Origin of the sequence: Rugamonas violacea, assembly GCF_016461825.1 — a bacterium.
Taxonomy (GTDB): Bacteria; Pseudomonadota; Gammaproteobacteria; order Burkholderiales; family Burkholderiaceae_D; genus Rugamonas.
The window spans coordinates 66,705-115,859 of record NZ_JAEMNU010000055.1 but is presented as its reverse complement, the minus strand read 5'-3'; the positions used below and the strand labels follow the sequence as shown (position 1 = coordinate 115,859).

Genomic DNA, 49,155 nt, shown 5'->3' with positions numbered 1-49,155 from the left:
CTGCTGAATAGTGTTTCACTGCCCGTCTTTGCTCCGCCCCCTGTACGATTACGAGAAATCAGATGACGCGACAACTATCCTGACACAGGGGGGTGTTTTGTGACTACCATGCGATTCTCATAGAGACATGAAACAACTACGATAGTTCAACACGATGCTGCTATCTGGCACCTTCGGCCATCTTTCGTGACTGAAGATGACACTTTGGGCAGCTTGCTGTGGTCTAATTTGCCTGGACACCTCAATAGGTGGAAAATCCACCATCTGAGGAGTGATACATGGCAACAAGAAAGCGAAAGACATTCGAGCCCAGCCTGAAGCTGGAAGTGGTTCGGATGATCAAAGAGCAGGGGCAGAGCATCCTGAACGTGAGCGAAAGCATGGGTATTGGGCAGACCGCGATCCGCCGTTGGCTGGCGCAGTACGGTGCCGAGCAGAGCGGACAGTCGGGGATCCCCCCTGTGTCAGGATAGTTGTCGCGTCATCTGATTTCTCGTAATCGTACAGGGGGCGGAGCAAAGACGGGCAGTGAAACACTATTCAGCAGAACGCAAGGAAGCCATTTTGCGGCAGATGACTTTATTGTTCGTCCATAGGCGGGGATTCATGCGCCGTATGGATTCCCGCCTGCGCGGGAATGACGGCTTGTCCGACGTGCCCCTAAGCCAGTTGTGGTCAAGGCCTTGAACCGGGCGGCGGCATGCTCACTTGCCGGCGACCCTACTCGCATCCTCCTCCAGCAGCAGCGTGCGGATGTCGTTGTAGATCATGTCCGGCTGGAGGAAGGCCGAGCTGTAGATTTCCCGCACCCGGCCCTGGCGGTCGAACAGGAAGAGTTTCAGCATGTGGTAGTACAGCCGGGCCGGCTTGCCCTCGGCGTCCAGTTGGATGGCAACGGGCTGGCCCAGGTCGGCCAAAATAGGTTGCAACTCGGCCACCGAGCGGCCGGTGAGGAAATCCCAACGCACGGGCTTGTCGGTGCGCGCCAAGGAGCCGCCGTAGCGCGCCATGGTCTCCGGCGTGTCGTTGACGGGGTCGAAGGACAGGCTGACCAGGCGCACCCGGCGCGCCAGATCCGGCGTCGCCTGCAGCCGCTCGTGCAAGCCGTACATGGTGGAGAACAGCAGCGGGCAACCGGTCGGGTCGACGCAGTAGGTGTACATGAAGCTGAGCAAGGTGACGCGGCCGCGGGTGTGCTCTTGCAGCGGCACGGCGCGGCCGGCCGTGTCGAGCACGGTGCCGGCCGGACCCAGCTGGATCACCGGCAGCACGTAACTGCCCGGCGCCGGCGCCACCAGGCGCGGCGGCCGCGCAACCCTGCCGGCCGGCGCGATGTCGCTGGCCGGCGCCGGCGCCGGCCGTTGGCTTTGCGCGGCGCTGGCGATCATCAACACCACCGTCAGGCCGGCCAGCGGCACGGCGGGCAGGCGCGCCAGCCTCCGTCCCAGGCGCCGGCTGCCGAGCATCCGGCCGCAGCGCAGGGCCAGCTTAACGCAGCGACGCCACATTCGTTGCCGCTTTGGCGCTGAATTTCATGTGGTGCGGACGGCCCAGCTTTTCCTTGTAGAAATCGACCTTCCACTGTTGTTGCAGCTCGCGGCCGTCCCAGTGGTAGAGCTTGAGGAAGTGGTCGTCGTTGTCCAGGTCCCAGTGTTCGAGCAGGCTGGTGGTGATGTAGATGCGCTTGCCGTCCCAGCTCTGGCTGACCATGTTGACGTGCTTGCCGGTGACTTTTTCGTAGACCTGGCGCGGCGCCTCCGGATTGCTCAGGTCGAACAGGCGGGTCTTGCCGTCCATGAAGGTATTGACCCACAGGCCCTTGCCGTCGGCGGTGATGGACATGTCGACCGGCAGCGGCGTTTGCGCCGGGTCGCCGATCGGGCCGACGTCGCGCGCCTGCCAACGGCCGGCGGCGTCCGGCTTGATCAGCCACAGCTTGGAACCGAGCGCGGTGGCGGTGATGGCCCAGTTGTCGCCCTCGGCCTGCGACCAGCGGATCTCCAGCGGCGCGCCCGGCGTGTTGAAGATCTGCTGCGGCTTCATCGCCTTGAAGTCCCACAGCACCATGGTGTTGCCGAATTTTTGCATCGCCGCCGGGTCCTTGATCAGCTTGGGCAGCTCGGTGCGGTAGTTGGTGTAGCCGGTGAAGCTGGAGGTCAGCATGGCGTTGCGGCCGGGGTTGATGGCCAGGTCGTAGCCGTAGCCGTCGCCCTGGACATCGCCGATCTTGCCGGTCGGATTGTCGTAGGTGGAAATCAGGTCGCCCTTGTTGTTGTAGACCGCCATGCCGGTGGCGCCGCCCATGTCGCGCTTGTTCGACAGGAAGCCGACCAGCATGCGGCCGGGCAGGGCGTAGAAGGTGTGCGGGCCGACGAAGCCGCTCTTTTGCACCACGTCGTGCATGGTCTTGACCAGGCGCGGCTTGGCCGGATCGGTGCCGACGTCGAAGACGAAGATCTTGCTGTCCTGCAGGCGGCCGGCCCACAGGTATTTGCGGTCGTCGGTGAAGCCGACGTGGTGGGCGTCGCCACGGCCGCCGACGGAGAGCGAGGCGATCACCTTGCCGAAGCGGGGCGAGCCGGGATTGACGTCGAGGGTGACCAGCTTGTCGCTGCCGTCGCCGATGCCTTTGATGCCCAACGTCCAGACATGCAGGTAGTCTTCCTGGCCCTTGATCAGGTTGGCCATATACGGCGAGTTGCACGTTTCGTCGGCCTGGCTGGCGCCGGCGATGAGCGAGAGGGCAAGACAGGCGGCGGACAATATTTTCATATTTGAAACTCCGAAGGGGCGGTAAGCGGATGAGCTTATCCCCGGCGACGGCAGTCAGTTTGATTTATATCAACTACGGGCGATCTTTGTGCGCGCGGTCAAGGCGGGCCGACAGGACAAGAGTACGGCGCCTCACGGGAAGGTCACCACCTTGCGTTCGACGAAGCCGACTTGGCCGTCGGCGCCGCGCACCGCCTCGAGGAACAGATAGGTGCCGGCGGTCGGGTCGCCGGCCGCGTCGAAGTCGATGCGGCCGCCGGCGCCCTGGTAGTCGATGTCCGCGCCCTGTTTGATCGCCGCCAGCGCCTTGGCGAACTCGCCGGGATGGATCTCGACCGCCTGCGCACCGTCCGGCCGCGATACCTGGCGCAGCGAGCGCATCACGGCGGCGCGGCTGTTGCTGCCGGACTGGGCCAACGCCAGCGCGATCAGGTACACCGAGTCGTAGCCGGTGAACGAGGTGCCCTCCGGTTCCAGGCCCGCCTCGCGCAGGAAGCTGGCGCGGTAGGCGGCGTAATCGACGGCATTGCGCGGCGCCGTGGGCGAGACGACCTGCATGCCGACGCCGGCGTCGCCGGCGTTGCTGAGGAAGGCGGCGCCGAAGTTGCCGGCGCCGAAAAGTTTGGGCATCCGGCCGGCCAGCCGTTCCTGGAGGGCGCGCGCGATGCTGGCGCCGTCGAGCGCAAAGCCGACGATCAGCACCGCCTGCGGCGTGCCATTGGCCAGCAGGGCGGTCAGCTCGGTCTCGAAGCCGACCGTTTTGCTGGTCGGATAGCTCACCCTGACCAGCGGCGTGACGCCGCGCGTCGCCAGGCGGGCCCACACGGCCTCGCTGGCGCCTTGGCCGAAGGCGTCGTCGACGTGGATGATGGCGATGTTGCGCAGGCCCTGTTCAAGCATGAAGTCGGCCAGCGCGGCGCCCTGCAGCGTGTCGGAGGCGACCGTGCGCCACACCGTGTTGTTGTCGTCCAGCGCGGTGAGCAGCGGCGAGGAGCCGCTCACCACGAAGGGCATGCCGGCGGCGATGGTCACCTGCTGCGCCACCGGTAGCGCCACCCGGCTTGAGAAGGGGCCGATGATGGCCACCGGGTCGAGCGCCAGCAGCTCGCGCGCGCCGGCCACCCCGGCCAGCGGGTCGAGCTTGTCGTCGCGCAGCAGCAGTTCGAGCTGTTGGCCGTTGACGCCGCCGGCCGCGTTGATCTCGCGTACCGCCAGGCGCGCCGCGTACTCGACGAACAGGCCCTGGTTGGCGGCGGCGCCGGTCTTGGTGGTGAGCAGGCCGATTTTCAGCGTGTCCGGTGCCGGCCGCACCGGATCGCAGTCGACTTTGGTGCCGCCGCAGCCGCCCAGCAGCAGGCTCAGGGACAGGGACAGGGAGAGGCTCAGGGACAAGGCGAACGCCCGCGGCGGCAGCGGCGTGCGGGTCGGCGTGAAGCGGCTAGGCATGGCGCGAGCTCCGGGCTAGAAATGGTAGGTGTAGCTGAGCACGACGCTGCGCGCGGCGCCGGGCAGGTCGACGCCGCCGTAACCCGGCTCGGCGTAACGGCGGTCGGTGAGGTTGGCGACACGCAAGGCCAGTCCGTGCGGGCCGAAGTCGCGCCGCCAGTTCAGGTCGAGCAACTGGTAGGCGTCCAGCTGATAGGGCTTGAGCAGGTTTTCCTGGCTGTTGATCTTGCTGGCCCGGCGCGGCGAAACGTGGCGGGCCGACACGGCCAGCGCGCCCCAGCGTGGATGCAGATACTGCCAGCTCAAACGCAAGGTCAGGCGCGGATAGCTGGCGGTCGGCGCCACCAGCAGCTCTTGCAGGCGCGGCTGGTCCTCGTTGTTGGTGTCGGCCCAGGCGAACTGGGCGCGCACGCGCTGGGCGCCGGCCTGCCACAACAGCTCGCTCTCCAGCCCGTGGCCCTTTTGTTGACCGCTGTTCTGCGGCTGCAGGTTGATGCCGGCCGGCAGCAGCTCGGTCTTGTCCTTGACCGTCAACAGGTAGGCGTTGGCCGACCAGGCCAGCGAGGGCGCCAACTGCCAGTGCAGACCGAGCTCGCTGCTGCGCGAGGTCTCCGGCCGCAGCCGGGGATTGCCCAACACCTCGCCCGGATACAGCGGCTGGGCGTACAACTGCAGCGCCGACGGCGCCTTGTAGGAGGTGCCGTACAGCAGCTTGTACGACAGGTCGGCGCTCAGCTCGCCGACCAGCGCCAGGCGGTAGTTGCTGTTGTCGCCGAAGACGGAATGGTGGTCGCGGCGGGCGTTGGCGGTCAGCCCCAGGTAGGACCAGGGCCGCACGCTGTATTGCAGATAGACGCCGCGCTGGCGCGTGTTGCGGACGCTGCCGTCGCCGGCCAGCAGGACGCGCTGGCCGCTGGCGAGGTCGACGTTGTAGATGCGCAACTGGCGCTCGCGGTCGTTGCTGGCGTCCAGCCCGACGGCGATGCTCTGGTTGGCGTCCAGGCGGCGCTCGACGTCGACGCTGGCGCTGCGCTCGACAAAGCCGAAGTCGCGCTGCGGATAGTTGCCGGCGGCGCCCAGGCTGAGCCGTTCGCGGCCGTCCGGCCCGCCGCTGGTGCTGGCCAGGCTGGCGCGCAAGGTCCAGTCGGCCAGGCCGCGGTACTCGTGCGTCAGGCGGGCGGTTTTCTGCAGCACGGCCAGGCGGTTGTTGTGGCTGAGCGTGCCGAAGTCGAGGAACTCGGCGTCGCTGTCGACGCGGTAGGCGTGCAGCAGCAGCTCGCTGTCGCTGTGGCGGCCTTGGTGGCTCAGCTTGGCCAGCAGGTTGCGTGGCCGGCTCAGGTCGTCCTGCGAGGCGGCGCCGCCGGCCGCCGCGCGGGCGTACAGGGGCGAGGAGCGCGGCAGTTCCAAACCGCTGCGGTCGGCCGTGGCGCCGCTGGCCGACAGCAGCCATTGCAATTCCGGCAGCCGTGCGCTGCGGCCGGCGCTGAACAAGGCCAGGCCGTTGCCGGCATCCTGGCCGGCGCCGCGCCGCAGCGTCACGCTGTGTTCGGTTTGCTCGGCGCTGCGGGTGATGATGTTGACCACGCCGAGGAAGGCGTCGGCGCCGTACAGGGCCGAGGCCGGGCCGCGCACCACCTCGATGCGTTCGATCGCCTCCATCGCCAGCAGGGCCGGGCCGAGGAAGTTGCCGGCGTCGGCGCGGAAGGCCATGGCTTGGCCGTCGATCATCACCTTCAGGATGCGCGAATAGGCGCGCAGGCCGGCGTTGACGCCGCGCACGCCGACGTTCGGGCTGACCTGGTCGTCGATGGCGTACATGCCGGGCACCTGCGCCAGCGCCTCGGCCACCGAGCGGTAGCCGAACTGGCGGATGTCGTCGGCGGTGACCACCGAGATGATGGCCGGCGCCTCGCGGCTGCCCTGCAGATGGCGGCTGGCGGTTTCGATCGGCAGGTTGAGCAGCTCTTGCACGCTGATGTTGAACAGGTCGTCGGCGGCGCCCGCCGCGCGGGCCGGCACGGCGGCCGGCAGGGCGGCCAGCAGGCCGGCGGCGATGGGCCAGGCGGCATGGCGGCGTAGTCTGGGCATCAACACCTCCTGACGGGTGGAAATGGGTCGGCGCGGCGCGAAAAAACCGCCGTCCGGGCGCGTGGCGGCGGGCGCCGCCGCCGCGCCATCTGGCCGATGGTAGACCAGTTTCGGCCGGCCGTGTCGGGTTTTGCATTTTGTTCACACCCGCTTGCATGAAGCCACTTTCCCGGCGGAACTGGTCTATACTTTGTCCGATTCCAGCACGCAAGTCTTGCCGACACCGCCATGCAGAACACCGACCGCCCGCTGCGTTTTGGCCAGTGCCGCCAACGGCGCTGCGGGGCTTTGTTGCTGCTGGCGGCCTGGGCGCCGACGCTGACGCTGACGGCGCAGGGCGTGGCCGCCACCGCCGAGGTGAAGGCGGCGCTGGTCTACAACTTCCTCAAGTTCACCGAATGGCCGGGCGAGGCCGCCAGCGACCCGCTGGTGCTGTGCGTGGTCAATCCCGACCGCCGCACCGAGGCCGCCTTCGCCGCCGTGCACGGGCGCGCCATCGCACAGCGCCCGATCCAGGTGCGCACCCTGGCGGCGGCCGACAGCACGACGCGCTGCCACCTGTTGTATCTCCACGACGGCAACGCCCGCGAGCTGCAACAGCTCAGCGCCGGCCAGCCCGCGTTGCTGACGGTGGGCGACCGCGAAAATTTCGTCGACGCCGGCGGCGCCATCGGCCTGGTCGAGCTCGACGGCCGCATGCAGTTCAAGGTCAACCTCGACGTGATGCGGCGCGGCAGCTACAAGGTCAGCGCCCAATTGCTCAAGCTGGCGATCAACAACCGATAGGAGGGGACGGCACGATGCGGATCTGGCGACAACTGCTGCTGCGACACAAGATCACCGCGATGGTGGTGGCGGTCTGCGCGCTGGCCCTGGTGCTGTTCGAACTGGTGTTTCTGAGCATACAGTTCGCCACCCTGCGCAGCCAGGCCCAGCACGGACTCAGCAGCCTGGCCGAGACGCTGGCCATCAACAGCGCCGCCGCGCTGACCTTCGACGACCGCCAGTCCGCCCTGCAGACGCTGGAATCGCTGCAGGCCGTGCCGGAGGTGGCGCGCGCCAGCATCGTCGCGGCCGACGGCCGCGAGTTCGCCGCCTACCACGGCGCCGCCCTGGCCGACACCGGCGCCGGCGCCGGCAGGGACACCCTGGCGGCGCGCGCGCCCATCGTCAACCGGGGCGCGACGATAGGCGCGGTGGAGCTGCTGGCCTCGCTCGACCAGTTGCGCCAGGCGCAGTACCGCGCCATGCTGCTGGCCGGCGGCCTGGGCCTGGGCGCCCTGGCGCTGGTGTCGGCGCTGGCCTGGCTGGCCGCCACCCGGCTCAGCGCGCCGCTGCTGCGCCTGGCCGAGCTGGCCAACCAGGTCGGCCGCCAAGCCGACTACGCGCTGCGCGCCGCGCCGGGCGAGGGGGCCGACGAGGCGGCGCAACTGGCGCGGCGCTTCAACGACATGCTGGCCCAGATCGAGACGCGCGAGGCCGAGCTGGTCGGCCACCGCGACCATCTGGAAGAGCAGGTGGCGCGCCGCACCGCCGACCTGGTGCGCGCGCGCGACGCGGCCGAGGCCGCCAACCGCGCCAAGAGCGAGTTCCTGGCCATGATGAGCCACGAGATCCGCACCCCGCTGAACGGCGTGATCGGCATGACCGACCTGCTCGGCAACACCGGTCTCGACGACGGCCAACGCCGCTACGTGCGCATCGTCCGCCGCTCCGGCGAGGACCTGCTGGCGATCCTCAACGACATCCTCGACTTCTCCAAGATCGAGGCCGGCAAGCTGGAGCTGGACGCCGCCGTGTTCAGCCTGACCCTGCTGCTGGAAAACATCGCCGAGCGCTTCGCCCCGCTGGCCCACGGCAAGGGCCTGGCGCTGCACCTGAAACCGCCGACGCGCCCGCTGATGCTGCGCGGCGACAGCAAGCGCCTGGGCCAGGTGTTGACCAATCTGGTGGCCAACGCCATCAAGTTCACCGAGCGCGGCCAGGTGATGCTGCGCGCCGAGCTGCAAGCCGAATCGCCCGAGCGGTACCGGCTGCGCTTCGCCGTCAGCGACAGCGGCATCGGCATCGCGCCGGCCCAGCTGGCCGCACTGTTCCAGGCCTTCACCCAAGCCGACAGCTCGACCACCCGGCGCTACGGCGGCACCGGGCTGGGGCTGGCCATCTCGCAGCGCCTGGTCGGCCTGATGGGCGGCCGCATCGAAGTCGCCAGCACGCCCGGCGGCGGCAGCGACTTCCACTTCGTGCTGGAGCTGGCCGGCGCGCCGGCGGCCGAGGCGCGGCCCGACGCGATGTTCGAGGCGATGGGCATCCTGGTGGTCGACGACAACCAGATCAACCTGGAGATCCTCAGCGAGCAGCTGCGCTCCTGGCATTGCCGGGTGGTGACGGCGGGCGACGTGGCCACCGCGATGGCGCTGCTGGGCCGGCCGGACCACGGCTTCGAGCTGGTGCTGACCGACATGATGATGCCCGACGAGGACGGCCACGGCCTGCTGGCCCGGCTGCGCGCCGAACCGATGCTGGCCGGCCTGCCGGTGATTATGCTCAGCTCGGCGGGCGACGCCGGCGCGGCCGATCCGGATGGTCCGCTGCGCCTGGTGCTGAGCAAGCCGGTGCGCCAGTCCGAGTTGTACAACGCGCTGTGCGCCGCGCTGCGCAAGAGCGCGCCGGCCGGCGCCCAGCCGGCGCCAAGGGCGGCGCGCCGGCTGGGCGGGCGGGTGCTGCTGGCCGAGGACAACCTGACCAACCAGGAGGTGGCACTGGCCATGCTGAAGAACCTGGGCGTGGCCAGCGAGGTGGCCGCCAACGGGCTCGACGTGATCGCCCTGCTTGAGCGCGAGCGTTTCGACCTGATCCTGATGGACTGCCAGATGCCGCAGATGGACGGCTACCAGGCCACGGCGGCGATCCGCGCCGGCGAACCCTGCGGCCACCTACCGATCATCGCGCTGACCGCCAACGCCATCGCCGGCGACCGCCAGCGCTGCTTCGACGCCGGCATGGACGACTACCTGGCCAAGCCCTTCACCCAGGACCAGCTGGGCGACCTGTTGGCGCGCTGGTTGCCGCTGCGGCCGGCGCCGCCGGCGCCGGCCGNNCCCCCCCCCCGCCGCCGCCGCCGCCGCCGTTACTGCTGCCTCTGCTGCGGCCGGGACCAAGGCCAAGGCAGGGACGGCGACGGCGACGGACGGCGCGGCCAGCATCGACGCCGGCGCCATCGACACCATCCGCAAGCTGCGCCCGGGCCTGTTGCTGCGCGTGCTAGACGCCTGGCTGCTGGAGTCGCCCGGCCTGCTGCGCGACATGCAGGCCGCCGTCGACGGCGCCGACTACGCCGCCCTGGTGCGCGGCGCCCACTCGCTGAAAAACGGTTCGGCCAACGTCGGCGCGCGCCAACTGGCGCAGCTGTGCATCGAGCTGGAGCAGCGCGGCCGCAACGGCCAGACCGAGCAGATCGGCGAGGCCATGGCCCAGGCCAGCCTGGCCTTTGCTCGGGCGCAGGACGAGTTGCGGCTGCTGCGCGAAGAGGAACCGGCATGAGGCGGGCGGCGCCGGCGGCCCGCGCCCGGCCCTTGATCCTGATCGTCGAGGACGAGCTGGCGGCGCGCCTGCTGATGCGCGCCACGCTGGAGGAGGGCGGCTTCGACGTCGTCGAGGCGGGCAGCGTGGCGCAGGCGCTGTTGCAGTTCCAGCAGGCCCAGCCGGACCTGCTGCTGCTCGATGTGATGCTGCCCGACGGCGACGGCGTGGCGCTGTGCGCCCACCTGCGCACGCTGCCCGGCGGCGACGTGCCGATCGCCATGGTCACCGGCCTCAACGACGCCGAGTCGATCCTGCTGGCCTACCAGTCCGGCGCCACCGACTTCATCGCCAAGCCGATCAGCTGGGACACCATGGCCTACCGCATCCGCTACATGCTGCGGGCGCGCAAGGCCCTGCTCGACCTGTCGCTCAGCGAGCGCGAGATGCGCCTGTCGGCCAAGGTCTTCGACGCCTGCAACGAAGCGATCATGATTACCGACCAAGCCAACCGCATCATCTCGGTCAACCCGGTGTTCGCCAGCATCACCGGCTTCAGCGCCGCCCAGATGCTGGGGCGCGATCCGCGCATCCTCGCCGACGGCGCCGCGCAACGGCGCCATTTCGGCGCCATGTGCGCCACGCTGCGCCAGTCCGGCTCCTGGCAGGGCGAGCTGGCCTGCCGGCGGCGCGACGGCGGCGGCTATCCGGCCTGGTTCTCGCTGAGCCTGGTGCGCGACGCCGACGGCCGGCAGGAGCACCTCATCGCGATCTTCTCCGACATCAGCGCGCGCAAGGCACAGGAGCGGCGCATCGCCCACCTGGCCTACCACGACGAGCTGACCGGCCTGGCCAACCGCACCCTGCTGGCCGACCACGCCGGCCTGGAGATCGCCAAGGCCAGACGCGAGCAGGGCATGCTGTCGCTGCTGTTCGTCGACATCGACCGCTTCAAGAACATCAACGACTCGCTCGGCCACAACGCCGGCGACGAGCTGCTCCGCCAGGTGGCCGGCCGCCTGTCCACCGTGGTGCGGGCCGGCGACACGGTCAGCCGCATGGGCGGCGACGAGTTCGTCATGCTCTGCCCCGGCACGGCCGACGGCGCCCAACTGGCGGCCCGCGCCGACGCCATCCTGCGCGAGTTGGCGCGCCCCTTCGAGATCTTCGGCATGGCGCTGCACGTCAGCGCCAGCATGGGCATCGCCTGCTTCCCGGCCGACGGCGAGACCTTCGAGCTGTTGATACGCAACGCCGATGCCGCCATGTACCTGGCCAAGGACTGCGGCCGCAACACCTTCCAGTTCTACACCCCCGAGCTCAGCGTCAACGTGCTGGAGCGCCTGCAACTGGAGATGGACCTGCGCCGCGCCCTGGCGCAGCAGGAGTTCGTGCTGTACTTCCAACCCAAGCTGGACGCCGTCAGCGGCGCGCTGAACGGCGCCGAGGCGCTGATCCGCTGGCGCGACCCGAAGCACGGCCTGATCCCGCCCAACCGCTTCATCCCGGTGGCCGAGGAGGCCGGCCTGATCGAACCGATCGGCCAATGGGTGCTCGGCGAGGCCTGTCGCCAGTTGCTGCGCTGGCAGGCGCTGGGCATCGCCGGGCTGACGCTGGCGGTCAACGTCTCGGCGCGCCAGTTCAAGCAGGCCGACTTCGTCGCCTCGACCGAGGCCCTGGTGCGCGCCGGCGGCGTGGCGCCGGCGCTGATCGAGCTGGAGCTGACCGAGAGCATGCTGATGAGCGACGCCGGCCAGACCGCCGAAAAACTGCGCGAACTCAAGGGCCTGGGCTTCTCGCTGGCCATCGACGACTTCGGCACCGGCTTCTCCAGCCTGCACTATCTGCGCCACTTCCCGGTCGACGTGTTGAAGATCGACCAGTCCTTCGTGCGCGAGATGTTCGACGACGCGGCGGCGCTGGCCATCATCGACGCCGTCATCGCCCTGGCCAACGCGCTGGGCATGGCCTCGGTGGCCGAGGGCGTCGAAACCGAGGCGCAGCGCACCACCCTGCGCGAGCACGGCTGCCGCACGGTGCAGGGTTATCTGATCGCGCGGCCGATGCCGGCCGACGAGTTCGTCGACTGGGTGCGCGCCTACCGCGCCGGACGGGCCTAGTCTGGCTGCGGGACGGCATTTGAACGTGATAAGCTAGCGCCCCCCTGTTTTGGAAGGCATCATGAGCGAGAAGTTGAATCAAGACGGCGGCATGCACAAGGGCGTGTTCTACGGGCTTCTGGCCGCCGCGCTATTTGGTGCGAGCACACCGTTCGCCAAACTGTTGCTGGGCCATGTGGCGCCGGTGCTGCTCGCCGGTATCCTCTATATGGGCAGTGGACTGGGCCTGCTGACGTTTTATCTGCTGCGCGCGCTGGCGCGGCGCGGCGGCAACACAGCGACGGCCGGGCTGACAGGCAAGGATTTGCCTTGGCTGGCCGGAGCGATCGCCGCTGGCGGTATCGCCGGTCCGGTAATGCTGATGTTCGGACTGATGCTCACACCGGCATCTTCAGCGTCGTTACTGCTCAACATGGAAGGCGTGCTGACCTCGATTCTGGCCTGGTTCGTGTTCAAGGAAAATTTCGACCGTCGCATCTTTGTCGGCATGTTGTTGATTGTCGCGGCCGGCCTGTTGCTGTCGTGGGAGCAAATCCCGGCGTTTGGCGTGCCGTGGGGCGCCATTTCGATTGTCGGCGCCTGCCTGTGCTGGGGTATCGACAATAATTTGACGCGCAAGGTGTCGGCCAGCGACGCGGTGCAGATCGCCGGGGTAAAGGGACTGGTGGCCGGCTCCGTCAACTTGATCATCGCGCTCGCCTTGGGTGCGCAACTGCCACAGATGAGCACCATCCTTGCCTCGGGTCTGGTTGGCCTGGGCGGCTACGGTCTGAGCCTGGTGATGTTTGTGCTGGCCTTGCGGCATCTGGGCACCGCGCGTACCGGCGCATATTTTTCCGTCGCGCCTTTCGTGGGTGCCGTCATTTCGCTGGCGATGCTTGGCGAACAGCCGGGTTGGCTGTTCTGGACGGCCGCCGTATTGATGGGCGGCGGGATCTGGCTACACTTGACCGAGTCACATGAGCACGAACACCTGCACGAGCCGATGGAGCATGCGCATGTCCATACTCATGATCTTCATCACCAACACGGCCACGATTTTCTCTGGGACGGCATGGAACCGCACGTACATCCGCATCAACACCGAACGATGCGGCATGCCCACAAACACTACCCAGATATCCACCACCGCCACGTTCATCCTTGATCGTGTTCGGCCTCGACTGCCTAGTCGTTCTTCTCGACGAAACTCTTGATGCGTGCCAGCGCCTGCTCCCACTTGCGGGCTATCGATTCCAGGCTGCGCTTGGCCTCGTCGATGCGCGCCGGTTCCAACTGCCACAGGCGTTCGCGGCCGATTTTGACGTCGCGCACGATGCCGGCCTCGGCCAGCACGCCGAGGTGTTTGGTGACACCCTGGCGGCTGATCGCGGTGTTCTGGGTCAGATGGGCGATCGAGTAGGCGCCGCCGGCGCACAATTCGCGCACCAGCTTCAGCCGGACCGGATCGCCGAGGGCGGCGAACACCGGGGCCAGCGATGGCGCCGGCGCGGGCAAGTCCGCCGCCGGGTCGCCGGCGCCGCCGCGCGGTGCCGCGCTAGTTGCTGCCGGCATAGCGCGCCACGTTCTGCAACTGGGCCACCCAACCCCGGCCGTGCATCTCGAAGGCCAGGGCGCGGCGGTGTGCCGGCACTTGGTCGAAACCGGATTCGACCACCGTCAGCAGGACCGCGCTGCCGGGCGCGTCCTTGAGCGTGAAGGTCACCAGCGTCGGCGTCTCGGTCGAGTAGTCGATGGCCTTGTCGAAGGGCAACCATTCGGATGCTTATTTTTTGCTCAGGCTGGTAGCGCACAGATCTCCAGCAGCAAGCCGCGCAACCAGCGATGCGCCGGGTCGGCATCCATTCTCGGGTGCCAGAGCATGGAGACGGTGAATTCCGGCACGGCCAGGGGCAGGGCGAAGCTGTACAGGCCGGCGCGCAGATTGCCGCTGTGGCGTTCCGGCACCGTGGCGATCAGGTCGGAGCTCCGCGCCAGCGCCAGCGCGCTGGAGAAGCCGGCGACGATGCAGGCGATCTGCCGCTCCAGGCCAAGCGGCTGGAGCGCCGCGTCGATCGGGCCGCCGGCCAAACCCTGGCGCGAGACGTTGATGTGGCGGCCGGCCGCGTACAGGGCCGGCGTGATCTCGCCCCGGCTCAGCGGGTGCCCCGCGCGCACGACGCCGATGAAACGGTCGCGGAACAGGGCGCGGCTGCGCACCTCCGGCCCGGTGGCCTTGCCGACCACGCCGGTTTCCAGGTCGACGCTGCCGTCGCGCAGGGCGGCGCTCTCCTTGTTGTCCTTTTGCAGGAAACACAGGCGCACGCCGGGCGCCTCGGCGCCGACGCGGGCGATCAGCTCGGCGCCGAAGTTCTCCACCAAGCCTTCGCGGGTGCGCAGCGTGAAGGTGCGCACCAGATGTTTGAGCTGGAGCACGTCGGCAGGGCGCAGCACCGCCTCGGCCTCCTGCACCAGTTGACTGACCCGGCCGCGCAGCTCCAGCGCGCGGGGCGTGGGCACCAGGCCCCGTCCGGCCCGCACCAGCAGCGGATCGCCGGTGGTTTCGCGCAAACGCGCCAAGGCGCGGCTCATCGCCGACGGGCTCAGTCGTAGACGCCGGGCGGCGCGGGCGACGCTGCCCTCGGCGAGGACGGCGTCGAGGGCGATCAATAAGTTGAGGTCGGGAATGGCCATGCGCCGAACTCTAAGACCCTTCGCGGCAACTGTCAATCTATTGGAGAGCGCCAGCGGGCACGCCTTTGATGTGGCGTCAGACGCATGAACACAGTGCAAATGCTGCGTCTTCCGCCATGTATGGCCAGCGGGTAAGGTGTGAATAGCTCCATGTGGCGAGCGATTCAACCAGGAGTTCATTTTGAAAACACTCGATGCAAAACCGGCCGACGCGAGCGCAGGGCCGGCGCCGCTCAGTCCCTCGGTGCGCTGGGCGCTGGCCGGCTTGGCGCTGTCGATGTTGCTGTCGGCGCTGGGCACCAGCATCGCCAATGTCGCCTTGCCGACGCTGGCGCAAGCCTTCCACGCCACCTTTCAGCAAGTCCAATGGGTGGTGCTGGCGTACTTGCTCGCCATCACCAGTTTGATCGTCAGCGTCGGTCGGCTGGGCGACCTGGTCGGCCGCCGCCGCCTGCTGCTGGGCGGTATCGCGCTGTTTACGCTGGCCTCGGTGCTTTGCGGCGTGGCCCCCACGCTTGGTCTGCTGATCGGCGCCCGCGCGGTGCAAGGCTTGGGCGCCGCCGTCATGATGGCGCTGACCATGGCGTTTGTCGCCGAAACGGTGCCGAAAGCGCAGACCGGCAGCGCGATGGGCTTGCTCGGCACCATGTCCGCCGTCGGCACGGCGCTTGGCCCGACGCTGGGCGGGGTGCTGATTGCCGCGCTGGGTTGGCCGGCGGTGTTCTTCGTCAACGTCCCGCTCGGCGTGTTGGCGCTGCTGCTGGCCTACCGCTTCCTGCCGGCCGACCGCCGCGTGGCGGGGGCGGCGCGGCCCCGCTTCGACCATCTGGGCACCCTGTTGCTGGCCCTGACCCTGGCCGCCTACGCCCTGGCCGTGACGACCGGGCACGGCAGTTTCGGCCGGGTCAACCTGGCGCTGTTGTTGATGGCCTTGGTCGGCGTCGGCATGTTCGTGTTGGCCGAAAGCAAGACCGCCTCGCCGCTGATCCGCCTGTCGATGTTGCGCAATCCGCTGCTCAGCGCCGGGTTTGCCATGAGCGCGCTGGTCACCACGGTGGTGATGGCGACGCTGGTGGTCGGTCCTTTCTACTTGTCCGGCGCGCTGGCGCTCGACGCCGCCCGGGTCGGCCTGGTGATGTCGTCCGGCCCGATCGTCGCCGCGCTGAGCGGCGTGCCGGCCGGCCGCCTGGTCGACCGCTTCGGCGCGCAGCGCATGAGCATGGGCGGCTTGTTCGGCATGCTGGCCGGCTGTGCCGCGCTGCCACTGGTGCCGACCGGCGTCGGCGTGGCCGGTTATGTCATTCCGCTGGTGGTGGTCACCGCCGGCTATGCCTTGTTCCAAGCGGCCAACAACACCGCCGTCATGACGGATGTGGCGGCGGAACAGCGCGGCGTCATCGCCGGCCTGCTGAACCTGTCGCGCAATCTCGGCCTGGTCACCGGCGCCTCGGTGATGGGCGCCGTGTTCGCCTTCGGCGCCGCGACCGGCGATATGACGATGGCCGGTCCGACGGCCGTGGTGGCCGGCATGCGGCTCACCTTCGCCGTCGCCGCCGCGCTGATCGGCGGCGCGCTCGCCATCGCGGCCCTCAGCCAGGCGCTGGCGCGCCGTGCCGCCGCTGCAAAGGGTGTGAAGGAGGGCGGTTGTGGTCGTGAATAAATTCTGCGCCGGGGGCGCCACTGCGATGGTTCTGTTAGCCTGGACGGCCGCTGCGTTGGCGCAAACCGCGCCGCAGGGCGGCGCGGCGCCGAACAAATGCGAAGGTAGCGAGCTGGCCGGCGCGCATGCGGCGACGCCGGTCGATCCCTATCCCCTCAACGCGGCCGGCTGGGGGCCGGAAATCGGCCAGGGCTTGATGGCCAGCCGTTGGGCCGAGGATTGGAGCGGCATGCGCGCGGCCGGCCTCGCGCCGTGGTGGAAGGCGCTGCCGCTCGCCGGCGCGGCCTCGCTGACGCTGAGTGCCGAGGCCCGCCTGCGCTACGACAACTATGGCAATGGCCAACTGACACCTGGCAACGACTATCGACAGGGCCTGTTGCGCGCCGTGCTGGGCGCGGATTTGCGGCTGCATCCCCAGTTGCGCGTGTATGCCGAGCTGGGCAGCGGCCAGGTGGCCGGCCGCCGCGCCAGCGCCAGCGCCAACTTCCAGAACGACGCTTCCTTGCAACAGTTGTTCGTCGACGTCAGGCGCTCTGCCGGCGGTACGCTGGTCGGCGCCATGCTGGGGCGGCAGGAGTTCGCCGACGGGCCGCGGCAACTGCTCAGCCTGAGCGACGGGCCGAACATGCATCGCAGCTGGAACGGCGTGCGCCTGTATGCCCACGGCGAGGGAATGCGCGTCGGCGCCTTCGAGCTGCGCGCCACCCGTCTGGCCGCAGGCTTCTTCGACGAGGAGATCAATCATGCCGAGCGCCTGAGGGGGCTGAATGCCAGCCTGATCGTGGACTCCGGCAACGGACCCAACACCTACCTGGACCCGTTCTGGATACACAGCGACAATCCGGCCTACCGCGCCGCCGGCAAGCTCGGCCGCGATGCGCGCGACACCGTCGGTGCCCGCCTGTGGGGCCGGCGCGGCGACCTGCGCTTCGACTGGACGCTAGCCCACCAAAGCGGTAGGTCCGTCGAGCGCGACGTCGACGCCTGGGGCTTGTTCGCCGTGCACAGCCTGGCGCTGTCCGGCGGCGCCTGGAAGCCGAGCCTGACGGCGCACGTCGACATCGCCTCCGGCGGCGCCAGTGCCGGCGGCGGCAGCCGGGGCTTCAACCAGTTGTACGCCAGCTCCAACTATCTGGGCGAGGGACAGTTCCTCAGCCTTGCCAACTTGTTGATGATCGCGCCGGGCATTTCCTTTACGCCGACGCCGGCGAGCAAGCTGGCGGTGGAATACGGTTTTGCGCGACGGCTCAGCGAGAGCGACGCGGCGTATGCCGGCGGTATGCGCGCCTATGCGGGCACGCAGAAGGTGAGCGGGCGGCGGATCGGCGGCCTGTTACGCATCGTCGGCAACTGGTCGGTCAGCGAGCGGCTGAGCCTGGTCGTCAACTACGAGCGTCTGGTCGCCGGCGACGTGCTCACACGGGCTGGCCTGCCGTCCGGCCGCTACGCCTATATCGGCGCCACCTTCCGCTATTGAGCGGAAAGCGGCCTGGGGCGGGGGGCGGGGGCGTCGGCGGCGAGGCCGGTCGGCGGCTGCGGCCGGCGGCATCTAGCCGTCCGAGGCGCGGCGCTGGTCCACCCGGCGGTCCGTCATCGGCACCACGTTGCTGGTTTTTTGCGCCGGCGGCGGCGGTGCCGGCTGGCTGAGCAGACGGCAGATGTAGCTGATGCGCCACTTCCGCTGCGCGCCTTGCCAACGCGGATGGGCCGACCTGGCGGCGACCTGGCGCAGCGCGGCAAACGCGATCTGGTAGCCCAAGGAACGGTAGCTCTCGAACTGGTCCTCGTCGAACCACTGGTCGGCCGTGCTCTGGTGCGGGAACTCGGGGTGCATCTTGCTGTAGTTGAAGATGTCGGCGTTTTCGTCGCCGACGATGGTCGGCTTGATGTACAACAGCACGCCGTCGCGCGCCTTGCCGTCGGCCTGCTTGTAGTGGATGCGGCCGCTGACGCAGCTGGCGCCGAAGGTGTCGCCGTCGCCGACCTTGCGGATCTTGCGCGCGTCGAGCGTGATGGCGACGTTCAGGTCGGTGGCGCACTTGCGTATCGCGTTGCCCAGGTCTTCGAAATTCTGCTTGTCGTCGCAGCCGGCATCGACCACCACAATGAGTTTGCAACGCCGCCGCACCAGCTCGTACAGGGCCAGGTTTTCGAAGTGGCCGCCGTCGGACAGGTAGAGGAAGTCGGCCTCGGCGTCGGTCAGGCCGAACAATTCGGACAGGATGCTGAACAGGCCGATGCCCGGCGACGACTTCATCCAGCTCTTTTCCTTCATTGGATTGGGCGACCAGCGGCCCAGCCGCAGGTTGAACAGCGTCATCAGGAAAGTCAGCTGCGGCGAGGAGTGGTAGCCCATGTTGGGGCTGGCCGCCGCGCCCGACACGGCGACCGCCGTGCCCAGTTTGACGACCGAGTCGTCGTCCTTGAACAGCGTCGAGGTCGAGGTCGAGGCATAGCTGGCGGTGGGGCGGAAGGCGCCGCGCTGCGGACACACCGCCAGGCGGTCGGCGCCGCGCATGGCCGGCATTTCGAAGCCGCAAAACGCCGGCGTGAAGCAGAAGTTGGCCGCCTTGCGGGTCTGCCAGGCCAACTCCTTGCCGTTGACCAGGTTGATGGCGGCGCTGATCAGGTGGTAGGGTCGCTGCAGCTTGGGCCGGGCCGGCGCCAGCTCGGCTGCGGCGCCAGCCGCAGCTGCCGCTGCTACCGAAGCTGCCGTTGGTGCCGCTGCTGCCGCCGTCGGCCCCGAGGTGGGGGCGGCGCCGGCTTGGCGCAGCAGGGACTCCAGCGGCGGATCGTCGTTGGGGTCGAAACCGGTGAAGGGATGCGGGCTACGGCTGGGGCTGCTGGCGCCGAAGTAGGCGCGCACCAGGCGCATCCGGTACATCATGTACAGCGAGAACTTGTTGATATCGACCCGCCAGCCGAGTATCAGCGCGACCGCCAGAAGCTTGAGGAAGAGGGTGCCGATGTCGCCGATCTTGACTTCGCTACTGGCGGCCAGATAGCTGTCGAAGTAGACCACCACGCCCGACTCGGCATGCTGCACCAGCGGCAGAGTGGCCACCACATATTGCAGACCCGTGGTCAGCGCGGCGATCGCCAGCAGGCTGAAGGCGTAGGGCGCGACCTGCGCCGCCAGATCGAGCTTGCTGCTCGCGCCGGGCTTGCCGGTGGCCTTGTCGCTGCCCGATTTCAGGCCGAAGAAGGTCACCGCCGAGGTGATGGCGGCGCCCAGCGTGGTGGTCGCGGTGTAGTGTTGATAAGCCCAGTCCAGCAGCGGCGGCAGATAGAAGGTGCAGGCGAACAGCGCCAGCCAGCCGATGGCGAAGATGAAGGTCCAGGCGCCTTGGCGCGCCCACCATTCGCGGCTCTGGTCGAGGTACATGCGGCCGATCAAGCCTATCATCAGCGTGATGGTGAGGCCGAACAGCGCCAGCATCAGCGGCATGCCCATGCAGGCCAGTTGCACCGCGTCGAAGGTGGCGAAGGACGAACGACTGGCCAGCGACAGCCCCTTCAGCAGCAGCACGGTGCCGACCGCCAGCGCACCCAAGGCGCAGAGCAAATGGCCCAGGCCCTCCATCAGCACTTTTTGACGCGACTCGCGGCGCGGCAAGGGTAGTGCGGTCTCGGCCGCCGCGGCCTTGGCGTCGCGACGGTTGAGCAACTGCGCCGCGCCCCAACCGAGCGACCATGCCAGGAAATACAGGAGGCCCGGCAGCAGCAGCCAGCGGTAGGGATAGTCGCTCAGCGTGGCGGGAATGGCGTCCCAGAACGCCACCAGCTCCTCGCTCTTCTCCCACACGGCCAGGCTGCCGAGGAAGCCGGACAGCATCAAGGGCAGGCAGATGTACAACAGGATCTTGCCCTGGGTCTGGCCGAGCAAGCCGGCGCCGACCTTCGGCCCCTTGCGCGAGATGCTCAGCGCGATGAAGGCGACCGTGGTGAGGAACAGTGCGGCGGCGTAGGGCCAGGCGTCCGCCGTCGGCGTGCGCATTTCGCTGTGCACGGCCGACACCACCATGCGCGGCAACAGGAACAGCGCCGACAGCCAGGCCACCAGCATGGTCAGGTTGAGCAAGGTGTTGCGGCTGTAGGTGCAGATCAGGGTCCAGGTGTCGGCGCTGAACAGGCCGGTCTTCGGCGTCAGATAGTTGCTGTACTGGCGCAGGAACTGCACCGGCGCCGGCTCGCTGCGCGGCCGCCGGACGTCGTTGGCGGCGATCAGCTCCTCCTCGACCGCCTCGACGCTGCCGCCCTTTTCCTTGATCCACTTGGACAGCCAGCCGCCGATGTAGCCGCCGCCGGAGACGGTCGACAGGTAGTCGAAGTCGCGCAGCAGGCGCATTTCCGCCAGCGCCTGCAGCACGCCGAGGTTGAAGGTCGCGCTGCGGATGCCGCCGCCGGAGAACGCCAGCCCGGACAGTTTCTGTCGGTGGGCGCGTTGGTTGACCTCGGCCAGGCTGACCGGCCGGGTGCCGTCGGGCACGCCGTCGGCCAGCGCGTCGAGCTCGAACTGGAAGACTTCGCTGAACACGCTGCCGGCCTTGACGTTGAGCACCTGCCACAGTTCCTCGTCGGACAGTTTCCGGCCCGGGCTGAAGGCCAGTCGCGCCTTGTCGAAGTCCTTGCTGGCGTCGAAGCCCAGGCTGTCGAGCTTGCGGGTCAGGTTGCCGCGCAACTCCTCGGCGTGGCTGGGTACGTTCGCATCGGCATCGGCTGGCATGGTTCCTCCGGCAGTGGCGTTCGGTGGCAGGGGTGGCAACTCACCAATATAGACAGTTTTATGCGGCGAAAGATCACACATTGTTGCGCCCAAGAGGTCCGCAAAGAATATTTCCAACATTCATTTTTTATCTGGCACGGGATTAAGATTGATGTTAAAAATACACCGGTCGCCGCTCTGCCCTTGACCGTGCGCGGCCTTCTCCTCATGCCGATAAGGTGCTTACTCAATGATGAACATGAACGACAAGATCGATTACGTGGTCATGGTGATGCTCGAAAACCGCTCGCTCGACAACGTGCTGGGCTGGCTCTACCAGAAGGACCGGCCGGCCCGCTTCGTCGGCGCCGACACCAGGCCGCGGTATGACGGACTGCAGACCGGCAAGTACAGCAACACCTACGGCGGGAAGACCATTCCGGCCAGCATGGGAACGGCGGGCAAGACCGGCCACGACATCGCGCCGCAACCGATGCGGGTGCCCGGTTTCGATCCCGGCGAAGCCTACGCGCACGTCAACCAGCAATTGTTCGGTTCGCCGAGCCAGCCGACGAACAGCAATCAACCGGCGGGCACGCCGGCCGGCATGGCCGGTTTCGCCTACGACTACGACGCCAGCTACGAGAACTGGTCCCAGCTCGACCAGATCATGGAGGCCTACTCCCCGGCGCAGTTGCCGATCCTGAACGGCCTGGCCAAGGCCTACGGCGTCAGCGACGCCTGGTATGCGTCGGTGCCAACGCAAACCAACCCCAATCGCGCCTTCTCGTTGTGCGGCACCTCGCTCGGCCGGGTCGACAACTCGTGGGACGCGGTGGAGCAGTACCACACCCGGACGATCTGGAACGCGCTGCCGCCCGGCACCTCCTGGGGCATCTACTACCACGACATCTGGAACGCCGGGCAGTGCTACACGCAGTACACTTTCCCCCGTTGCAGTGAGGCGCTGGCCGACGGCGAAATCGAAGCGATCGACACCTTCTACGCCAAGGCCAAGGCCGGAAAATTGCCGCGCTTCAGCTACCTGGAGCCGAAATGGGGCTACGGCCTCGGCTACGAAGACGGCGGCGGCTTCTACTGCGGCAAGGTGTTCGGCAAGACGCTGGGCGCGCAAGGCAACGACTACCATCCGCCCACCTGGGTCGGTCCGGGCGAGGCCTTCGTCCAGCGGATCTACGCCGCGCTGACCGACAACCCGGCGGCGTGGCGGCGCACCTTGTTGATCATCACCTTCGACGAGCACGGCGGCACCTACGACCACGTCGACCCCGGCTGGGGAGCGATTCCGCCGGACCAGCACCTCGGCCCCGACGGCTTCGCCTTCAACCGCTACGGCGTGCGCGTGCCGACCCTGCTGGTGTCGCCGTGGATTCCGGCCGGCACGGTGTTCCGCTCGCCCAGCCCCGATGTGAAATTCGACCACACGTCGACGCTGGCCAGCGTGTTGCAGTGGTGCGGGGTGGCGCCGGACCAGGCGGGGCTGGGGGCGCGCGTTGCCGCCGCGCCGAACTTCGAGGCCGCCCTGGCCGACACCTGCCGCAGCGACATACCGGAGTTCCAGCTGCCGGCCGGCTATGCCGAGCAGGGCAAGAGCTGCTGGAACGCCGGCGACGCGGAGCCGCTGCCGGCCGGCGTCGCCCGCCTGCTGGTCGCGCAGAGCAAGACCGTCGGCGAGCTGGAGGCGCGGGTCAAGGCCTGGCTGGATCAGCAGGCGCCGCCGGCGGGCCTGCGAGACTGAGCAGGTTTTTGGTCGCACGAAACTAGACAGTTAGGGACCTGGCTGAACATGCCCAATGATTTAACCGGAGGAAGCAAATGTCGAAACGTTTTCTATTGACACTGCTGTTGTGCTGGTGCCGGCTTGCTACCGCATTCGACTCTTGGGAACACAAACGAATGGGTGACCTTGCGTAACTGCGATGGTGAGCGACCAGCGGGCGTCACCATGGCGCTAATTTTTCTCTATTGAGTGTCTGTCGCGCGCACCTCGTCACATACACTATGTCTTGAAAAATGTCCGCGGCATGGCGTACCATGCACAAGTCGATACCAATGCGCGACTTTGTCAACAATGCCGTCTGTTTGTTCGATGTATTCATTTGCTGCGGGATTGTTGGGGTTTAAAGAAATCGCAAGCTCACCGTCCTGCATCGTTGCTTGTTTTGCAAGGTCACCGAACGACAGCGACGTCGCGGCTGTACATCTCCAATTGTCGTTGTCGATATAAGTCAAATGGTGGCCCGGAATAAATATGGATTCGGATGAGTCGACCTTTTTATACAGCATGGCGCAAGTGTTGCTCGCCTTTGATAAAGTCACCTTATAACTTCCATTCACTTCTGACGACAAACACTTACTTTTTGAAAACTCACTGCATCGCATAACGTCAGCATTGACGGATGCAACTGGATCGTCGCATCCACTCATGCAGAGTACCAAGGCCAAGGAAAAACACGCTCGCAGCAACTTCATTCAGTCCCTCCGTGGTCATTCATCATCATTGATTCGCGCCAGTTCCGTACGCCCAGCCTCGGTTATGGTCAGGACGCCAGCGTGGTCGGTCGCAAGTCCAGTACTGGTCAACTCGGCGGCAATCGTCATGTCCGTTTGCGCTGAACCATGCGCGATGCTCGCAAGCACGGATTTTGCCGCAGGTGTCAGGTTGTAGCTCATGCGAATTTTCCTATCTACGTAAATTTCTTTTTATGATCCATCTGTGTTGGCTCTGACACTGATTCGACCCAGGCCGCTGGAAATCATTGACCCATCCAAAATCCGCGTAAACGCTGGCCCGGTGCGGGTTTGAGAATGCATAGCCTTGGGCAGTAAAAATCAGCATCCGGGGTCAATTCGGCGTCAGCATCAACATACTACACCTGCAAGAGCTTCGAGGCTTGGCTGGAAGGGCCGCACGAAGCGGTGCTGAACCATCTCATGCAGAACCGTGAGCGGCTCCTCAAGTCCTCCGACAAGCGAATCGCCTCCATCAATGACAGAACCATCTTCGCCGTCGCGGCGGTCATCCAACGGTGCGCGGAGTTACGGCCGGAGCAATCCGCTTCCTGGAATCGGACACCGCCGTCGAGCGATAACCAACCCTGCATGTTTTTCAGCGTATCGTAAGTGTTCATCAGCCCCCAGAGCGCATCCACGGCGGCGGTCTGGCCATTGGGGCCTTTGGTGTTGCCACCGCTGTAGGGTAGGCCGTCGCCCCAGACGTTGGTGGCGTTGGTGTTAATAGTACGGGCATTGGGGGAGCTGAGCGGGCTGTGTGCGGCGTCGCTGACGGCCATGCCGCCGAAGTAGCCACCCGTGCTGCGGCCTGGGTCGAGCATCTTGTACAGGCCGCCGGCGAGGGTGGTCTGGATCGGAACGTCACCCGAATACAGGCCGTGGCCGACGCCGACCTCGGCGGTCTGAAGCGCATTCTATAGGGCCAGCGTGCGGCCATCCTTGACACTGACGATGGCGTCGCGAAACACCAGCTTGCTGCCATCGACCATGCGGGTTTTGATCAGCCAGGCCAGCTCGTAGCCGGTGATCCGGTCTTCCCGGTCGAGCGCGTTCAGCCGCGCCTCCGGTTTGGTTTCCGCACCAGCCGCGCGCACGCGCGTGACGATGGGGGGGATCACCGGCTCGGAACGTGGCGCGTTGCGATGTAATCCGCGCGGCGCGGTGGCACGGACCACCGCGTCAATCGCCGCCTGCGCGGCGATGGCCGGCTCCACGTCGAAGCCGCGGGTGTTGGCCAGTTCGTTGGCCGGGCCTTGGCTCAGGCCGGCGCGGCGCTCGGATGCCGAGGTGCTGAGCAGATTGCCATGCGTATCGGTCACCACCTCCGAGAATGAGACATGGGTGGTCGAATTGTCTAATTTAATATTTTTTCAACATGATTGAAATTTCCCCCGCCGCACTTGCCATATCTGGCGGCATCTTTAAAACCCGGCCGCTCCCCCTGCGCCGCAGTTCGCCGATGCGCAACGAGCGGGCTGAGCGGGGCTGTTGCATATCGCGGGAAAAGATGCGAAAAGGTAACAAACCGGGGCGCCGATTTGCTACACTTATTTTCACCTCAGCCGGCGGCCCAGCCATCGGCGCAGGTCCCCCAACCGCCGACCGCAGGGTGCCAAGATGATGGAATTCACGCCGCAGCAGGAGGGCCGGGTGCTGGTGTTGAGTCCATTGGGCCGCATCGACCAGGCCCACGCCGACGATTTCCAGCGCGCCCTCGGCGCCTTTCTGCCCGGCTGCACCGGCGCCGGCGATGCGCTGCTGCTCGATTTGTCCGGGGTCGACTTCATCAGCAGCATCGGCCTGCGCGCGCTGATGATCGCCATCAAGCAGGTCAAGGCGCAAGGCGGCCGCATGGCGCTGGCGGCGTTGTCGCCGCTGGTGGGCGAGGTGTTCAGCATCAGCCGCTTCGACATGCTGTTCGAGATCCATCCCGACCGGGCCGGCGCGCTGGCCGCGCTGAATATGCCGAACGGGCAGGGCGGGGCGGCATGAAGGCGCGGATCTGGGGCGCGCGCGGCTCGCTGCCGGTGGCGCTGAACCACAGGCAGATCCGCGCCAAGCTGGAGGCGGCGCTGCGCGGCGCCATCGGCCGCGATCTGGACAGCGAGGTCAAGATCGCCGCCTACATCGACGACGAGCTGGGCTTCGAGATCAGCGGCACCTACGGCGGCAATTCCAGCTGCGTCGAGGTGGAGGTGTGGGACCCGGCCAGCACGCGCGAGCACGTCATCCTCGACATGGGCTCGGGCGTGCGTCAACTGGGCGGCGCCAAGCTGGCCCGCTACGGCGCCGGCGCGCCGCAGACCTACCACGTGTTCATGTCCCACCTGCACTGGGACCACATCATGGGCTTCCCCTTCTTCACGCCGGCCTATATTCCGGGCAACCGCATCATTTTCTACGGCTGCCACGGGCAGTTGGAGGCGGCCATGCGCCGCCAACAGGAGGCGATCAGCTTCCCGGTCGACTTCGACCAGTTGGGCGCGACCATCGAGTTTCGCAGCATGCTGCCCGGCGTGCCGCTGGAGATCAACGGCCTGCGCGTAACGGCCAAGCTGCAGCTGCATGCCGGCGACTCCTATGGCTACCGGCTCGAACACGGCGGCTGCGCGATGGTCTACAGCACCGACTCCGAGCACAAGCTGGGCGACCTCGCCGCCGGCGCCGCCTTCGTCGACTTCTTCCGCGACGCCGACCTGGTGATCTTCGACGCCATGTATTCGCTGGCCGATTCGATCTCGGTAAAGGCCGACTGGGGCCATTCCAGCAACGTGATCGGCGTTGAACTGTGCCAGCTGGCCGGCGTGCGCCAGCTCTGCCTGTTCCACCACGAGCCGATTTACGACGACGCGCAGATCGGCCGCGTGCTGGCCGAGACGCGGCGCTACGCCCAGATCACCGGCGAGGCGCCGTTGAAGATCGTGTCGGCCTATGACGGCATGGAAATCGACCTGTAGGCGCGCATGCCGCGGCGCCTGATCCGCTGGACCACGCGCGCCTTGGACGCGCTGCGCGCCGGCCGGGGCCGGCCGCTGGCCGCCGCCTTGGCGCTGCCGCTGGCGGCGGCGCTGGCCATGCCGGACGACGGCGCGCTGCCGGCCGCGCGCCTGGCCCTGTTCGACAGTTACCAGTTGCTGCTGCCGCGCCAGCGCCTGTCCGGCCCGGTGCAGATTATCGCCGTCGACGAGGCGGCGCTCAAGCGCTACGGCCAGTGGCCGTGGCCGCGCACGCGGCTGGCCGAGTTGATCGACCGCGCGGCGGCGCAGCGGCCGCTGGTCATCGGCCTCGACCTGCTGATGCCGGAACCGGACGGCGCCTCGCCCGAGGCGCTGGCGGCGCAGTTGGCGCCAGGCCCGCTGCGCGACGGCCTGGCGGCGCTGCCATCGAACGACCAGGCGCTGGCCGCAGCCATGCGCCGCGTGCCGGTGGTGCTGGCGGCGGCCGGCTTCGACGACGCCGCCACCAGCAGCCGGGACGTGTTGCGCGCCTGGCCGGTCAGGCTGGCGATGGCGGGCGCCGGCGGCGCGCCGGCCGGCATCCCTGGCGCAGCTTCCGCCGGCCGGCCGGCGCCGCTCAGGTCACCCGCCGGCGCGCTGCCGCCTCAGGTGCCGCCTCAGGTGCCGCGTTATCGGCGTGCGTTGGGCAGCCTGCCGTTGCTGCAGGCGGCAGCCAGCGGCCAGGGCATGGTGTCGGCCGAGTTGGAGAAGGGCGTGGTGCGGCGCGTGCCGTTGCTTGGCGCGGTCGGCGGCACGCTGCTGCCGGGCCTGTCGCTGGAGCTGCTGCGGGTGGCCACCGGCGCCGAGGCGATCGAGGTCGACGCCGGCGCGGGCGGCGTGCGCGCCATCGCGGTGGGCGACCTGCGCGTGGCGACCCGGCCGGACGGCGCGGTATGGGTCAACTACTCGGCGCCGGCGCCGGCGCGCTACGCCTCGGCGCTGGACCTGATGCAGGGCCGCCTGGCGCCGGACGCGCTGCGCGACAAAATCGTCATCGTCGCGTTGACGGGGCTTGGGCTGGCCGACTACAAGACCAACGCGCGCGGCGACCTGCTGCCGGGCGTCGACGTGCACGCCCAGTTGATCGAAGGTTTTTTCGACGGCGCCCAGCTGCGCCGGCCGGCCGGCATGCGCTGGGCCGAGGCGTTGTGCTTCGCGGTTTTGGCGGGCGGTGTGATCTGCTTGCTGCCGCGCCTGCGTCTGCTGCGCGCGCTGCCGCTCAGCGCCACGCTGGCCGCCGCCCTGTTCGCCGCCGGCCTGGCGCTGTTTCGCGCCGGCTTGCTGTTCGACGCCGCCGGCGTGGCCGCCGCGCTGGGGCTGGTCTGCCTGAGTCTGTGGGCCAGCCTGTTCGGCGCCGCCGTGCGCGCGCGGCATCGCAGCGAGCGTTCCCTGCGCGTCGCGCGCGAGGCGGAGGCCACGCTGGCCGGCGAGTTGAACGCGGCGCGGCGCATCCAGATGGCCAGCCTGCCGCAAGCGGCGAGCGCCTTTCCCGGCGAGCTCCGCTTCACGCTGGACGCGCTGTTGGAGCCGGCGCGCCAGGTGGGCGGCGACTTGTACGACTTCTTCATGCTGGACCGGCGCCGCCTGTTTTTCCTACTCGGCGACGTCTCCGGCAAGGGACTGCCGGCGAGCCTGTTCATGGTGGTGGCCAAGGCGTTGTCAAAGAGCGTGGCGCTGCGCGACGAGGCGGGCATGGCGGCCATCATGTGCCAGGCCAACCGCGAGCTGCTGCGCGAGAATCCGGAGAACTTGTTCGTCACCTGCGTGGCCGGCATCCTCGACGCCGACAGCGGTGAAGTCATGTTGTGCAACGCCGGCCACGATGCGCCCCGGCTGCTGTCCGGCGGTGGCGTTGAGCGGCTGCGCGGCGCCGACGGGCCGCCGCTGTGCGTGATCGAGGAGTTCGACTATCCGGTGCAGCGCTACCAGCTGCGGCCCGGCGACTGCCTGTGCCTGAATACCGATGGTGTCACCGAGGCGATGGATGCGGCCGGCCAGGTGTACGGCAACGCGCGCCTGGACAGCTTGTTGGCGGTGCATAGTGGCCAAGGCGGCACGGCGCCAGGCGCGGGCGCGGGCGTGGGTGAGGCGGCGCTCACGGCAGGCCACGTCGTGCCGCCGGGCGGCGGCGTTACGCCGGCGGACGTGGTGCGCGCCGTGCGCGAGGACGTGCGCGCGCATGTGGGCGCGGCCGAGCCCTCGGACGACCTGGCGCTGCTGGTTCTGCGCTGGAACGGGCCGGCAGCTTAGCGCGGCGCGGCAGGCCGGATAATTAGCCCGGCGTGGCACCGAGGTTGCGATGGCTCCGCTTGACTGAGGAGCGGTGAAATAAAGGCTGAACCAAGGAGCGAACCAAGTGCACCGCTAAACCCCGTCGTTCCCGCGTAGGCGGGAACCTATACGCCGCATCCTGTTTAGCGCAGCATGGGTTCCCGCCTACGCGGCGGTCCGCCGATGCGGAACGACGAATTGAGGGTAATTCGATGCGCCGTTAAAGGGCCGAGCCCTCGCCGGCGCGGCTCAGCGCACGCGGATCTCGACGCGACGGTTGCGCGGCTCGTCGACGCGGTCGCGGGTCGGCACCAGCGGCTCGCGCTCGCCGCGCCCGCTGGCGCTGATGCTGTCGGCGGCTATGCCCACTTCCACCAGCATCTGCTTGACCGCCAAAGCCCGCCTGAGCGACAGCTCGTCGTTGTAGGCGCTGGTGTCGACGGTGTCGGTGTGGCCGATGACGATGATCTCCGGCGCCGGCCGTTTGGCCAGCTCCAGCTTGATCTGCTCCAGCCGCGCGGCCGACTCAGGCACCAGCGCCTCGGTGGCGGTGTCGAAGTACAGCAGGAACACGGCGGCGCGCTGCGGCAGCGCTGCCAGCGTCGCGGCGTAGCGCAGCTGGACCGTGTCGGCCGTCTCGCTGGCGGTGGTGACGGCGCCGTCGCGGGCGATGGCGGCGCTCAGGTAGGGTTGCTCCAGCACGGTTTGGCCGGCGGCCGAGACGATGATGACGGCACTGGCGCGGCCGTCCTGGCTGGGCAGCAGCACCACCCGTTCGGGCGGCGCGCGCTGCGACTGCGCCACGGCGGCCAGTGCGCAGATGATCCAGATCAGCGCCGCGCCCATGCTAGGGTTGGCCCGCGCCGACGTCGATCAGGAACTCGGTGCCGCGCACGCCCAGCACCGAGCTGGGGGTGCGGAACTGCACCGCGCCGGGCGACTGCTTGGACAGCTTGCCCGAGATGACGCCCATGGTGCCGCGCTTGACGGTGGCGTCCAGCGCGCCCTCGTGGGTGGTCGGGTTGAAGGCGAACTTCTCCAGCCAGACATGGCTGTTCGGTCCCACCGACAGCAGCGTCTCGTCGCGCAGCGTGACGCCGACGCTGCCGTCGGCGCCGGTGACGATGCGGTCGCTGCTCATCAACGCGGCGCCGGGCAGGGCCGGCGACGGCTTGCCTTCGTGCTCGATGACGGCTTGGCCCTTGCTGGTCTTGACCATGCCGGCCGGGAGTTCGGCGGCCAGTGTCGGTGCCGACAGCGCCAGCAGCGTGGCTGCCGTGATGCAGATTTGCCGCAATCGGATCATCGTTGTTCTCCTCGGGTGAGCATTCCGATAATATGCTTCTATGAGCGGAATGGGAACCGAATTGGACTCCGATAGTGGCGCAAACGGCACGCCGGGACGGCGCTTTGCCGCCCGCCTGGAGCTGCTGCCGCAGGTGCAGGCCTATGTGGCCGAGGCCTTGCGCGCCGGCGGGCTGGCGGCGCAGCGGGTGGCCTGCGCCGAATTGATACTGGAGGAGCTGTTCCGCAACAGCGTTTTGCACGGCTACGCCGGCGTGGCCGATGGCGCGGTGTGGCTGGTCGCGGATGCCACCGGCTTCTCTTTCGAGGACGCCGCCGCGCCCTTCAATCCTTTGCGCGACACGCCGCCGCCGGCTGCGCCCGTGGCCGGGCTAGCCATCGAGGCGCAACCGGTCGGCGGTGTCGGCTTGCTGTTGATACGCGGCCTGGGCCGCGCCGTCTCTTATGCCCGTGTCGCCGGCCGCAACCGGATCGTGGTCGATCTGGGACTGTGAGCCAACGGTCGAAGCGCCCGGCGTCAGACGTTCGGGCGCTTCGGCTGCGGCGCCGGCTTAGGCGGTGCGGGCCGCCAATGCAGGCTGTTTGACCCGGGCATCCAGGCTCAGCGCGCCGGCGCCGAAGGCGGCGAACTGCAGCAGGCCGCCGGCCATCGCCAGGTTTTTCAGCAGGTGGATCAGCTGGTTCTGGTCGCCGATGGCGTGGTGGAAGATCAGCCCTGTGACCACCGAGAAGGCCGCCAGCGCCAGCGCCACGGCGCGGGTTTGCAGGCCGAAGGCGAGCAGTAGGCCGCCGCCGATTTCGATGCCGATGGCGCCGATCAGACCGAGGGTGGGGAAGGGCAGGCCCATGGCGGCGATGTAGCCGACGGTGGCGGCCGGCGCGGCCAGTTTGCCGACGCCGCTGAAGACGAAGATGGTGGCCATCAGCAAGCGGCCGATCAGTGGCAGGGTGGACGGGGTGTGGTTTGCGTGGTTCATGACAGCTCCTTGCTAGATTAATAAGTTAAAGGCACCTCTAAAACTCTGTCGTTCCCGCGCAGGCGGGAACCTATACGTCGCATCTTATCTAGCGCAGCATGGGTTCCCGCCTGCGCGGCGGTCCGCCGATGCGGAATGACGGTTATTCGATGTGCCCTTAAGTGTGGTTGGCTGGCGTTGTCGCGTCATCCATGTGAAGCATCTTAGCGATTGGAGATGTATCGGTGAAGCCTATATAATTAGATGTTATATATCTATAGGAGCGATACATGCTTGACGCAATGTCGATGGACCAGCTGCGCACCTTCATCGCGGCGGCCGACGAGGGCAGTTTTTCCGCCGCCGGGCGCAAGTTGCGGCGGGCGCAGTCGGTGGTCAGCCAGACGCTGGCGAACCTGGAGCAGCAGATCGGCCTGTCGCTGTTCGACCGCAGCGGACGCTATCCCCAATTGACCGACGCCGGCCGCGCGCTGCTGGCCGACGCCCGCCTCGCCGCCGCCAGCATGGACGGCTTCAAGGCCAAGGCGCGCACGCTGGCCGAGGGGCTGGAGGCGGAACTGGCGGTGGCGGTCGACGTGATGTATCCGATCGCCGCGTTGACCGAGGCGGTGCGCTCCTTCCACCAGCAGTTCCCGCGCACGCCGCTGCGGCTCTACGTCGAGGCGCTGGGCGCGGTGGTCGAGCCGGTGCTGGACGGCCGTTGCCGCATCGGTGTGATCGGCTCGTTCCCGGACCTGCCGGCGGAATGTGGCGTCGAGTATCTGCTGACGGTGCCCGCCGTGGTGGTGGTGGCGCCGACGCATGCGTTGGCGGCGCTGCCGCAGCCGATCTCGCGCGTCACGGCGGCCGAGTACGTGCAACTGGTGCTGACCGACCGCTCGCAGTTGACGGCGGGACGCGACTTCGGCGTGATGTCGCCGCAGGTGTGGCGGCTGGCCGACCTGGGCGCCAAGCACGCCTTCCTGCGCGCCGGCCTGGGCTGGGGCAGCATGCCTTGCCACATGGTGGCCGACGATCTGGCACGCGGCGCGCTGGTGGCCATTGAGCTGGAGGCCAGTCCGGTTCGCGGCGCCGCCTTCTCGATGCATGCGATCTACCGCAAGGACGCGCCGCCCGGTCCGGCCGGCCGCTGGTTCGTCGCGCAGCTAAAGGGCAAAGACCAAGGCTAGGGTCGGGGCCAAGGCCGCAGCCAGGCCGGATGGGGGCTTTCACTGGCGCGCGCCCATCGCATACAATGCTTGCAACCGAAGATCAACACCGACAGAGGCAAGCCATGAGTGAATTTTCCGAAGACGTCTACACCGAGCCGTCCAATATCGACACCAACACCCTGAACAATCTCGGTCCGCTGCGGCCGATGGCCGGTGTGTGGGAGGGCTCGCGCGGCCTGGACATCAAGCCGAAGGCCGACGGCCCGCGCAAGCAGGCGTATGTCGAGCGCATCGAGCTGCAACCGATCGACCCGGTCACCAATGGCCCGCAGTTGTTCTACGGCCTGCGCTATCTGATCCTGATCACCAAGCCGGACCAGGTCAAGACCTACCACGAGCAGGTTGGCTACTGGCTGTGGGAGCCGGCCACCAACACGGTGATCCAGACGCTGGCGATCCCGCGCGGGCAGATCGCCATGGCCTCGGGCGTGGTTGCGCCGGATGCGAAAAACTTCGAGTTGGTGGCGTTGCGCGAGTCGGAGACCTACGGCATCCGCTCCAATCCCTTCCTGGAGTTCGGCTTCAAGACCGTCGAGTACCGCATCAAGGTCAGCATCAACGACGACGGCACCTGGGGCTATGAGGAGGACACCGTGATGCTGATTCGCGGCAAGGAGGACGAACCCTTCCACCACATCGACCGCAATTTGCTGAGCAAGGTCGAGGAGCCGACGCCGAATCCGATGGTGCGCTGAGATATCGGTTTAGTGCCGGCTTAGTGCCGGCTTAGTGCCGGCTTATTGCCGGCGCAATGACCGGTTGAACGGTTTGACGCCGCGCCGGCACTATTTTTTGCATACACCGAGCCGGCAGCGCCGATTGCACCGGGTTCGCCAGGGAGATTGAGTGGAGATACGACTTGCACCGGTAACGGAGGAGAACTTCGAGGCCATCATCGATTTGCCCTTGCTGAAGCAGCAGGAGGACTACCTGGCCAGCAACGCCTATTCCATCGCCCAGGCATCGTTCTATCCGGACTTCCAGGCCCGGGCGATCTACGACGGCACCGAATTGGTCGGCTTCTTGATGTACGACCGGCGGTCGAACGACCGGGTCGGCGAGTACGGCATCTACCGCTTCATGGTCGACCATCGGCGCCAAGGCGGCGGCATAGGCCGGCGCGCGATGGAGCTGGTGTTGGCCGAGATCCGCGCCTGTGACGACGTCGAGCGCATCACCATTTGCTACCACCCGGAGAACCCGGTGGCCAAGGATTTCTACGGCAGCTTCGGTTTTGTCGAGGTGGGGCTGGACGACAGCCACGAGATGATCGCCGAAATCATGGTTGCCGCGTCGGACGCGCCGGCGGCGCAAGCGACGCCGTGACGGCGGCCGTGGTCAGCGGCACCGAGGGCTACGCCGAGCAGGCAGCTGTGCTGATCGAGCGTTGGCGCGGCGTGAGCTTCGTGGAGGAGCACGGCGTCGTCGCCCATTTGCTGCCGGACTTGCCGGGCCGGGTGCTCGACATCGGCGCCGGCATCGGCAACGACGCGGCGGCCTTCGCCGCGATGGGGCACAGCGTGGTGGCGGTGGAGCCGACCAGCGAGTTGCGTCTGGCGGCGATCGCCCTGCACCCGTCGGCGCGCATCGAGTGGCTGGACGACAGTCTGCCTGAGCTGGCCGTGCTGCGGACCAGGAGCGAGCGGTTTGACGTGGTGGTGTTGCAGGCGGTGTGGATGCACCTGGACCAGGCGCAGCGGGCGCGCGCCATGCCGTTGGTGGCGGCCCAACTGGCGGATGGCGGTACCTTGCTGCTGTCGCTGCGCCACGGCCCGGTGCCGGCGGGACGCCGCATGTTCGCGGTGACGGCGGCCGAGACGATCGCGCTGGCGGGCGCGCAGGGCTTGGCGGCTGTGCTGAACGTCGTCACGCCGTCGGTGCAGGCGCTGAACCAGTGCGACGGCGTGAGCTGGACCCGGCTGGTGTTTCGCCGGGCGCCTGCTCAACTGGACTGAACCCGGCTGAACCTGCGGCCGGCGGCCGGCGCCACCGGGAGGGCTGCGCTGCGGGCTTGCCGCGTACCTGAGGCAGGCCGCGTCAGAGTTCCTCCCATTCTTCTTCCGCCGTGGCGAGCGCCAGGCGCCGGGCCTTCGCTGCGCCGCCGCCGGCGTTGCTGGCGCCGCTGCGCCGCGCCGCTTCGGCCCGTTCGGCGGCAGTGCCCGCGACGTGTCCGCCGCCGACATGTCCGCCGGCCTTGCTGGTGACTTTGCCCGCGACCTTGCCGGCCACCCGGTGGGCTTGCCGGTCCGGCGTGGGTGCCAGCGCTGCGTGCGGAGCGGCCGCCGGCACAGGCGCGGCGCGGCCGCCGCCTTCGAGTTTGAACACGCCGACCACCCCGGTCAGGTGGCCGGCCTGCTGTTGCAGCGAGCTGGCCGCCGCCGCCGCTTGTTCGACCAGCGCGGCGTTCTGCTGCGTCACCTGGTCCATCTGGTTGACGGCCTGGTTGATCTGCTCGATGCCGGCGGTCTGCTCGCTGCTGGCCGCCGCGATCTCGCTCATCACGTCGGTGACCCGCTGCACGCTGGCGACGATCTCCTGCATCGTCGCGCCGGCCTGGTCGACCAGGCGGGCGCCGGCGCCGACCTTCTCGACCGAGTCGACGATCAGGTCCTTGATCTCCTTGGCGGCGGCCGCCGCCCGTTGCGCCAGGTTGCGCACCTCGCTGGCGACGACGGCGAAGCCGCGCCCCTGTTCGCCGGCGCGTGCCGCCTCGACCGCCGCGTTCAGCGCCAGGATGTTGGTCTGGAAGGCGATGCCGTCGATGACGCCGATGATGTCGGCGATCTGCTTGGACGAGTCGTTGATCGAACTCATCGTCTCGACCACCTGGCCCACCACGCTGCCGCCCTGTTGCGCGACGGCGGTGGCCGACTCGGCCAGTTGGCGGGCCTGGCGCGCGTTGTCGGCGTTTTGTTTGACGGTGGAGGTGAGTTGCTCCATCGACGAGGCGGTTTGCTCCAGCGAGCCGGCCTGCTGCTCGGTTCTTTGCGACAGGTCGAGGTTGCCGGCGGCGATCTGGCCGGCGGCGGTGGCGATGGTGTCGGTGCTGGCGCGCACCTCGCCGACGATCTCGGCCAGGCGGTCGCGCATCGTGCTCATGGCGAACAGCAGGCTGGCCCGGTCGTCCTGGCGCAGCTCGATGGCGAAGGCGAGCTGGCCGGCGGCGATGCGGTCGGCCACGGCGGCGGCGTAGGCCGGCTCGCCACCAAGCTGGCGGCGCAGGCGCAGGAACACCAGCAGCAGCGCCACGCCGAGGCCGCCGCACAGCAGCATCGACAGCGTCAGGGCCAGGGCGAAGACGCGCTCGCTGGCGGCCACCGCCGCGTCGACGCCGGCCCGGGTGCGCTGGTCGAGCAGCACGAAGAACTCGTCGATGGGCGCCATGATGCTGGCCTTGTACTGGTGGTAGTTCTTGTCGTGCATCAGCTTGCGGGCCAGCTCCAGGTCGGGCGCGTCCTTGCGGCTGAAGCCGCCCTTGCCGTCGTCGAACTGGCCCTTGACGGCGTTCATGGCGACGATCTCGGTCTTGACCAGCGCGTCCGAGTTGGCCTGGGCCTCCTTCAACTTGGCGAACTCTTGCTCGGAGAAGCCGGCCTGTTTCATCAGCTCGGCCAAGGCCACGCTGGCGCCGTCGGCGCGCGGCTTGGCCTTGCCGGCGGCGACGAAGTCCCAGTAAATGCGCTGGTACTGCAGCGGCCGTGGCTTCCTGCCGTTGCGGATGTCGAGGATGTCGAGATACTGCTGCTCGTAGGCCGCGTCGGCGGTCACCACGTAGGTGCGCGCCAGCCGGGTCAGGTCGTCGGAGCTCTGGCGCAGCTCGTCGGCCAGCAGGTAGGACTGGTAGCGCGTCTCGTTCACCCTGGCCAGCTGGTCCTGTTTCTGCGCTATCTGGTGCAGCGTCGCCAGCAGGCAGACGCCGATGGCGGCGGCCAGGCCGAACAGGTAGGCGAACAGTTGCTTCAGTGTGAGGTTTTTTCCCACGGCGTTCTCCGAGAGTGGACAGGAAGGGTGGACATTCTTGCAATGCCGCATCTATCGTCGCCCGCCGGTTGGCGGCCGATATTGAGCGGAATCATCATTCGCCCGGGACGGCGGTGTTTGCCGGCGATATCGCCGCCACGGCCGGCCGCGAGTGTGGCGTGGCGGCCGCGGCGGCGCGGCGGCTGTACGCCGGCCTTGCCTTGGGAGTAAGATTGCGCCTTTCGACTTTGGCGCCGGCCGCGCGGCCGCCGCGCCGGTCCGCACTCACGAGGTTTTTTTTGACAATTCCGGCAGCTGGTCCACTTTCCATCCTCAGTTTTTGGCGCGACCTGGAGATCTTCAACATCCCCGCCGCGCCCGGCTCGCGTGAGGCGACCGCCAGCAGCCATATCCTGACGCTGCGGCGCGGCGAGGTGCTGCCCTGGCGCCGCCGCGAGTATGCGCCTGGCGCCACGCACGGCTGGGTCCACCTGGTCTACCTGGGCGTGGCCGACACCGAGCGGCTGGAGGGCCTGCTGCTGACGGCGATGGCGCCGCACGGGGAGGCGGCCGGGTCGACTCGGTTGGGCGAGCGTGAGCGCGAGCGCTCCGGCGGCACCGGCTGGTTGGGCGCCTTCGTCGTCGACGAGGACGGCGCGGCGAAGTTGGACAGCTATCTGGCGGCCAGCTATGTGTACGGCGTCGACCTGTTGCGCAAGGCGGAACCGTTGGAGGGCTTGAACGCCAGGCTGGCCGGCGCGCGCGAGGAGTTCGCCCAGCGCCGCCAGCGGCCGCAGCCGCAGCCGCAACCGGGCGGAGACGGCGGCGGCGAAGGCGAAGCGCCGCCGGCCAAGGCCAAGGGTCTGGGCTGGGTCGAGCTGGACGAGGAGCTGGGCCTGCTGCTGGAGCGGCTCGGCGCCGCTGCCGACGACGTTCGGCTGGACTGGCGCCTGGTGGTGCGCTCGACGCGGGTCAACCGCAAGTACATGGAGGCCGACCTGCAAAACGCCGGCGACTTCCTCAACTCCTTCTATCTCGACGATCTGGACCGCCTGATCGGCCAGGCGCAGCGCGGCGAGGCCTTCGGACCAGCCTTGGGCACCTATCTGGGCGCGCCGCTGGCGCCGGCGGCGCGGCGCGACATCCTGACCGACAACGCGGCCATGACCGGCCTGCTCAGCGTGGCCCATCTGCCGCGCGCGCGCTGGCCGGCGCCGGCCAAGTTGCCGCTGGTGCTGGCGCAGCAGGCGGCGGTGGCGCAGATCCTGCGCGCGCTGGGGCCGGCTGCCGGCGTGGTCGGCGTCAACGGTCCGCCGGGCACCGGCAAGACCACGCTGCTGTGCGACGTGATCGCCGACGTGGTGACCCAGCGCGCGCTGCGCTTGATGGACTTGCGGCGGCCGGCCGAGGTCTTCGGCGACACCGTCGAGGTGGCGGGCAAGAACGTCTTCCCGCTGCGCGCCGAGATCATGGACGGCAGTTCCATCGTCGTCGCAAGCACCAACAACAACGCGGTCAAAAACATCACGCAGGAGCTGCCGGCGCGTAAAAAAGTGTCGACCGAATTCGGCCCGGCCAGCTATTTCGACGAGGTGATCGGCGCCGTGTTCGCGGCGCAGAAGGTGCTCGACGAGGACGGCGCGCCGATCGCCTGCTGGGGCATGGTGGCGGCGGCGTTGGGCAACGCCGGCAACCGCCGCTCGTTCGCGCAGGGCTTCTTCCGCGACGAGTTCGTCAAGCCGGAGGCCAAGCCGGCCACGGCGGCGGCCAGCGGCCAGCTGTTCGACACGCCGGCCGCGCAAGCCACGCCGGCCGCTGCGGCCGCTGCGGCCGCCGAGCCGGCCAAGCCGGCGCCGCCGCCGTCGATGAAGCAGCTGCTGGAGGCGGCCACCGCCGACTACGCCCGCTACCAGGACGAGTGGCAGCAGGCGCGCCAGGCCTTGCGCGCGCTGGTCGAGGAGTTCGACGCCAAGCGGGCGCTGCTGCTCAAGGCCGAGCAGGCCGCGCTGGGGCTGGACGCCTGCCGCGCGCGGCTGGCCGCGCAGTTGGCCGGTTTGCAGGAATGGGACCGGCAAATCGCGGCGGCCAACGCCGAGCTGGCCGCCAGCCGCGAAGCGATGTCGGTGCAGCGCACGCTGATCGACGGCCGCCGCGCCATGTTGGAGCAGTTGCGCGAGCGCGCCCGGCCCGGCCTGTGGGACCGGCTGATGGCCTGGCTGGGCCGCGAGACGGCGGCCATGGCGGCGCGCCGGCGCAGCCTGGACCAGCCGACCACGGCGCTGGCCGAGGCCAGCGAAGCTTTGGCCGAGCTGGCCCGCGCCGCGTTGTCGCACGAGGCGGTGGCGCAGACCAAGGGGCGGCGGCGCCAGGCCGACGCGGCCGAGAAGCAGAAAACCGAGGCGCAGTTCCGCCAGCACCAGTTGGACCTGCAGGCCGGCTACCAGATCGGCGTGCGCCATTTCCCGGACGCCGGCTTCTGGGCGCTGCCGGCCGAGCAGCGCCACCGCCTGTCGGTCGGCGTTTGCGCCGCGCTGGACACGCTGCGCGCCAAAATATTTTTGCAGTCGATGGAGCTGCACCGGCTCACCGTGCTGGCCAACGCCGGCCGCTTCATCGGCAACCTGCGCGCCGTCAGCGCCATGCTGACCGGCGCCAGCCGGGGCAAACTGCTGGCGGAACAGCGTCCCATCCTGTGGGACATCCTGTTCTTCATCGTGCCGGTGGTGTCGACCACGATGGCCTCGTTCGACCGCCTGTTCCAAGGCATGGGGCAGGAGTCGCTGGGTTGGTTGCTGGTCGACGAGGCCGGCCAAGCGACGCCGCAATCGACCGCCGGCGCCATCTGGCGCAGCCGGCGCGCCGTGCTGATCGGCGATCCGCTGCAGATCGAGCCGGTGTTCACGGTGCCGCTGGCGGTGGCCGAAGACCTGCGCCGGCGCCGCGCCGTGGCGGCCATCTGGTCGCCGGCCGAGCAGTCGGTGCAGACCTTGGCCGACCGCGTCACCGCCTTCGGTTCCTGGGTCGCGCAGGACGACGGGCCGGGGCTGGAGCCGCGCCGCATCTGGACCGGTATGCCGCTGCGCACCCACCGCCGGTGCGACGAGCCGATGTTCTCGGTGGCCAACCGCATCGCTTACGGCGGCCAGATGGTGCAGGGCCGGGTCGACCCGCAGGGGCAGGGCGAGGCGGTCGATTTCCGCTGCGTGCTCGGCGCCAGCGCCTGGTTCGACGTGCGCTCGACCGTGGCGCAGCACCCGGTGGTGGACGCGGAGCTTGAGGTGTTGGTCGATCTGCTGCGCCGCCTGCAGGACCAGCCGGCCCATGTGGCCGGCGAGCGCGGCGCCGACGGCAAGGTGAAGGCGGCGAAAATTTTCGTGATTTCGCCGTTCCGCAAGGTGAAGGAGGCTTGTGCCCGCCAAGTGCGCGCGGCCGGCATCAAGGGCGTCGAGTGCGGCACCGTGCATACCTTCCAGGGCAAGGAGGCGGAGATCGTTTTTCTGGTGCTGGGCACGGCGGCGGGCAAGGCCGGCGCCGGCGCGCGCGCCTGGGCGCTGGACCGGCCGAACCTGCTCAATGTGGCGATCACGCGGGCCAAATGCCGGCTGTATGTGATCGGCAGCGTCGGATCGTGGGGACGGCTGAATCACATGGCGGTGCTGCACGGCGAGCTGGCGCGGTTGCGCCGCGTGTTGCCGTCGGGTTCGCAAGACCCAGAGGCGCAAAGCTAGGGTCGGACCCGGCGGGTCCGACCCTGGCTCTTTGCCGTGGGGTGGTTCTGGCATCCGCGGCGGACTAGCCGCCGCCTGGCTCTTTGCCGTTGGGTGGTTCTGGCACCGCCGGCGGATTAGGCGGCGCCGTCCATCGCGTAGCCGTCGCGGCCGTTGCGCTTGGCGCTGTAAAGGGCGCTGTCGGCGCGCGCCACCAGTTCGGCGGCGATCTCGCCGTCGAGCGCGTGTAGCGCGATGCCGATGCTGGTGGTGATGCGCATCGGCGCGCCGGCCACGCTGAAGTCGCAGCGTACCGCGTCGACGATTTTGGCGGCCAGGCGCAGCGCCTCGTCGCCGTTGTGCACCTGCTCGTAGATGATGACGAATTCGTCGCCGGCCAGGCGGGCCACGGTGTCGGTGGCGCGCACGTTGCCGACCAGGCGGGCGGCGAACTCCTTGAGCACCTCGTCGCCGGCGCCGTGGCCCAGCGTGTCGTTGATGGTCTTGAAGTTGTCGATGTCGAGGTAGGCCAGCGCCATCGGCTGGCGGTTGCGCCGCGCCCGGCCCAGCGCCAGTTGCAGGATCTCCTCGAACATCAGGCGGTTGGCGATGCCGGTCAGCGTGTCGACGCGGGCCAGCTGGATCAGGCGCTCCTCGATCTCCTTCATGCGCGTGGTGTCGTGGGTCAGCGAGTAGACGCCGGCCACGCTGCCGTCGGCGCGCTGGTCGGGCACGAAGGTGGTCTCCAGGGTGTGTACGCCGTCGCTCAGGCGCGCCTTCAGCTCGTAGGTGACGCGCTGGCCCCGGTAGGCCTGCTCCAGATGGTGCTCGGCGTCCTGGTAGTGCTCGGCGCCGATGCCGTCGACCAGGCGCTGGCCGATCAGCCGCGCCGGGTCGAGGCCGAACCATTGCTGGAAGGTGGCGTTGACGAACTGGAAGCGGCGCTCGCCGTCGAGGTAGGAGATCAGCACCGGCAGGTTGTCGGTCAACAGCTTGAGGCGCTGCTCGCTGGCGGCCTGGGTCAGTTCGGCGTTCTTGCGCTCGGTGATGTCCATCACCATCAGGTACAGGCCGACCACGCTGCCGTCGGCGCCGACGTCGGGCAGCATGTCGCCCATCAGCTGCACCACGCGGCCCTGGTTGACGCCTTCGCGCTCGTAGTGCACGCGCTCGCCGCGCAGCACGGCGTCGAGCTTCTCCTTGAGCATCTGGTAGAAGGGCTCGCCGAAGGTTTCGGCGATGGTGCGGCCGATCATGCTGTCCGGTTCGACCTGCATCATGTCGCGGAAGTGGGCGTTGGTGAAGCGGTAACGCAGGTCGCGGTCGAGGTAGGCGATCAGCGCCGGCATCGAGTCGGCGATCATGCGGGTGCGCTCCTGCGCCGCCTCGCGCTCGGCCATCAGCTCGTGGAAGGCGGTGCTCAACTCGCCGATCTCGTCGCGCCGGCGGCGCTGCAGCACGCCGATTTCGGCGCGGCCGCTGCGGATCTCGGTGATGTGGCGGCGCAGCCGGCCGAGCGGGCGCAGCAAGGTCATGATCACCAGCCAGGCCACCGCTCCGGCCACGGCGGCCAGCAGCGTGGCGGCCAGCACGGCCTGGTGGCGCATGGCGATCATCGGCGCGAAGGCCTCGTCGGTGGGGAAGCGGGCGCCGACGATCCAGTTGATCGACTTGAGCCGCTTGTACGAATAGATGCCGGGGCTGCCCTCCTTGTTGTTGGCCTCGGTCCAGCCCTCGAAGCCGCGCAGCGCCATCTCGGTGGCGTCGTTGCGGCCGGCGCGCGCGTTGATGTGCTGCAGCAGGCGGGCGCGGCTGGGGTGCTGCACCAGGATGCCGTCGGCCGTCATGATGAAGATGAAGCCGGTCTTGCCGGGTTTTTGCGCGCTGATCTGCTCGAAGAAGGTGGCGTTGTCCAGGTCGATGCTGCCGGCCAGCAGCAGCGTCACCTCGCCGCGCTGGTCGAAGATCGGCTGGGTGATCAGCACCACCGGCATGTTTGACAGCTGGCTGCGGAAGGGCGCCGAGATGACGCCGGCCTTCAGGGCCAGCGTGTCGTCGAAGTACTGGCGGCCGGCGACGTTGAGGCCGGCGCCGGCCTCGTGGTGGCGCTCGTCGTGCACCAGCTCGCCCTTGGCGTCGAAGACCACCAGGTTGTAGAAGGCTTTGCGCGCCGTCGGGTGGCGGTCGATGAACTCCTGCATGCGGCCGGGGTGGTCGCGCACGTCGCCGGGCACCGACTCGGCCAGCGCGGCGAGCATTTGGCGGCGGGCGTTGAGCTGCTCGTCGATGTTGGCGGCGGCGCCCGACAGCAGCGCGTACTGCTGGTCGCCGATGATGGCCTTCATGTCGTGCTCGGCGAGCATCAGCGCGACCCAGGTCACCACCACGGTGGCGGCGAGGACGAGCAGGACGACGACGCCGGTCATGCGGAATTTCAGACTGCGGTGGGCAAATGCTGTAACGGCCATATAGCTGTGATTATCGGAGCACAGCGTGGAGTATTGCACACACGGCAAGCGAAGGCCATCAATGCTTGCCGCGCCGGGTACAATGGCCGTTTTTGCCATGCGCTGGAAGGGATGCGGCTTATGTTGGCTGGCTTAGCTGGGGTTTTATGGGACAACGACGGCGTGCTGGTCGACACCGAGAGGCTGTTCTACGAGTCGAATCGGGAGCTGTTCGCGCACCACCGGATCGCGCTGAGCGAGCGTCAGTTCTTCGATTGGTATTTGGTCGACAATTGCGGCGCCTGGCATCTGTTGGAGGCGCGCGGGATCACGGCGGCGCAAATCGCCGCACTGCGCGACGGCCGCAACCGCAAGTACAGCGAGCGCCTGGCGGCCGAGCACATTCCGGCCATCGCCGGCGTGGCCGAGCTGCTGGCGGCGCTGGCGCCGCGCCTGCGCATGGGCGTGGTGACCAGCTCGCACGCCGAACACTTCGACATCATCCACCGCCGCCTGTCGCTGCTGCAGCACTTCGAATTCGTGCTGACGCAGGAGTGCTACGTCAACAGCAAGCCCTCGCCGGAGCCGTATCTGCTCGGCCTGGAGCGGCTCGGGCTGGCGGCGGCGCAGTGCGTGGTGGTGGAGGATTCGCCGCGCGGCCTGCAGGCGGCGCGTGCCGCCGGGCTGCGCTGCATCATCCTGCGCAACGCGCTGACGCGGCATTACGACTTCCCCGGCGCGCTGCGCGTGGTCGACGACATGGCGCAGCTGCGCGCCGCGTTGGAGGAGTTGATGTAGGACGGCGGGATTGGAACGGCGATTGGCGCGGCGGGCAAGACGCGCCGGCGGCCGTTTCGGGCGCGCCGGCGCGGGCACTCTCAGCGGCCGTCGCGCCGGCGGCGGCGCGCGGCCAGCACGCCCATCAGGCTCATGCCGCCCAACAGCATGGCGTAGCCGGTCGGCTCCGGCACCGGCGTCATGGTCAATTGGCCAAACGTGTTGCTGCCGCCGTTGACGTTGAAGTTCATGTTGTGGTCGGCCAGATGGACGCTGAACGGATCGCCCGAGCTGGCGTGCGAACCGCTGACGTCGCCCGGCAGCCAATGGCCGTCGGTGTGGACGACGTCGCCGGGGCCGACCACGCAGCCGTCGCCGTTGGTTGCGGCGGCGGCCATGCCGCGGGTGCAGCCGTCCCAGTTATACCAGCCCTCGGGCACCACGAAGTCGCTCGGCGGCACCCAGCGGTCCGCGCCGGCGGCGCTGTAGCCGCTGGCGGAGGTGGTGAGGGTGTAGGTCAGCTTGATGGTCTGGCCGGCGGTGATGACGCCCAGGTCGATGTCGCGCGACTGGCCCAGCACGTTGTACAGGGTGCCGCCGCCGGCATACAGCGAGGTGTCGCCGAAGACGCCGAAGCGGCTGCCGGAGGCGTCGCTGTGCAAGTAGCCGCCGCTGGCCCACACCGAGGTGTCACCGAGCCTGAGGTCGAAGAGCAGGCCGGACTCGACGTAATGGTTGCCGGTCAGCGCGCTGCCGATGCTGTTTTGCAGCATGCCGGGGGTGATCTGGAAGTGGTAGCTGCCGAACTGGGAGACGGCGCTGGTGTTGGTGATCCACTGTTCGACGCGGAAGCCGCCGTAGACATTGTAGACGCCGGAGCCGGAGGCGCGGCTACCGAAGTTGCCGCTGGTGTCGCCATAGCTGTGCAGGCCGGTCTGGCTGCCGTTGGCGCCGCTGAAGTCGAGCACGTCGACCGAGGTGCCGGACAAGCCCAGGCCGCTCGAAAGCGGGGCGCTCTCGTTGCCGTTGACGCCGTAGTTGGCCCAGGCTTCCATCGAGACGATCGTGGCCGACGCGGCCGGGCTGAGGCAGCTCAGCGCGGCGCCGACGGCCAGGCAGCCCAGACGGGCGCTGGTGAGGGGGTGGTTGAACTTGGTTTTGCCAGTGCGCATGTGGATCTCCATGTGGTGAATGACTATCGGCGTGCCGGCACGGCGCGGCGGCGGCACGTGAAATTGCCAATATTATATCGATTGCCACATGATTACGCTTAAGAAAATGCTAATTAAAAGCCGCCTCCTTGTTTTTACACAAGTGGGCGGCCGGCAAACCTAGGCCGGGTAGCAGCGCGGTCGGCGCCGCCGCAGGGCGGCCAGCGTGCAGACCAGGCCCAGGCTACTCAGCAGCAGGGTGAAGCCGGAGGGTGCCGCCGCCGGCGCCTGGCTCAAGTCGTCGACGGTGTTTGGCCCGCCGCCGAGATAGACGCGGGCGTCGGCGACGCTGCTGTGGCTGTAAGGCTCGGTTCGGTTGTCGTAGGAGAACAGCGTCACGGCGCCGTTGGCCGGGGTCCAGTTGTCGACCAGCGTGGTGGCGCTGGCGCCGTCGACGGCGTAGTCGCCGAAGGTGCGCATCGACGTCACTTGGGCGGCGGCGCTGGCGCCAAGCAGGGCGAGCACCGCGCCCAGCGCCAGGCGTGGCGGGTGGCGGCGCGGCGTCGGCGCCGGATTGGCAAGCAGGTAGTGCGATTGACGGTGAAACATGGTGATCTCCGGATGTGGTGGGAGAGTTGATCGTGCCATCGGTGAAAATGGCCATCATGAAAATTGTCAATAGGAATTGAAAATTACATGATGGAAATTTAATTATTCGGCGCCATTGGCGCGCTGGCGTGGCGGGGCGGCTGCGGCCGGCAGTTGCTGCCGGCCACGCCGGCTTCGCAGCGGCGTCACGCTGGCGACGGCGGGGGGCGCCCGCTCGGTGCGCGGCGCGCCGGCCCGCCCGCCGCCCCGGTCGGCGCCGAGCTTGAACACGCCGACCGCGCCCAGCAGGTGGGCCGCCTGCCGCTGCATCGTCGCGGCGGCCGCCGAGGCCTGCTCGACCAGCGCGGCGTTCTGCTGCGTGGTCTGGTCCATCGAGGCGATGGCCTGGTTGACGTGTTCGATGCCGGACAGTTGCTCGCGGCTGGCGGCGGCGATCTCGCCCATGATGCCGGTGACCCGCGCCACGCTGGCGACGATCTCGTCCATGGTGCTGCCGGCTTGGTCGACCAGGCGGGCGCCGGCGTCGACCTGCTCGACCGAGTCGGCGATCAGCGCCTTGATCTCGTGGGCGGCGGCGGCCGAACGCTGGGCCAGCACGCGCACCTCGTTGGCTACCACGGCGAAGCCGCGACCCTGTTCTCCGGCGCGCGCCGCCTCCACCGCCGCGTTGAGCGCCAGGATGTTGGTGCGGAAGGCGATGCCGTCGATGACGCCGATGATGTCGACGATCTTGCGCGAGGCGCCGTTGATGCTGGCCATGGTGCCGACCACCTGGGCCACCACGGCGCCGCCCCGGCCGGCCACCGCCGAGGCCGAGCGGGCCAGCGCGTTGGCCTGTTCGGCGTGGGCGGCGTTCTGCTTGACGGTGGCGGTCAATTGCTGCATCGACGAGGCGGTTTCCTCCAGTTCGCCGGCCTGGCGCTCGGTGCGGGCCGACAGGTCGAGGTTGCCGGCGGCGATCTCGGCCGAGGCGGTGGCGATGGTGTCGGTGCCGCCGCGCACCTCGCCGACGATGCCGACCAGGCTGGCGTTCATCTCGCGCAGCGCCTGCGACAACTGGCCGATCTCGTCTTGCGAGCGGACCTCGATCAGCGAGCTGAGGTCGCCGGCGGCGACGGTGCGCGCCACCCGCACGGCGTGGTTGATCGGGCGCACGATGCCGCGCGTGATGTACCAGGCGGTGAGCAGGCTGAGCAGGCCGCCGGCCACGCCCAGCGCGAGCATCGCCGCGCCGAAGGTGCGCGCCTGTTGCGCGGCCTCGGCGCCGCCCTCGCGCATCTGCTTGACCTGGACGGCGATCAATTCGTCGAGCGCGGCCATGGCGGCGGCGTGGGCCGGCCCGGTTTGCTGGTAGAGCTGGGCGATGGCGCGGTCGCGCTCGCCGCCGCGCAGCAGGGCCAGCAATTTGTCGCGGCCGGGCAGGTAGCGGGCGCGCGCCTCACGCAGTGCCGCTTGCGGCGCCGCGCTGTTTATCTGTGCCGCTTGCGGTGCCGCGTTGTCGAAAGGCGCGGCCGACGGCGCGGCGCGCGCACCGGCGCCGGACGGGGCCGCCAGCGCGTCGAACTGGAGCAACAATTGCTCGACCACCTTGCCGCTCTGCTCGATGCGGCCCAGCTGCTCGGCCTGCTCGGCGTCGCCGGCCAGCAGCAGGTCGCGCAGTCCGGCCGCCTGGCTCTCCAGCGCGTCCTTGAGCTGGTTGAGCAGGCTGATCTGGTCGTAGCGCTGATGCACCGTTTGTTCGATCTCGGCGCCGGTACGACGCAAACCGGCCGCGCCCATGCTCACGACCACGGCCAGCATCAATGTTGTAAGGGAAAAGGCGATGGTCAGCCGGTAGCCGATTTTGATGTTTGCGATATTCATTAGGCACTTATTGTTGTTGTCTCTTGTCGTCGCCATCGCCGGTTCAGGCCGCTGATTGGCGTTCCTTGTGCAAGCCGGTGTCTCCTCCGGGCCGGCCAAGTGTAGCAGCGAGCGCCGTGCAGATCTAGCAATATTTCTTTGTAGAGTTGCAACACTAGTTGCAGTGCTTGACTGTCTTCTTTTTTTCTGAAACGCGCCGGCGGCAAGGCTGGGCGGGCAGGCGTGCGCCCGCCGGCGCGCCGCCTTTGTAAGATGGTCCGACTATTTAAACGAGTAGGGAGACCATCATGCCCAAAGGAGCCGATGCCGAACGGGAGCGCGAGTACCGCGAGTTGCAAAGCAAATTCAAGGAGGAGGGCCGCTATCCGGGCCGCGAGGAGGAGGTGGCGGCGCGCATCGTCAACAAGCAGCGCGCCGAATACGGCGAAACCCAGGGCGGCCACGCGCTGGAGCAGGGCGGCGCGACGGCCGACCACGATCTGCCGATCGCCCGCTACGACCATTTGACCGTGGAGGAGGTCGGCACGCGGCTGGACCGCCTGTCGCGCTCCGACCTGCGCGCGCTGCGCCGCTATGAAACGGCGCACAAGCGGCGCCAAGGCGTCGTCGAGTTGCTCGACGCCCGGCTGAACGCGCGGCCCGTCTAGGCGTCGCGTTGGTGTCACGCCGGATGGTGTCGAAGCGCCGCGTGCGCTTGCCGGGTAACATTGCCGAATTGTCAAAGTTTTTACATTCTGTTATGGTGAGTCATACGCCTGACATACCGCTTGCATACGCTGGGGTGGCGTCAACGACAGAGTTCAATCATGCCTTCGGCAGAAAACATTGCAATGAGCTTAAAAGCCAGCCAACTCGCCAGCGCGGCCGCGCGGCCCACCCTCAACGCGGCGCCGTGCGCGCCGGCCCGGGTGACATTGTGAGCGCCGACCAAGGCCGGCGCCGCTGGCTGCGCGCCGGCGCCTTGCTGCCCCTGGTTCCATTGGGCGCGCGTGCCGCCGCGCCGTCGCTTGATCCGGCTGCCACGCTGGCCCAACTGGCGGCCAGCGTGCCGCGCGCGCCAGCCGGAGTGACGCCGGCCGCGCTGGCGAGCGACCGGCGCTACTGGTCCGACGTGGCCGCGTTGTACGACGTCACCGACCGCGTGGTGCAACTGGAGAACGGCTATTGGGGCGCGATGGCGCGGCCCGTGCTGCAGAATTACCAGGCGTTGACGGCGACGGTGAACCGCGATTCTTCCTGGTACGCCCGGCGCGATTACCCGGCCGAGTTTGAGGCGGCGCGGGCCGGCGCCGCCGGCGCGCTGGGTGTCGAGGTGGACGAGATCGTGCTGACCCGTGGCGCCACCGAGGCGTTGCAGGCGCTGATCGGCGGCTACAACCGCCTGGCGCCGGGCGATGTGGTGCTGTGCGCCGACATCGACTACGACGCCATGATCGCCGCCATGCGCTGGCTCAAGCAGCGCCGTGGCGTCGAGGTGGTGTCGATCAATCTGCCGGAGCCGTTCAGCCACGACAGCGTGATCGACTGCTACGCCAAGGCGATGGCGCGGCATCCGCGCTTGAAGCTGCTGCTGATCACCCAGGTCAACCACCGCAACGGCATGCAACTGCCGGTGGCCGACATCAGCCGCATGGCGCGGCAACGCGGCATCGACGTCATCGTCGACGCGGCGCACGGCGTCGGCCAGCTCGACATGCGCATCGCCGACCTGCAGGCCGACTTCGTCGGCATCAATCTGCACAAGTGGATCGGCGCGCCGGTCGGCGTGGGTGCCGTCTACATCAAGCGCGGCCGGGTGCGCGACATCGATCCCTACATGGGCGAGCAGGACGGCGACGACGTGCGCACGCGCGTGCACACGGGCACCGCCAATTTCGCCGCCTTCCTGGCGCTGCCGCTGGCCTTCGAGGTGCACCAGCGCATCGGCGTGGCCAACAAGCAGGCGCGCCTGCAAGGGCTGCGCAACCGTTGGGTCGAGCCGGCGCGCGAGATCGCCGGCATCGAAGTGCTGGCCTCGGCCGACCCGCGTTTGAGCAGCGCGATCGCCGCCTTCCGTTTGAAGGGACAGGCGACGCTGGCGCAAAATGTGGCCCTGGCCAAGCGGCTGGTGGCGGAACACGGCGTGTTCACCATCCACCGCGACGGGCTGGCCTCGGGCGCCTGCGTGCGCGTGACACCGTCCTTGTTCACCACGGAGGCGCAGGTCGACCGGCTGCTGGCCGCGCTGCACAAGGTGGCGAAGCAGGGCTGAGCACGGCGGCCGGCGTCGGGCAAAAAAAACCCGTCGGATGACGGGCATGGCGTTCAGTTTGGGCGCCAGCGGCTTTCAAAACCACCCAGCGGCAAAGAGCCGGGGGGGG

39 protein-coding genes and 2 pseudogenes are annotated in these 49,155 nt (G+C 68.3%); 21 read left to right on the top strand and 20 right to left on the bottom strand.

The features are described 5' to 3' along the window. Nucleotides 1-278: 278 nt before the first annotated feature. Nucleotides 279-473, top strand: coding sequence for a transposase (locus tag H7U20_RS12080; protein WP_199759392.1), 195 nt, complete (start codon nucleotides 279-281; stop codon nucleotides 471-473). 231 nt (nucleotides 474-704) lie between these two features. On the opposite strand, the gene H7U20_RS12075 is transcribed toward H7U20_RS12080, so the two are convergent. The 4 genes from H7U20_RS12075 to H7U20_RS12060 form a co-directional block, all read right to left on the bottom strand. Next, the gene (locus H7U20_RS12075) at nucleotides 705-1,508 is read right to left on the bottom strand and encodes an SCO family protein (RefSeq protein WP_233410698.1); all 804 of its coding nucleotides are present in this window, start codon (nucleotides 1,506-1,508) and stop codon (nucleotides 705-707) included. Beyond that, a complete protein-coding gene (gene mtoX / locus H7U20_RS12070) occupies nucleotides 1,489-2,772 on the bottom strand; it encodes a methanethiol oxidase (RefSeq protein WP_199759391.1) in 1,284 nt (427 codons plus the stop codon). Before mtoX ends, H7U20_RS12075 begins: the two co-directional genes overlap by 20 nt. 132 nt (nucleotides 2,773-2,904) lie before the next feature. Next, a complete protein-coding gene (locus tag H7U20_RS12065) occupies nucleotides 2,905-4,218 on the bottom strand; it encodes an ABC transporter substrate-binding protein (protein WP_199759390.1) in 1,314 nt (437 codons plus the stop codon). A 15-nt stretch (nucleotides 4,219-4,233) separates the two neighbouring features. Then, complete coding sequence (locus H7U20_RS12060; RefSeq protein WP_199759389.1) at nucleotides 4,234-6,306, bottom strand: TonB-dependent receptor plug domain-containing protein; 2,073 nt, start codon at nucleotides 6,304-6,306, stop codon at nucleotides 4,234-4,236. Between the two features lie 228 nt (nucleotides 6,307-6,534). Between H7U20_RS12060 and H7U20_RS12055 the strand changes: the two genes are divergently transcribed. The 5 genes and pseudogenes from H7U20_RS12055 (at nucleotide 6,535) to H7U20_RS12045 (ending at nucleotide 13,095) form a co-directional block, all read left to right on the top strand. Continuing rightward, nucleotides 6,535-7,092, top strand: coding sequence for a YfiR family protein (locus H7U20_RS12055; RefSeq protein ID WP_199759388.1), 558 nt, complete (start codon nucleotides 6,535-6,537; stop codon nucleotides 7,090-7,092). 14 nt (nucleotides 7,093-7,106) lie between these two features. Continuing rightward, nucleotides 7,107-9,344: pseudogene (locus tag H7U20_RS30920) on the top strand (response regulator); the annotation flags it as partial. Between the two features lie 268 nt (nucleotides 9,345-9,612). Next, the gene (locus tag H7U20_RS30915) at nucleotides 9,613-9,849 is read left to right on the top strand and encodes an Hpt domain-containing protein (protein WP_370593148.1); all 237 of its coding nucleotides are present in this window, start codon (nucleotides 9,613-9,615) and stop codon (nucleotides 9,847-9,849) included. Next, nucleotides 9,846-11,948, top strand: a complete 2,103-nt coding sequence (locus H7U20_RS30910) for a putative bifunctional diguanylate cyclase/phosphodiesterase (protein WP_370593147.1) — start codon at nucleotides 9,846-9,848, stop codon at nucleotides 11,946-11,948. The genes H7U20_RS30915 and H7U20_RS30910 overlap by 4 nt, the downstream gene beginning before the upstream one ends. Nucleotides 11,949-12,039: 91 nt before the next feature. Next, the gene (locus tag H7U20_RS12045; RefSeq protein ID WP_199759401.1) at nucleotides 12,040-13,095 is read left to right on the top strand and encodes a DMT family transporter; all 1,056 of its coding nucleotides are present in this window, start codon (nucleotides 12,040-12,042) and stop codon (nucleotides 13,093-13,095) included. 20 nt (nucleotides 13,096-13,115) lie between these two features. Here the strand turns inward: H7U20_RS12045 and H7U20_RS12040 are convergent, their stop codons facing one another. The 3 genes from H7U20_RS12040 to H7U20_RS12030 are packed head-to-tail and all read right to left on the bottom strand — an operon-like array spanning nucleotide 13,116 to nucleotide 14,621. Continuing rightward, complete coding sequence (locus H7U20_RS12040; RefSeq protein ID WP_199759386.1) at nucleotides 13,116-13,502, bottom strand: ArsR/SmtB family transcription factor; 387 nt, start codon at nucleotides 13,500-13,502, stop codon at nucleotides 13,116-13,118. Further along, complete coding sequence (locus H7U20_RS12035) at nucleotides 13,486-13,701, bottom strand: SRPBCC family protein (RefSeq protein ID WP_199759385.1); 216 nt, start codon at nucleotides 13,699-13,701, stop codon at nucleotides 13,486-13,488. Before H7U20_RS12035 ends, H7U20_RS12040 begins: the two co-directional genes overlap by 17 nt. 23 nt (nucleotides 13,702-13,724) lie before the next feature. After that, complete coding sequence (locus tag H7U20_RS12030; protein ID WP_199759384.1) at nucleotides 13,725-14,621, bottom strand: LysR family transcriptional regulator; 897 nt, start codon at nucleotides 14,619-14,621, stop codon at nucleotides 13,725-13,727. Between the two features lie 178 nt (nucleotides 14,622-14,799). On the opposite strand from H7U20_RS12030, the gene H7U20_RS12025 reads away from it, so the two are divergent. Both H7U20_RS12025 and H7U20_RS12020 read left to right on the top strand, forming a co-directional pair. Next, complete coding sequence (locus H7U20_RS12025) at nucleotides 14,800-16,281, top strand: MFS transporter (RefSeq protein WP_199759400.1); 1,482 nt, start codon at nucleotides 14,800-14,802, stop codon at nucleotides 16,279-16,281. Between the two features lie 25 nt (nucleotides 16,282-16,306). Further along, the gene (locus tag H7U20_RS12020) at nucleotides 16,307-17,758 is read left to right on the top strand and encodes an alginate export family protein (RefSeq protein ID WP_199759383.1); all 1,452 of its coding nucleotides are present in this window, start codon (nucleotides 16,307-16,309) and stop codon (nucleotides 17,756-17,758) included. 72 nt (nucleotides 17,759-17,830) lie between these two features. On the opposite strand, the gene H7U20_RS30230 is transcribed toward H7U20_RS12020, so the two are convergent. Continuing rightward, nucleotides 17,831-21,007 (bottom strand): patatin-like phospholipase family protein, encoded by a 3,177-nt coding sequence (locus H7U20_RS30230; RefSeq protein ID WP_233410696.1) that lies wholly within the window; start codon nucleotides 21,005-21,007, stop codon nucleotides 17,831-17,833. A 229-nt stretch (nucleotides 21,008-21,236) separates the two neighbouring features. Between H7U20_RS30230 and H7U20_RS12010 the strand changes: the two genes are divergently transcribed. After that, on the top strand, nucleotides 21,237-22,745 hold the full coding sequence (locus tag H7U20_RS12010) for an alkaline phosphatase family protein (RefSeq protein ID WP_199759382.1): 1,509 nt from the start codon (nucleotides 21,237-21,239) through the stop codon (nucleotides 22,743-22,745). A 224-nt stretch (nucleotides 22,746-22,969) separates the two neighbouring features. Here the strand turns inward: H7U20_RS12010 and H7U20_RS12005 are convergent, their stop codons facing one another. From H7U20_RS12005 to H7U20_RS11990, 4 genes and pseudogenes are all read right to left on the bottom strand, one after another. Beyond that, nucleotides 22,970-23,479 carry a hypothetical protein gene (locus H7U20_RS12005; protein ID WP_199759381.1) on the bottom strand — a complete coding sequence of 170 codons (510 nt, stop codon included), beginning with the start codon at nucleotides 23,477-23,479 and terminating at the stop codon, nucleotides 22,970-22,972. A 15-nt stretch (nucleotides 23,480-23,494) separates the two neighbouring features. Continuing rightward, a complete protein-coding gene (locus tag H7U20_RS12000) occupies nucleotides 23,495-23,680 on the bottom strand; it encodes a hypothetical protein (protein ID WP_199759380.1) in 186 nt (61 codons plus the stop codon). Between the two features lie 197 nt (nucleotides 23,681-23,877). Beyond that, a pseudogene (locus tag H7U20_RS30225) lies at nucleotides 23,878-24,399 on the bottom strand (hypothetical protein); the annotation flags it as partial. A 36-nt stretch (nucleotides 24,400-24,435) separates the two neighbouring features. Further along, a complete protein-coding gene (locus H7U20_RS11990; protein ID WP_199759379.1) occupies nucleotides 24,436-24,840 on the bottom strand; it encodes a hypothetical protein in 405 nt (134 codons plus the stop codon). 298 nt (nucleotides 24,841-25,138) lie between these two features. Between H7U20_RS11990 and H7U20_RS11985 the strand changes: the two genes are divergently transcribed. The 3 genes from H7U20_RS11985 to H7U20_RS11975 are packed head-to-tail and all read left to right on the top strand — an operon-like array spanning nucleotide 25,139 to nucleotide 28,767. Continuing rightward, nucleotides 25,139-25,513, top strand: a complete 375-nt coding sequence (locus tag H7U20_RS11985; protein WP_233410695.1) for an STAS domain-containing protein — start codon at nucleotides 25,139-25,141, stop codon at nucleotides 25,511-25,513. Next, nucleotides 25,510-26,478, top strand: coding sequence for an MBL fold metallo-hydrolase (locus H7U20_RS11980; protein ID WP_199759378.1), 969 nt, complete (start codon nucleotides 25,510-25,512; stop codon nucleotides 26,476-26,478). Before H7U20_RS11985 ends, H7U20_RS11980 begins: the two co-directional genes overlap by 4 nt. A gap of 6 nt (nucleotides 26,479-26,484) precedes the next feature. Next, complete coding sequence (locus H7U20_RS11975) at nucleotides 26,485-28,767, top strand: CHASE2 domain-containing protein (protein WP_199759377.1); 2,283 nt, start codon at nucleotides 26,485-26,487, stop codon at nucleotides 28,765-28,767. A 270-nt stretch (nucleotides 28,768-29,037) separates the two neighbouring features. Here H7U20_RS11975 and H7U20_RS11970 read toward each other — a convergent pair whose 3' ends face one another. Both H7U20_RS11970 and H7U20_RS11965 read right to left on the bottom strand, forming a co-directional pair. Continuing rightward, nucleotides 29,038-29,634, bottom strand: a complete 597-nt coding sequence (locus H7U20_RS11970; protein ID WP_199759376.1) for an OmpA family protein — start codon at nucleotides 29,632-29,634, stop codon at nucleotides 29,038-29,040. A gap of 1 nt (nucleotide 29,635) precedes the next feature. After that, complete coding sequence (locus tag H7U20_RS11965) at nucleotides 29,636-30,094, bottom strand: FecR family protein (protein WP_199759375.1); 459 nt, start codon at nucleotides 30,092-30,094, stop codon at nucleotides 29,636-29,638. 49 nt (nucleotides 30,095-30,143) lie between these two features. Here H7U20_RS11965 and H7U20_RS11960 point away from each other — a divergent pair, with 49 nt between their 5' ends. Next, nucleotides 30,144-30,587 carry an ATP-binding protein gene (locus H7U20_RS11960; protein ID WP_199759374.1) on the top strand — a complete coding sequence of 148 codons (444 nt, stop codon included), beginning with the start codon at nucleotides 30,144-30,146 and terminating at the stop codon, nucleotides 30,585-30,587. Between the two features lie 57 nt (nucleotides 30,588-30,644). Here the strand turns inward: H7U20_RS11960 and H7U20_RS11955 are convergent, their stop codons facing one another. Continuing rightward, nucleotides 30,645-31,070 (bottom strand): DoxX family protein, encoded by a 426-nt coding sequence (locus H7U20_RS11955; RefSeq protein ID WP_199759373.1) that lies wholly within the window; start codon nucleotides 31,068-31,070, stop codon nucleotides 30,645-30,647. A 269-nt stretch (nucleotides 31,071-31,339) separates the two neighbouring features. Here H7U20_RS11955 and H7U20_RS11950 point away from each other — a divergent pair, with 269 nt between their 5' ends. From H7U20_RS11950 to H7U20_RS11935, 4 genes are all read left to right on the top strand, one after another. After that, nucleotides 31,340-32,239, top strand: a complete 900-nt coding sequence (locus tag H7U20_RS11950) for a LysR family transcriptional regulator (protein ID WP_199759372.1) — start codon at nucleotides 31,340-31,342, stop codon at nucleotides 32,237-32,239. Between the two features lie 104 nt (nucleotides 32,240-32,343). Further along, nucleotides 32,344-32,976 carry an FABP family protein gene (locus tag H7U20_RS11945; RefSeq protein ID WP_199759371.1) on the top strand — a complete coding sequence of 211 codons (633 nt, stop codon included), beginning with the start codon at nucleotides 32,344-32,346 and terminating at the stop codon, nucleotides 32,974-32,976. A 151-nt stretch (nucleotides 32,977-33,127) separates the two neighbouring features. After that, nucleotides 33,128-33,607, top strand: a complete 480-nt coding sequence (locus H7U20_RS30220) for a GNAT family N-acetyltransferase (RefSeq protein WP_199759370.1) — start codon at nucleotides 33,128-33,130, stop codon at nucleotides 33,605-33,607. Beyond that, nucleotides 33,604-34,236, top strand: a complete 633-nt coding sequence (locus tag H7U20_RS11935; RefSeq protein WP_199759369.1) for a class I SAM-dependent methyltransferase — start codon at nucleotides 33,604-33,606, stop codon at nucleotides 34,234-34,236. The genes H7U20_RS30220 and H7U20_RS11935 overlap by 4 nt, the downstream gene beginning before the upstream one ends. A gap of 82 nt (nucleotides 34,237-34,318) precedes the next feature. On the opposite strand, the gene H7U20_RS11930 is transcribed toward H7U20_RS11935, so the two are convergent. Further along, complete coding sequence (locus H7U20_RS11930) at nucleotides 34,319-36,313, bottom strand: methyl-accepting chemotaxis protein (protein WP_199759368.1); 1,995 nt, start codon at nucleotides 36,311-36,313, stop codon at nucleotides 34,319-34,321. A 227-nt stretch (nucleotides 36,314-36,540) separates the two neighbouring features. Here H7U20_RS11930 and H7U20_RS11925 point away from each other — a divergent pair, with 227 nt between their 5' ends. After that, nucleotides 36,541-39,969, top strand: a complete 3,429-nt coding sequence (locus tag H7U20_RS11925; RefSeq protein WP_199759367.1) for a DEAD/DEAH box helicase — start codon at nucleotides 36,541-36,543, stop codon at nucleotides 39,967-39,969. A 116-nt stretch (nucleotides 39,970-40,085) separates the two neighbouring features. Here H7U20_RS11925 and H7U20_RS11920 read toward each other — a convergent pair whose 3' ends face one another. Then, nucleotides 40,086-42,374 (bottom strand): diguanylate cyclase domain-containing protein, encoded by a 2,289-nt coding sequence (locus tag H7U20_RS11920; protein ID WP_199759366.1) that lies wholly within the window; start codon nucleotides 42,372-42,374, stop codon nucleotides 40,086-40,088. A gap of 162 nt (nucleotides 42,375-42,536) precedes the next feature. Between H7U20_RS11920 and H7U20_RS11915 the strand changes: the two genes are divergently transcribed. After that, nucleotides 42,537-43,193, top strand: coding sequence for an HAD family hydrolase (locus H7U20_RS11915; RefSeq protein ID WP_199759365.1), 657 nt, complete (start codon nucleotides 42,537-42,539; stop codon nucleotides 43,191-43,193). Nucleotides 43,194-43,273: 80 nt separating this feature from the next. Here the strand turns inward: H7U20_RS11915 and H7U20_RS11910 are convergent, their stop codons facing one another. The 3 genes from H7U20_RS11910 to H7U20_RS11900 form a co-directional block, all read right to left on the bottom strand. Continuing rightward, on the bottom strand, nucleotides 43,274-44,344 hold the full coding sequence (locus H7U20_RS11910; protein ID WP_233410694.1) for a PEP-CTERM sorting domain-containing protein: 1,071 nt from the start codon (nucleotides 44,342-44,344) through the stop codon (nucleotides 43,274-43,276). A gap of 159 nt (nucleotides 44,345-44,503) precedes the next feature. Next, nucleotides 44,504-44,932 carry a hypothetical protein gene (locus H7U20_RS11905; RefSeq protein ID WP_199759364.1) on the bottom strand — a complete coding sequence of 143 codons (429 nt, stop codon included), beginning with the start codon at nucleotides 44,930-44,932 and terminating at the stop codon, nucleotides 44,504-44,506. A 102-nt stretch (nucleotides 44,933-45,034) separates the two neighbouring features. Continuing rightward, entirely contained in the window at nucleotides 45,035-46,795 is a 1,761-nt protein-coding gene (locus H7U20_RS11900; protein ID WP_199759363.1) for a methyl-accepting chemotaxis protein, read from the bottom strand. 287 nt (nucleotides 46,796-47,082) lie between these two features. On the opposite strand from H7U20_RS11900, the gene H7U20_RS11895 reads away from it, so the two are divergent. Together H7U20_RS11895 and H7U20_RS11890 are read left to right on the top strand one after the other, a co-directional pair. Next, on the top strand, nucleotides 47,083-47,442 hold the full coding sequence (locus tag H7U20_RS11895; RefSeq protein ID WP_199759362.1) for a hypothetical protein: 360 nt from the start codon (nucleotides 47,083-47,085) through the stop codon (nucleotides 47,440-47,442). Nucleotides 47,443-47,711: 269 nt separating this feature from the next. After that, the gene (locus H7U20_RS11890; RefSeq protein ID WP_370593144.1) at nucleotides 47,712-49,046 is read left to right on the top strand and encodes an aminotransferase class V-fold PLP-dependent enzyme; all 1,335 of its coding nucleotides are present in this window, start codon (nucleotides 47,712-47,714) and stop codon (nucleotides 49,044-49,046) included. Nucleotides 49,047-49,155: the final 109 nt, after the last annotated feature.

What these genes read in the sequence shown, in the direction of transcription:
- H7U20_RS11980 (WP_199759378.1), top strand. Translation starts at nt 25,510, where the DNA reads ATGAAGGCGCGGATCTGGGGCGCGCGCGGCTCGCTGCCGGTGGCGCTG.
- H7U20_RS11960 (WP_199759374.1), top strand. Translation starts at nt 30,144, where the DNA reads ATGGGAACCGAATTGGACTCCGATAGTGGCGCAAACGGCACGCCGGGA.
- H7U20_RS11900 (WP_199759363.1), bottom strand. Translation starts at nt 46,795, where the DNA reads ATGAATATCGCAAACATCAAAATCGGCTACCGGCTGACCATCGCCTTT.
- H7U20_RS12010 (WP_199759382.1), top strand. Translation starts at nt 21,237, where the DNA reads ATGATGAACATGAACGACAAGATCGATTACGTGGTCATGGTGATGCTC.
- H7U20_RS12005 (WP_199759381.1), bottom strand. Translation starts at nt 23,479, where the DNA reads ATGAAGTTGCTGCGAGCGTGTTTTTCCTTGGCCTTGGTACTCTGCATG.
- H7U20_RS11895 (WP_199759362.1), top strand. Translation starts at nt 47,083, where the DNA reads ATGCCCAAAGGAGCCGATGCCGAACGGGAGCGCGAGTACCGCGAGTTG.
- H7U20_RS30910 (WP_370593147.1), top strand. Translation starts at nt 9,846, where the DNA reads ATGAGGCGGGCGGCGCCGGCGGCCCGCGCCCGGCCCTTGATCCTGATC.
- H7U20_RS11965 (WP_199759375.1), bottom strand. Translation starts at nt 30,094, where the DNA reads ATGATCCGATTGCGGCAAATCTGCATCACGGCAGCCACGCTGCTGGCG.
- H7U20_RS12040 (WP_199759386.1), bottom strand. Translation starts at nt 13,502, where the DNA reads ATGCCGGCAGCAACTAGCGCGGCACCGCGCGGCGGCGCCGGCGACCCG.
- H7U20_RS12065 (WP_199759390.1), bottom strand. Translation starts at nt 4,218, where the DNA reads ATGCCTAGCCGCTTCACGCCGACCCGCACGCCGCTGCCGCCGCGGGCG.
- H7U20_RS12030 (WP_199759384.1), bottom strand. Translation starts at nt 14,621, where the DNA reads ATGGCCATTCCCGACCTCAACTTATTGATCGCCCTCGACGCCGTCCTC.
- H7U20_RS12060 (WP_199759389.1), bottom strand. Translation starts at nt 6,306, where the DNA reads ATGCCCAGACTACGCCGCCATGCCGCCTGGCCCATCGCCGCCGGCCTG.
- H7U20_RS12055 (WP_199759388.1), top strand. Translation starts at nt 6,535, where the DNA reads ATGCAGAACACCGACCGCCCGCTGCGTTTTGGCCAGTGCCGCCAACGG.
- H7U20_RS11920 (WP_199759366.1), bottom strand. Translation starts at nt 42,374, where the DNA reads ATGACCGGCGTCGTCGTCCTGCTCGTCCTCGCCGCCACCGTGGTGGTG.
- H7U20_RS11930 (WP_199759368.1), bottom strand. Translation starts at nt 36,313, where the DNA reads ATGCGGCATTGCAAGAATGTCCACCCTTCCTGTCCACTCTCGGAGAAC.
- H7U20_RS11915 (WP_199759365.1), top strand. Translation starts at nt 42,537, where the DNA reads ATGTTGGCTGGCTTAGCTGGGGTTTTATGGGACAACGACGGCGTGCTG.
- H7U20_RS12075 (WP_233410698.1), bottom strand. Translation starts at nt 1,508, where the DNA reads ATGTGGCGTCGCTGCGTTAAGCTGGCCCTGCGCTGCGGCCGGATGCTC.
- H7U20_RS11905 (WP_199759364.1), bottom strand. Translation starts at nt 44,932, where the DNA reads ATGTTTCACCGTCAATCGCACTACCTGCTTGCCAATCCGGCGCCGACG.
- mtoX (WP_199759391.1), bottom strand. Translation starts at nt 2,772, where the DNA reads ATGAAAATATTGTCCGCCGCCTGTCTTGCCCTCTCGCTCATCGCCGGC.
- H7U20_RS11955 (WP_199759373.1), bottom strand. Translation starts at nt 31,070, where the DNA reads ATGAACCACGCAAACCACACCCCGTCCACCCTGCCACTGATCGGCCGC.
- H7U20_RS12000 (WP_199759380.1), bottom strand. Translation starts at nt 23,680, where the DNA reads ATGAGCTACAACCTGACACCTGCGGCAAAATCCGTGCTTGCGAGCATC.
- H7U20_RS12080 (WP_199759392.1), top strand. Translation starts at nt 279, where the DNA reads ATGGCAACAAGAAAGCGAAAGACATTCGAGCCCAGCCTGAAGCTGGAA.
- H7U20_RS11975 (WP_199759377.1), top strand. Translation starts at nt 26,485, where the DNA reads ATGCCGCGGCGCCTGATCCGCTGGACCACGCGCGCCTTGGACGCGCTG.
- H7U20_RS11985 (WP_233410695.1), top strand. Translation starts at nt 25,139, where the DNA reads ATGATGGAATTCACGCCGCAGCAGGAGGGCCGGGTGCTGGTGTTGAGT.
- H7U20_RS30915 (WP_370593148.1), top strand. Translation starts at nt 9,613, where the DNA reads ATGCAGGCCGCCGTCGACGGCGCCGACTACGCCGCCCTGGTGCGCGGC.
- H7U20_RS12020 (WP_199759383.1), top strand. Translation starts at nt 16,307, where the DNA reads ATGGTTCTGTTAGCCTGGACGGCCGCTGCGTTGGCGCAAACCGCGCCG.
- H7U20_RS11950 (WP_199759372.1), top strand. Translation starts at nt 31,340, where the DNA reads ATGCTTGACGCAATGTCGATGGACCAGCTGCGCACCTTCATCGCGGCG.
- H7U20_RS30230 (WP_233410696.1), bottom strand. Translation starts at nt 21,007, where the DNA reads ATGCCAGCCGATGCCGATGCGAACGTACCCAGCCACGCCGAGGAGTTG.
- H7U20_RS11970 (WP_199759376.1), bottom strand. Translation starts at nt 29,634, where the DNA reads ATGGGCGCGGCGCTGATCTGGATCATCTGCGCACTGGCCGCCGTGGCG.
- H7U20_RS11910 (WP_233410694.1), bottom strand. Translation starts at nt 44,344, where the DNA reads ATGCGCACTGGCAAAACCAAGTTCAACCACCCCCTCACCAGCGCCCGT.
- H7U20_RS11945 (WP_199759371.1), top strand. Translation starts at nt 32,344, where the DNA reads ATGAGTGAATTTTCCGAAGACGTCTACACCGAGCCGTCCAATATCGAC.
- H7U20_RS12045 (WP_199759401.1), top strand. Translation starts at nt 12,040, where the DNA reads ATGCACAAGGGCGTGTTCTACGGGCTTCTGGCCGCCGCGCTATTTGGT.